Annotated in this window: 50 protein-coding genes (2 of these 50 running past the window's edge); 33 read left to right on the forward strand and 17 right to left on the reverse strand. The window is 71.1% G+C overall.

Annotated features, from left to right (window positions below; genetic code table 11):
• On the forward strand, positions 1-1,778 hold the 3' portion of the coding sequence (locus ACWFR3_RS14795) for an ABC transporter ATP-binding protein (RefSeq protein WP_453734939.1). Its footprint begins 46 nt before the window's first position; only the last 1,778 of its 1,824 coding nucleotides appear in the window; its start codon lies off the left edge, out of view; it ends in the stop codon at positions 1,776-1,778.
• A 41-nt stretch (positions 1,779-1,819) separates the two neighbouring features.
• A complete protein-coding gene (locus tag ACWFR3_RS14800) occupies positions 1,820-2,371 on the forward strand; it encodes a DinB family protein (RefSeq protein WP_453734940.1) in 552 nt (183 codons plus the stop codon).
• A gap of 31 nt (positions 2,372-2,402) precedes the next feature.
• On the opposite strand, the gene ACWFR3_RS14805 is transcribed toward ACWFR3_RS14800, so the two are convergent.
• The gene (locus ACWFR3_RS14805; protein ID WP_453734941.1) at positions 2,403-3,071 is read right to left on the reverse strand and encodes a TetR/AcrR family transcriptional regulator; all 669 of its coding nucleotides are present in this window, start codon (positions 3,069-3,071) and stop codon (positions 2,403-2,405) included.
• Positions 3,072-3,223: 152 nt separating this feature from the next.
• On the opposite strand from ACWFR3_RS14805, the gene ACWFR3_RS14810 reads away from it, so the two are divergent.
• Positions 3,224-3,784, forward strand: a complete 561-nt coding sequence (locus tag ACWFR3_RS14810) for an NAD(P)H-dependent oxidoreductase (RefSeq protein WP_453734942.1) — start codon at positions 3,224-3,226, stop codon at positions 3,782-3,784.
• A 28-nt stretch (positions 3,785-3,812) separates the two neighbouring features.
• Here the strand turns inward: ACWFR3_RS14810 and ACWFR3_RS14815 are convergent, their stop codons facing one another.
• On the reverse strand, positions 3,813-4,637 hold the full coding sequence (locus ACWFR3_RS14815) for a DUF1963 domain-containing protein (RefSeq protein ID WP_453734943.1): 825 nt from the start codon (positions 4,635-4,637) through the stop codon (positions 3,813-3,815).
• Positions 4,638-4,869: 232 nt separating this feature from the next.
• On the opposite strand from ACWFR3_RS14815, the gene ACWFR3_RS14820 reads away from it, so the two are divergent.
• Entirely contained in the window at positions 4,870-6,207 is a 1,338-nt protein-coding gene (locus ACWFR3_RS14820; RefSeq protein ID WP_453734944.1) for an MFS transporter, read from the forward strand.
• Here the strand turns inward: ACWFR3_RS14820 and ACWFR3_RS14825 are convergent.
• Positions 6,182-7,108, reverse strand: coding sequence for an SDR family oxidoreductase (locus tag ACWFR3_RS14825; RefSeq protein ID WP_453734945.1), 927 nt, complete (start codon positions 7,106-7,108; stop codon positions 6,182-6,184). The two genes, ACWFR3_RS14820 and ACWFR3_RS14825, sit on opposite strands and share 26 nt — an antisense overlap.
• A 163-nt stretch (positions 7,109-7,271) precedes the next feature.
• On the opposite strand from ACWFR3_RS14825, the gene ACWFR3_RS14830 reads away from it, so the two are divergent.
• Positions 7,272-7,955, forward strand: a complete 684-nt coding sequence (locus tag ACWFR3_RS14830) for a TetR family transcriptional regulator (protein WP_453734946.1) — start codon at positions 7,272-7,274, stop codon at positions 7,953-7,955.
• Positions 7,956-8,038: 83 nt separating this feature from the next.
• On the forward strand, positions 8,039-8,506 hold the full coding sequence (locus tag ACWFR3_RS14835) for an SRPBCC domain-containing protein (RefSeq protein WP_453734947.1): 468 nt from the start codon (positions 8,039-8,041) through the stop codon (positions 8,504-8,506).
• Positions 8,507-8,568: 62 nt separating this feature from the next.
• On the opposite strand, the gene ACWFR3_RS14840 is transcribed toward ACWFR3_RS14835, so the two are convergent.
• From ACWFR3_RS14840 to ACWFR3_RS14850, 3 genes are read right to left on the reverse strand one after another with little or no spacing between them, the layout of a single operon-like run.
• Positions 8,569-9,258 (reverse strand): YoaK family protein, encoded by a 690-nt coding sequence (locus ACWFR3_RS14840; RefSeq protein ID WP_453734948.1) that lies wholly within the window; start codon positions 9,256-9,258, stop codon positions 8,569-8,571.
• A gap of 53 nt (positions 9,259-9,311) precedes the next feature.
• Positions 9,312-10,841 carry a carboxylesterase/lipase family protein gene (locus tag ACWFR3_RS14845; RefSeq protein ID WP_453734949.1) on the reverse strand — a complete coding sequence of 510 codons (1,530 nt, stop codon included), beginning with the start codon at positions 10,839-10,841 and terminating at the stop codon, positions 9,312-9,314.
• A complete protein-coding gene (locus tag ACWFR3_RS14850; protein ID WP_453735030.1) occupies positions 10,838-11,785 on the reverse strand; it encodes an MBL fold metallo-hydrolase in 948 nt (315 codons plus the stop codon). Before ACWFR3_RS14850 ends, ACWFR3_RS14845 begins: the two co-directional genes overlap by 4 nt.
• Positions 11,786-11,926: 141 nt before the next feature.
• On the opposite strand from ACWFR3_RS14850, the gene ACWFR3_RS14855 reads away from it, so the two are divergent.
• Positions 11,927-12,814 carry a helix-turn-helix transcriptional regulator gene (locus ACWFR3_RS14855; RefSeq protein ID WP_453734950.1) on the forward strand — a complete coding sequence of 296 codons (888 nt, stop codon included), beginning with the start codon at positions 11,927-11,929 and terminating at the stop codon, positions 12,812-12,814.
• 31 nt (positions 12,815-12,845) lie between these two features.
• Here the strand turns inward: ACWFR3_RS14855 and ACWFR3_RS14860 are convergent, their stop codons facing one another.
• Entirely contained in the window at positions 12,846-14,150 is a 1,305-nt protein-coding gene (locus ACWFR3_RS14860) for an ROK family transcriptional regulator (protein WP_453734951.1), read from the reverse strand.
• Between the two features lie 188 nt (positions 14,151-14,338).
• On the opposite strand from ACWFR3_RS14860, the gene ACWFR3_RS14865 reads away from it, so the two are divergent.
• Genes ACWFR3_RS14865 through ACWFR3_RS14880 form a run of 4 tightly spaced genes read left to right on the forward strand, consistent with a single transcriptional unit; the run spans position 14,339 to position 18,972 of the window.
• Positions 14,339-15,661, forward strand: a complete 1,323-nt coding sequence (locus ACWFR3_RS14865; protein WP_453734952.1) for an ABC transporter substrate-binding protein — start codon at positions 14,339-14,341, stop codon at positions 15,659-15,661.
• A gap of 32 nt (positions 15,662-15,693) precedes the next feature.
• Positions 15,694-16,680 carry a carbohydrate ABC transporter permease gene (locus tag ACWFR3_RS14870; protein WP_453735031.1) on the forward strand — a complete coding sequence of 329 codons (987 nt, stop codon included), beginning with the start codon at positions 15,694-15,696 and terminating at the stop codon, positions 16,678-16,680.
• Positions 16,673-17,569, forward strand: coding sequence for a carbohydrate ABC transporter permease (locus tag ACWFR3_RS14875; RefSeq protein ID WP_453734953.1), 897 nt, complete (start codon positions 16,673-16,675; stop codon positions 17,567-17,569). Before ACWFR3_RS14870 ends, ACWFR3_RS14875 begins: the two co-directional genes overlap by 8 nt.
• A gap of 38 nt (positions 17,570-17,607) precedes the next feature.
• Positions 17,608-18,972, forward strand: a complete 1,365-nt coding sequence (locus ACWFR3_RS14880; RefSeq protein WP_453734954.1) for a GH1 family beta-glucosidase — start codon at positions 17,608-17,610, stop codon at positions 18,970-18,972.
• Positions 18,973-19,054: 82 nt separating this feature from the next.
• Here ACWFR3_RS14880 and ACWFR3_RS14885 read toward each other — a convergent pair whose 3' ends face one another.
• Complete coding sequence (locus ACWFR3_RS14885) at positions 19,055-19,501, reverse strand: SPW repeat protein (RefSeq protein ID WP_453734955.1); 447 nt, start codon at positions 19,499-19,501, stop codon at positions 19,055-19,057.
• Between the two features lie 203 nt (positions 19,502-19,704).
• Between ACWFR3_RS14885 and ACWFR3_RS14890 the strand changes: the two genes are divergently transcribed.
• From ACWFR3_RS14890 to ACWFR3_RS14910, 5 genes are all read left to right on the forward strand, one after another.
• Entirely contained in the window at positions 19,705-20,517 is an 813-nt protein-coding gene (locus ACWFR3_RS14890; protein WP_453734956.1) for a VOC family protein, read from the forward strand.
• Positions 20,518-20,631: 114 nt separating this feature from the next.
• The gene (locus ACWFR3_RS14895; protein ID WP_453735032.1) at positions 20,632-21,525 is read left to right on the forward strand and encodes a SigB/SigF/SigG family RNA polymerase sigma factor; all 894 of its coding nucleotides are present in this window, start codon (positions 20,632-20,634) and stop codon (positions 21,523-21,525) included.
• Between the two features lie 90 nt (positions 21,526-21,615).
• Positions 21,616-22,296, forward strand: coding sequence for an ABC transporter permease (locus ACWFR3_RS14900; protein ID WP_453734957.1), 681 nt, complete (start codon positions 21,616-21,618; stop codon positions 22,294-22,296).
• Positions 22,293-22,973 (forward strand): ABC transporter permease, encoded by a 681-nt coding sequence (locus ACWFR3_RS14905; RefSeq protein ID WP_453734958.1) that lies wholly within the window; start codon positions 22,293-22,295, stop codon positions 22,971-22,973. The genes ACWFR3_RS14900 and ACWFR3_RS14905 overlap by 4 nt, the downstream gene beginning before the upstream one ends.
• Positions 22,970-23,917: an ABC transporter substrate-binding protein gene (locus ACWFR3_RS14910; RefSeq protein WP_453734959.1), complete on the forward strand. Its 948-nt coding sequence runs from the start codon at positions 22,970-22,972 to the stop codon at positions 23,915-23,917. Before ACWFR3_RS14905 ends, ACWFR3_RS14910 begins: the two co-directional genes overlap by 4 nt.
• A gap of 18 nt (positions 23,918-23,935) precedes the next feature.
• On the opposite strand, the gene ACWFR3_RS14915 is transcribed toward ACWFR3_RS14910, so the two are convergent.
• The 8 genes from ACWFR3_RS14915 to ACWFR3_RS14950 form a co-directional block, all read right to left on the reverse strand.
• Complete coding sequence (locus tag ACWFR3_RS14915) at positions 23,936-25,099, reverse strand: betaine/proline/choline family ABC transporter ATP-binding protein (protein WP_453734960.1); 1,164 nt, start codon at positions 25,097-25,099, stop codon at positions 23,936-23,938.
• Positions 25,100-25,121: 22 nt separating this feature from the next.
• Entirely contained in the window at positions 25,122-25,775 is a 654-nt protein-coding gene (locus ACWFR3_RS14920) for a LutC/YkgG family protein (protein ID WP_453734961.1), read from the reverse strand.
• Entirely contained in the window at positions 25,772-27,268 is a 1,497-nt protein-coding gene (locus ACWFR3_RS14925) for a LutB/LldF family L-lactate oxidation iron-sulfur protein (protein ID WP_453734962.1), read from the reverse strand. Before ACWFR3_RS14925 ends, ACWFR3_RS14920 begins: the two co-directional genes overlap by 4 nt.
• Entirely contained in the window at positions 27,265-28,026 is a 762-nt protein-coding gene (locus ACWFR3_RS14930; protein ID WP_453734963.1) for a (Fe-S)-binding protein, read from the reverse strand. The genes ACWFR3_RS14925 and ACWFR3_RS14930 overlap by 4 nt, the downstream gene beginning before the upstream one ends.
• A 65-nt stretch (positions 28,027-28,091) precedes the next feature.
• The gene (locus tag ACWFR3_RS14935; RefSeq protein WP_453734964.1) at positions 28,092-29,597 is read right to left on the reverse strand and encodes a rhamnulokinase; all 1,506 of its coding nucleotides are present in this window, start codon (positions 29,595-29,597) and stop codon (positions 28,092-28,094) included.
• A 270-nt stretch (positions 29,598-29,867) separates the two neighbouring features.
• Positions 29,868-31,919 (reverse strand): bifunctional aldolase/short-chain dehydrogenase, encoded by a 2,052-nt coding sequence (locus ACWFR3_RS14940; RefSeq protein WP_453735033.1) that lies wholly within the window; start codon positions 31,917-31,919, stop codon positions 29,868-29,870.
• A 5-nt stretch (positions 31,920-31,924) separates the two neighbouring features.
• Entirely contained in the window at positions 31,925-33,094 is a 1,170-nt protein-coding gene (gene rhaI / locus ACWFR3_RS14945) for an L-rhamnose isomerase (RefSeq protein ID WP_453734965.1), read from the reverse strand.
• A 33-nt stretch (positions 33,095-33,127) separates the two neighbouring features.
• On the reverse strand, positions 33,128-36,334 hold the full coding sequence (locus tag ACWFR3_RS14950) for an alpha-L-rhamnosidase (protein WP_453734966.1): 3,207 nt from the start codon (positions 36,332-36,334) through the stop codon (positions 33,128-33,130).
• 319 nt (positions 36,335-36,653) lie between these two features.
• Here ACWFR3_RS14950 and ACWFR3_RS14955 point away from each other — a divergent pair, with 319 nt between their 5' ends.
• The 8 genes from ACWFR3_RS14955 (at position 36,654) to ACWFR3_RS14990 (ending at position 45,529) form a co-directional block, all read left to right on the forward strand.
• Positions 36,654-38,150 carry a sugar ABC transporter ATP-binding protein gene (locus ACWFR3_RS14955; protein WP_453734967.1) on the forward strand — a complete coding sequence of 499 codons (1,497 nt, stop codon included), beginning with the start codon at positions 36,654-36,656 and terminating at the stop codon, positions 38,148-38,150.
• Entirely contained in the window at positions 38,147-39,187 is a 1,041-nt protein-coding gene (locus ACWFR3_RS14960; protein WP_453734968.1) for an ABC transporter permease, read from the forward strand. The genes ACWFR3_RS14955 and ACWFR3_RS14960 overlap by 4 nt, the downstream gene beginning before the upstream one ends.
• Positions 39,180-40,178, forward strand: coding sequence for an ABC transporter permease (locus ACWFR3_RS14965; protein ID WP_453734969.1), 999 nt, complete (start codon positions 39,180-39,182; stop codon positions 40,176-40,178). Before ACWFR3_RS14960 ends, ACWFR3_RS14965 begins: the two co-directional genes overlap by 8 nt.
• A 45-nt stretch (positions 40,179-40,223) precedes the next feature.
• The gene (gene rhaS / locus ACWFR3_RS14970; protein WP_453734970.1) at positions 40,224-41,327 is read left to right on the forward strand and encodes a rhamnose ABC transporter substrate-binding protein; all 1,104 of its coding nucleotides are present in this window, start codon (positions 40,224-40,226) and stop codon (positions 41,325-41,327) included.
• Between the two features lie 58 nt (positions 41,328-41,385).
• Positions 41,386-42,402: a LacI family DNA-binding transcriptional regulator gene (locus ACWFR3_RS14975; protein ID WP_453734971.1), complete on the forward strand. Its 1,017-nt coding sequence runs from the start codon at positions 41,386-41,388 to the stop codon at positions 42,400-42,402.
• Between the two features lie 67 nt (positions 42,403-42,469).
• Entirely contained in the window at positions 42,470-43,780 is a 1,311-nt protein-coding gene (locus ACWFR3_RS14980; protein ID WP_453734972.1) for an alpha/beta fold hydrolase, read from the forward strand.
• Positions 43,781-43,866: 86 nt separating this feature from the next.
• Positions 43,867-44,619, forward strand: a complete 753-nt coding sequence (locus ACWFR3_RS14985; RefSeq protein WP_453734973.1) for a PIG-L deacetylase family protein — start codon at positions 43,867-43,869, stop codon at positions 44,617-44,619.
• 73 nt (positions 44,620-44,692) lie between these two features.
• Positions 44,693-45,529: an enoyl-CoA hydratase/isomerase family protein gene (locus tag ACWFR3_RS14990; RefSeq protein ID WP_453734974.1), complete on the forward strand. Its 837-nt coding sequence runs from the start codon at positions 44,693-44,695 to the stop codon at positions 45,527-45,529.
• A gap of 92 nt (positions 45,530-45,621) precedes the next feature.
• On the opposite strand, the gene ACWFR3_RS14995 is transcribed toward ACWFR3_RS14990, so the two are convergent.
• A complete protein-coding gene (locus tag ACWFR3_RS14995; protein WP_453734975.1) occupies positions 45,622-46,548 on the reverse strand; it encodes an SDR family oxidoreductase in 927 nt (308 codons plus the stop codon).
• A gap of 124 nt (positions 46,549-46,672) precedes the next feature.
• Here ACWFR3_RS14995 and ACWFR3_RS15000 point away from each other — a divergent pair, with 124 nt between their 5' ends.
• From ACWFR3_RS15000 to ACWFR3_RS15040, 9 genes are all read left to right on the forward strand, one after another.
• Positions 46,673-47,308, forward strand: a complete 636-nt coding sequence (locus ACWFR3_RS15000; RefSeq protein WP_453734976.1) for a helix-turn-helix domain-containing protein — start codon at positions 46,673-46,675, stop codon at positions 47,306-47,308.
• Between the two features lie 80 nt (positions 47,309-47,388).
• On the forward strand, positions 47,389-48,357 hold the full coding sequence (locus ACWFR3_RS15005; protein ID WP_453734977.1) for an NADPH:quinone oxidoreductase family protein: 969 nt from the start codon (positions 47,389-47,391) through the stop codon (positions 48,355-48,357).
• Entirely contained in the window at positions 48,354-49,535 is a 1,182-nt protein-coding gene (locus tag ACWFR3_RS15010; RefSeq protein ID WP_453734978.1) for an acyl-CoA dehydrogenase family protein, read from the forward strand. The genes ACWFR3_RS15005 and ACWFR3_RS15010 overlap by 4 nt, the downstream gene beginning before the upstream one ends.
• On the forward strand, positions 49,532-50,650 hold the full coding sequence (locus ACWFR3_RS15015) for an acyl-CoA dehydrogenase family protein (RefSeq protein ID WP_453734979.1): 1,119 nt from the start codon (positions 49,532-49,534) through the stop codon (positions 50,648-50,650). Before ACWFR3_RS15010 ends, ACWFR3_RS15015 begins: the two co-directional genes overlap by 4 nt.
• Before the next feature lie 138 nt (positions 50,651-50,788).
• Positions 50,789-52,384: an ABC transporter substrate-binding protein gene (locus ACWFR3_RS15020; protein WP_453734980.1), complete on the forward strand. Its 1,596-nt coding sequence runs from the start codon at positions 50,789-50,791 to the stop codon at positions 52,382-52,384.
• A gap of 32 nt (positions 52,385-52,416) precedes the next feature.
• Complete coding sequence (locus ACWFR3_RS15025; RefSeq protein ID WP_453734981.1) at positions 52,417-53,382, forward strand: ABC transporter permease; 966 nt, start codon at positions 52,417-52,419, stop codon at positions 53,380-53,382.
• Positions 53,383-53,413: 31 nt separating this feature from the next.
• Positions 53,414-54,292, forward strand: a complete 879-nt coding sequence (locus ACWFR3_RS15030; protein ID WP_453735034.1) for an ABC transporter permease — start codon at positions 53,414-53,416, stop codon at positions 54,290-54,292.
• 71 nt (positions 54,293-54,363) lie between these two features.
• A complete protein-coding gene (locus ACWFR3_RS15035) occupies positions 54,364-55,281 on the forward strand; it encodes an ABC transporter ATP-binding protein (RefSeq protein WP_453735035.1) in 918 nt (305 codons plus the stop codon).
• Positions 55,274-55,925, forward strand: the 5' portion of a protein-coding gene (locus ACWFR3_RS15040) for an ABC transporter ATP-binding protein (RefSeq protein ID WP_453734982.1). It continues 68 nt past the right edge of the window; only the first 652 of its 720 coding nucleotides appear in the window; it begins with the start codon at positions 55,274-55,276; its stop codon lies beyond the right edge, outside the window. The genes ACWFR3_RS15035 and ACWFR3_RS15040 overlap by 8 nt, the downstream gene beginning before the upstream one ends.

Consider the following 55,925-nt stretch of genomic DNA (forward strand, 5'->3'; position numbering starts at 1 on the left):
CCGCCGAGACCTGGCGGGCGCTCTACCGCTACTTCCGCCCGCACCGCGCGGCCGTGGCGCTCGGCGCCCTCTGCACGCTGATCGGCGCCGCGACCGGCCTCGCCCAGCCGCTCGCCGCCAAGGCCCTGGTGGACCGGCTCGGCAGCGACGACTCGATCGCCGGGATCATCCTCCTGCTCACCGCGCTCGTCGTGCTCGGCACCGCCATCGAGTCCGTCGGCGCGTACGTCCTCGAACGCACCGCCGAGTCCGTCGTGCTCGCGGCCCGGCGCACCCTCATCGGGCGGCTGCTGCGGCTGCGCCTGCCGGAGGTCGAGCGAACCCAGCCCGGCGACCTGATGTCCCGCATCACCTCGGACACGACACTGCTGCGCGCGGTCACCACGCAGTCCGTCGTGTCCGCGGTCGCGGGCGGGCTCACCTTCATCGCGACGATCGTGATGATGGGCCTCATGGACGTCGTCCTGCTCGGCGTCACCCTCGGCGTGATCGTGCTCATCGGCGGCGCGGTGGCGCTGGTGATGCCGAAGATCGCGCAGGCGACGGAACGGGCCCAGGAAGCGGTCGGCACGATCTCGACCGCCCTTGAGCGCGCGTTCGGCGCGTTCCGCACCGTCAAGGCCTCGGGCGCCGAGGAGCGCGAGACGGCCGCCGTGCAGGCCGCCGCGCGGGAGGCCTGGCGCCACGGTGTGCGGTCCGCCAAATGGCAGGCGGTGGCGTGGAGTTCGGTGGGCTTCGCCGTGCAGGTGTCGTTCCTGGCCGTCCTGGGCATCGGCGGTGCGCGGGTCGCGTCCGGCGCGATATCGGTCTCGACCCTCGTGGCGTTCCTGCTGTTCCTCTTCTACCTGATCGACCCGGTGTCCCGTCTCGTCGAGGGCGTCTCGCAGTACCAGGTCGGCTCGGCGGCCATCGCGCGGATCGTACGGGCGGAGCGCCTGGAGACGGAGGACGTCACCGGGCCCGCGGAGAAGCCGCGTCAGGGGCAGGCGGAACAGGCGAGGCGGCAAGGCCCCGCCGCCGTCTCCTTCGAGGACGTGACCTTCCGCTACCGGGAGGGCCTTCCGTACGTCCATCACGGCGTGAGCTTCGACATCCCCGGCCCCGGCATGACCGCCTTCGTCGGACCGTCGGGCGCGGGCAAGACCACCGTCTTCGGTCTGCTCGAGCGGTTCTACGACGCGACGGGCGGCCGCGTCCTCGTCGACGGCCGTGACGTGCACGAGTGGCCCCTTGCCGAACTGCGCTCCGCCATCGGCTACGTGGAGCAGGACGCGCCCGTCCTCGCCGGCACGCTGCGCGAGAACCTCCTCTTCGGGGCGCCCGGCGCGACCGACGAGGAGATCCGGGACGTTCTCGTACGGGCCCGCCTCGACACGCTCGTCGAACGGTTGCCGGACGGTCTGCACACGCTGGTCGGACACCGCGGCTCCCAGCTGTCCGGCGGTGAACGCCAGCGCGTGGCGATCGCCAGGGCGCTGCTGCGCAAACCGCGCCTCCTGCTCCTGGACGAGGCGACCTCGCAGCTCGACGCGGTCAACGAACTGGCCCTGCGTGACGTCGTAGCCGAGGTCTCCAGGGAGGTGACGGTCCTGGTGGTGGCACACCGCCTCTCGACGGTGACGCTGGCCGACCGGATCGTGGTGATGGACGCGGGACGGGTCCGCGCGTCCGGCACCCACGAGGAGTTGGTGGCGGCCGATCCGCTCTACGGAGAGCTTGCGGCGACGCAGTTCCTCGCGACGGGCGACGACGGCATGATCCGCCCCGGCCGCCGATAACCGCTGGCCCCGCACGCCCCCCGCCGGGTTGGATGGCGGCCATGACCACCGGACGCAGGCGAGCGGAACTGTTCGTGGACGAAGAGCGGGACGACCGGCTCGGCGCACGGACCACCGGCGACGAGCGGCCCATGCTGGTCGACTTCCTCAAGGTTCAGCGCACCACACTCATGCTCAAGTGCGCAGGCCTGGAAGCCGAGTTGGCACACCGCTCCGTGGAACCGTCCACCCTCTCGCTGCTCGGCCTCGTGCGCCATCTCGCCGATGTTGAGCGCCGTTGGTTCCGACGTGTCCTCGCCGGTCAGGACGTGCCGCTCCGCTTCGGCACGGACGCGAGCCCCGACGAGGACTTCGACGGCGCCGTGCCCGAACCGGCCGTGATCGCCGCGGCGTGGGAGGCATGGCGCGCCGAGGTCGCCTTCGCCGACCGCTTCGTCGCGACGGCCCCCGACCTCGATGTCGAGGGCGACGACGGATGGCGCGGAACGGTGTCGCTGCGCTGGGTGCTCATGCACATGGTCGAGGAGTACGCCAGGCACAACGGCCACGCCGATCTGCTCCGGGAGCGGATCGACGGCGCGATCGGCGTGTAGGGGTAAGTCCGGGAGTGAGGTGGAACCGGGATCAGGCCGCTGAGGGCGGTCGCGTCACCAGGCGCGTGACGAGGTCGTGCCACCCGGCCAGTACGCGGTCGAGCGGCATCGCGCGCTCGACGATCAGGTGGTGGACGAGCACGCTGTCGATGGAGCCGAGCAGGGTGTGCGCCAGGAGCTCGGTGTCGCCCGTGGCGCCCGCCTGGCGCAGCAGCATCGTGACGTGCGTCAGGCGCAGGCGGTTCGCCGGGACGTCGTAGGTGCGCAGGGGGTCGGTCCTGGAGGACAGGATCAGTTCGTGGTGGTCGCGCTCGTGGCGGACGAGCGCGGGGCCGAACGCGTGCAGGCGCTCCAGGGGCGGGGCGTCGGGGCCGAGCGGGGCCGGTCCGGTGAGGAAGGCGGCCTGGAGCTGCTGCTCGCGGTGGTCGAGCAGGGCGACGAGCAGCCCGGTGCGGTCGCCGAAGCGCCGGAAGACGGTTCCCTTGCCCACTCCGGCCGCCGTGGCCACCGCGTCCATGGTCAGCTGCGCGGCCCCGCACCCGGACATCAGCTGCGAGGCCGCCTCGAGGAGGCGCGTGCGGTTGCGTGCCGCGTCGGCCCTGAGGGGCGGCGGCTCGCCGATCGGGGTGAGGGCGAGCTCGGTCGCCCCGCCCGGTGTGCCGGGCGCGGAGGGGAGAGGCGGGGGAACGGAGCCGGTCATGGGTCAAGCGTAGCGCTGCGAGCAGCTAAGTGGACCGCGGTCCGGATAGGTGGTACAACTTTAAACGGACCTCGGTCCGCTTGATGCGCAACCCGTATCGCCCCGTATGCCCCGTATGTGAGTACGTCCGCACTTCTTTCTGGAGTTCCGCCATGTCAGTACGCATCCTCGCTCTCGTCGGCAGCCTCCGCGCCGGCTCCCACAACCGCCAGCTCGCCGAGGCCGCGGCCAAGCACGCGCCCTCCGGTGTGGAGATCGAGCTGTTCGAAGGTCTTGCGGACGTGCCCTTCTACAACGAGGACATCGACGCCGACGGCAGCCTGCCCGCGGCCGCGGCCCGCCTGCGCGAGGCGGCCGGCAGCGTCGACGCCTTCCTCCTCTTCTCGCCCGAGTACAACGGCACCATGCCCGCCGTCCTGAAGAACGCCATCGACTGGCTGTCCCGCCCGTTCGGCGCCGGTGCGCTCTCCGGCAAGCCGGTCGCCGTCGTCGGCACCGCGTTCGGCCAGTACGGCGGCGTGTGGGCCCAGGACGAGGCCCGCAAGGCCGCGGGCCTCGCCGGTGGCGCGGTCCTGGAGGACGTCAAGCTGTCCATCCCCGCTTCCCTGACGCGCTTCGCCGAGACCCACCCGGCCGACGACACCGAGGTCGTCCAGGGCCTCGCCGAGGTTGTCGCCCGCCTCACCGAGCAGGCCGCGCCCGCCGCTGCCTGACCCTCCGCGGTGCCGCGGGCCGATCCGGCTAGGCGCAGTCGAAGCGGTGGGTGCCCGGGCGGTCGGGGCAGGTGCGGCACTCGAAGAGGTAGACCCCGCCCACGTCGCCGAACATCATTCCCGCGTCCTCGTATCGCACCTCGTGGTCCTCGACCGGTGTCCAGGTCCGCGCGGATCCGGAGTCGCCCTCGCTGCTCTCGAACGTCAGCAGGTGCTCCATCGGCCGGCCGCACTGTGTGCAGGCCGGCCACTGCGGGTCCTGGCCCCAGCCGGGATACCCGCCCAGCTTCGTGCCCGGAGCGGTGGAGAGGTGGGACTGGTAGTCCCAGCCGGTCTCCTTCTCCACCTGCTCGAAACGTCCCCCCAGGGCGTCCCAGACGTCCTGCGCGAGGTCCCAACCGGGGTACTCCGTCACCCGTTCCGGATGTACGACACAGGGGCGCGGCACGTACTTCTCGTGCCGCACGGCGGGCAGCGGCGGAGTGTCGAGGGCCTGCCCGACCGCGCCCGCGTTCCGCCAGCGGACCTGAGGGACGACCCACTGGCCCCCGCTGTGCTTGCGCGGGCACCACAGCACCTGGAGCAGATCGCGGCCCTCCGGGAACGTGACGACGCCGTCCGGCACATGGTCCCGGTAGATCTGCGCGACGGCCACTACCGGCGCCCCCTTGTGCTCGTCGCACACCGGCCACGGCTCGGTCGCCGGCCACAGCAAGGGCCCGCCGACCGAACTCTCGCGGAACGTCGGGTCGCCCGCGCGGGGGTGGAGGCGCACCGCCTCCTTCTTGAAGCGAACGACCTCCGGGAAGAGTTGCTCCACGTTCACGGGGCGCGGCGGCGTGCGGCGGGTCATCCGGCAGAGGATATGCGGGGGCGGTAAAGCGCTTTCGTGGCAGGTGGCCGGGAGGCTAGCCTGCCGACACCACGTGATCCCGTGACTCCGGGAACACGTCATTCCCGAGGAGCAGGAATCGAGATGCCCGGTCACTGAGCACGCGTTGACGCCATAGGTCCATCGACCTGTCATCGCGTGCTGCCCCCTGAGATGCGGCACGGCGAACCTTTTCCTGCCTCAAGGGGTCCCTGTGCCGTTCGCCTTCCGTGTCCCCGGCGCGTCTCGTGCCGCTTCCCCGAGCCCCCGGTCGAGTCTGTGGCGCGACGCCGACTTCCGCCGGCTCTGGTTGGGGCAGACCGCATCGCAACTCGGGGCGCAGGCCTGCCAGGTGACCCTGCCGCTCATCGCCGTGGTGGCGTTGGACGTCGGTGCCGGACAGCTCGGCGCCCTGCGCGCGGTGGAGCAGGCGCCGATCCTGCTCCTCTCGCTCTTCGCCGGCGCGTGGGTGGACCGCCGCCGCTCCCGCAACGTGATGGTCGTCGCGGACCTGGGGCGTGCGCTGGCGCTGGCCGCGATCCCTCTCGCGTACGTACTCGGAGTGCTCGGGATGCCCGTGTTGCTCACGGCCGCTTTTCTCGTGGGCGCCCTCAGCGTGTTCTTCGACGTGGCCTACCAGGCCTCCCTGGTAAGGCTGTTGGAGCGCGATCAGTTGTTGGCGGGCAACAGCGCGCTGGAGGGCAGCCGGTCCGCCGCACAGATCGGCGGGCCCGCGCTCGGGGGCGCGATGGTGTCGGTGTTCTCCGCGCCGATCGCCACTGCCGTCAGTGCGTTCTTCTTCGCGCTGTCCTTCGTGTCGATCCGCCACATCCGCCGTCGCGAGGCGGTACACGAGAATGCCGAGGGGCCGCCGCGCGTCCGGCGTCAGATCCGGGAAGGCCTCCACCTGGTCCTCAGCAACACATCTCTGCGGGCCGTGGGCATCGCATCGGCCCTCTTCCAGTTCTCCTTCGCGGCCGTGATGACCGTCTACCTGCTCTTCCTGCCCCGCGAACTGCACCTGTCGGGCCTGGCGGTCGGCCTGGCGCTCGCCGCGATGGGTCCCGGCGCGGTGGTCGGCGCCCTGCTCTCGGCGAGACTGCCGGGGAGATTCGGCTACGGCAGGGTCCTCGTGGTCTCGGCGGTGCTTGCCGACGGCGTGCTGCTCTGCGTGCCGGCACTGTACGGTTCCACCGCCGTCACCCTCGCCGCGCTCATGGCGGTCAACTTCGTCTTCGGTGTCTTCAGCCAGCTGGTCAACGTCACGGCCATGGCCGTACGCCAGGCCATCACGCCCGTGCGGATGCAGGGGCGCGTCGTCGCGACCATCAATTTCGTCGGCATGGGCCTGACACCGGTCGGCTCGCTGCTCGGCGGTTTCCTGGCCGGGACACTGGGGCTGAGGACGAGTCTGCTGCTCACCGCCGTCTGTCTGGCGTTGTCCCCGCTGTTCATGGCGCTCTCCCCGCTGGCGCGCCTGGGACATCAGCTGCCGGCCGAGGACGGGATTGAGGGCGGGATTCCCGTCAGGCGACGGGGGCGGGCAGGGTGACCCCGGTGAGGAGTTCGGCCTCGCGCCAGAGGCGGGCGTTGGCCGCGGTGTCCAGGGCCCGCTTGGTCACCCGTGCGGTGGTGGTGGGGCCCACGAGACCGAAGCGGCCGCCCGGACCGTAGTAGCCGCCGGCCACGGCGTCGGGGCTCGTCGCCGCGTACAGCAGGGGCTCCGCGCCCTGTTCGACGCCCTGCGAGGGCAGGAAGTCCAACGACGTGAGCAGGGAGAACTTCGGTTTGTCGCGGCCCAGGCTCGCGCCCGCCGTCTGGAGGTTGGTGCGGGTGTAGCCGGGGTGGGCGGCGGTGCTCAGGAGGTTCCAGCCGCGCGCGGCGACGACGTCGGCGAGCTGCCGGGTCAGCATCAGGTCGGCGAGCTTGGACTGGGCGTACGAGAGGTTGGGGCTGTAGCGGCGGCGCTCCCACTGGAGGTCGTCGAAGCGGATCCGCCCGTAGTTGGCCGTGCCGCTGCTCATGGTGGCCACCCGCGGTGCCTTCGCGGCGAGCAGCAGGGGCAGGAGCCGCAGCGTCAGTGCGAAGGGGCCGAGGAAGTTGCTGCCCAGCTGCAACTCGAAGCCGTCGGCCGTGGTCATGCGCGTGGGCGGCGCCATCACCCCGGCGTTGTTGACCAGCAGGTCCAGGGGCGTGCCCTCGACGATGAGCCCGTCGGCGAACTCCTCGACCGACGCCAGGTCCGCGAGATCGACCCGGCGCACGTCGATCCGCGCCCGCGGGTGCTCGGCGAGGATCTCGGCGCGGGCCTGCTCGCCCTTGGCGACCGTACGCACGGCCAGCACGACGTGTGCTCCGGCACCGGCGAGTCGGCGGGCGGTTTCCTTGCCGGTACCGCTGTTCGCGCCGGTGATGACGGCGAGAGTGCCGGTCTGGTCGGGGACCACGTACATGGTGACTCCTTGGAGTGGAGTGGAGTGGAGGGACAGAGCGGGGCCGTCGGCCGAAAGGGAATGCCGTTGCGGGACATGAATATCGGACCGCCGGTCTCTTGTGTTCGAAGCTAGCAGACCGCCGGTCCGATAACAACAGACCGGGGGTCTGTAGACTTCGGTCATGACAGAAACCCCCTTCAGGCGGGCCCGCAGCGAGGAACAACGTGCCGTGCGCAGGCAGGCGATCCTGGACACCGCGGGCTCGATGCTGACGGAGATGCCGGTCGCCCAGGTGAGCCTCAACGAGCTGAGCCGCCGCGTCGGCCTCGCGAAGTCGAACGTTCTGCGCTACTTCGAGTCCCGCGAGGCCGTGCTGCTCGAACTGCTCGACGTCGCGCTGGGGGAGTGGCTCCGGGATCTGGACGGCGAACTCGCCACCGCGGTCGACGCCGCGGCGCCCCCCGCCGAGCGGGGCGACAAGATCGCCGCCACGCTCGCGGCGTCCCTGGCGGCCCGCCCGGTGCTGTGCGACCTGGTCAGTGCGCAGGCCGCGGTTCTCGAACGCAATGTCTCGCCGCAGGTCGCCGCGGAGTACAAGCGCGCCGCCATCGCGAGCGTCGGCGTCCTGGTCGGCCTGGTGCGCACACACCTGCCGGAGCTCACCGAGGACGACGGCGCGCGGTTCGCCGCCTGCGCCGTGCTGGTGACCGGCGCCGCCTGGACGCACTCGCAGCCGTCCGCCGCGATGCTGGCCGCCTATGAAGCTGATCCTGAACTCGCCGCGCTGCGGCTCGACTTCACCTCGTTCCTCCGAGAGGGGCTCGAAGTCCTTCTCAGCGGGTTGCTCGCGCGATCCGGCAGTTGAGCGAGTGACCCGGCGCGTCCTGTGTGTCCGGCTGTGTGTCCGGTGGGCTCCGTTCGGGCAGCCGGCGTCCTAGATTGGTCCTCATGTACTCGACCGAGGTGTCCGGACATGTGAACGCCCCGCGCGCGGCCGTCTACCGGGCGCTTCTGGACGCGGACGCGATCGCGCGCTGGCGCGTGCCGGACGGCATGAGCAGCCAGGTGCACGCCTTCGAGGCCCGGGAAGGCGGCCGGTTCCGCGTCTCGCTCACGTACGACGATCCGTCCGGCACCGGCAAATCGGCCTCGCACACCGACACGTACCACGGCCATTTCGCCAAGCTCGTACCGGACGAGCAGGTGGTCGAGGTACTCGCCTTCGAGACCGCGGATCCCGGGCTGGGCGGCACCATGACGATGACGACCACGCTCACCGATGCGGGCGCGGACGGCGGGACCGACGTCCGCATCGTGCACGAGGGCATCCCCGACAGCGTGCCCGCCGCCGACAACGAGACGGGGACGCGGATGGCGCTGGCGAATCTCGCCCGGCTCGTCGAGGGCGCCCGGTAGGCGGCGCGGCTCGCGCGGGCGGCCCCCCGGTCGCCCGCGGCTCGGCTCGGCTCGTACGCAGTTCAGCTCGCCCGCGGCTCGGCCGCACCCGGCAGCAACGCCGTCAGAGCGACGAGCGCGAGCAGCAGCAGCGCGGGCGCCAGCGCGGCGACCGTGCCGTGGTGGAGCTGCAGCAGCCCGCCCGCGAGGGCGCCCGCGAACATCGCGGCGACCGACACGAACCGGCGCACCGTCGCCGGGCCGAAGCGGTCGGCGGCCAGGCCGGTCAGGGTGCGCGTGAGGACGGTGGTGTTCAGATCGGGTACGGCGAGCTTGCCGACCACGGCGTTCTGCAGGCCCATGCCGAGCGCGAGCAGCACGATCAGTACGTCCCTGACGTCGGCGGCGATGTCGAGCACCAGGGCCGCCGCCACCAGCACGGCATGCGCCCCGACGATCAGCGCGAACAGCCGCAGCGGCCGCGCGAGCCGTGGTGCGATCCGCCCGCCCAGCCACGCGCCGGCCACGAACGAACCGGCCGCCAGGAGTGACGCCGTCGCGGACAACTGCACGTCGCCCGCGAGCGCGAAGCCCAGGAAGACCACATTGCCGGTCATGTTGGCGACGAAGACACGGTCGAGGCCGAGATAGCTGACGGCGTCGACGAGTCCCGTGACGAAGGTCAGCACGACGAGCAGCGGAGGCAGCACGCCGTGATGGCCCTCGGTGTCGGGGAAGAGAAGGGCGGCGGCCCGGGCGAGCAGAGAGTTCATACCGTTTCTTCGGCAGGCACAGGCCGCGACCCGACCCGCGGGTGTCCGCAGGCTCAGCGTTTCCAGGCGCGCCGTATGTCACCCCGCAGGTCCTCGTGCTCCGCCCACCTCCGGCCGATGACCGTCGTCATGCGGCGGCGGGTGTCGTAAGGGGACCAGCCGGGGGCGCCGTCGCGGGCGAAGCGGATCCAGGCGGCGTGCATCCGGGGAGCCAGGTCGGCAGGAGGGATTGCCGGGCCGAACAGAGCGTTGTCACCGCGCAGTTGGGTCGGGTCGAGACCGAAGACGAAGGGGAGTTCCATCGTGTGGGTGGCGCCGAGCAGCCCGTCGAAGGCGCGCGAGCGCCAGTCGAAGCGGTAGCTGTATGTGGCGCCGGAGGACCGCTCCGCGTGCGCATCGGCCAGGGCCCAGCTTCCCGCGCCGAACAGTGCGTCGCCCATGACGGCGGCGCGCAGCTCGCCGGGGGTGGCCCGGGGATGCGCCGCGCGGTAGGTGTCCAGGAGCAGGTCCGGCTCGGGGTGGGAGCGCTCGGCCGCGGCCCGTACGTCGGCGGTCGTCGAGGCGCCGTAGGCACCGGAGGGGACGAGGTAGAGGTTGCCTTCTTCGGCGTTGGTGCCGATGAGGAGGTCGATGTCGGTGCTGCCGAGCCCGGCGGCGATCGCATCGGCGGGCTGGCGGTCCGCGACCACGCCGAAGGCACTGAGCCCGATCAGCGGGTCGTGGGCGGTCGTGGTGCGCAGGTCGATCCCGCCGAGTCCGGTCGTGGCCTCCACCAGGCGCGCGTCGGAGACCGACTCGAAGGCGTCGGCGTGCGGCGCGACGCCCAGGGCCGATGCCGCCGCCTTCGTCACGCGGGCGGCCTGCTCGGGCGAGAAGGCGCCCAGGCCGCTGCCGCTCTGCACGATGGCGCGCCGCACGAGGCCCCGGCTCTCGGGTGCGGCGATGACGGCGCCGGTGAGGGTGGCGCCGGCGGACTGGCCGAAGAGCGTGACCCGGTCGGGGTCGCCTCCGAACGCGGCGATGTTCTCCCGTACCCAGCGCAGGGCGGCGAGGACGTCGAGGAGGCCGCGGTTGCGCGGCGCTCCGGGCAGGTCGAGGAATCCGCTGATCCCGAGGCGGTGGTTGACGGTCACCAGGACGACGCCGCTGCGCGCGAAGGCGGCGCCGTCGTACAGGCTCGCCCTGGTCGATCCCGCCACGAAGCCTCCGCCGTGCACGAAGACCATGACCGGCAGGGCGCGGCCTTGGCGGAGGGAGTCGGGCGCCGGGTCCGGGGCCCATACGTCGACGGTGAGGTAGTCGTCTCCCGGTACCCAACCGGGCCCGAAGTAGGGCGACATGTCGATGGCGCCCAGGTTCCGCTCGGCCTGCGGGGCGGTGGGCCCGGGTGCGGTCGCGTCCCGGACGCCGTCCCAGGGGGCATGCGGCTCGGGCGCGGCGAAGCGTCCGGTGCGGGCCGGGGGCGCGGCGTACGGGATGCCGCGGAAGACGGTGATGCCCTCGTGCCGGGCGCCGGTGACCGCGCCCTGTGCTGTGGTCACGGTGCGGTTCGCGGTGGTCACGGTGCGGTTCGCGATGGTCATGCCTTCGTCACCTGTGCCTCGCCCGCGTCCGCTCCTTCGCGCGCATACGGCGTGAAGGGGGCCCATCCCTTGATGGCGAAGGCGCTGCCCGAGCGCACGACCTCGGCGGCAGCGTGGCCTCCCAGGTGCGCGGGCACGACGAGCGCGTTGTGGTCGGCGGCCCAGCCGAGGATCCGGCGGCGGGTGGCGCGGGCGCCGTCGGGGTCCTCGCAGAAGCAGCTGTTGTGGTCCGGGTCGACGAGCTGGACGGGGCTGTGCAGGAGGTCGCCGACGAAGACCGCGCGGTCCCTGCCGCTGGTGAGGGTGAGCACGCTGGAGCCGGGCGTGTGTCCCGGCGCCGCGTCCAGGCGCAGGTTGGCGTCGATCCGGTGGTGTCCTTCCCACAGCTGCACCTGGCCCGCGCGGTGCACGGGGGCGACGCTGTCCTCGAAGACGTTCTGGTTGCCGCGGCCGAGGAGGGTCTTGTGGCCGTTCTCGGGGTTCCAGAACTCGAAGTCGTCCCCGGGCAGCAGATAGGTGGCGTTGGGGAAGGTGGGGACCCACTCCCTGCCGTCCAGGCGGGTGTTCCAGCCGACGTGGTCGACGTGCAGATGCGTGTTGATCACGATGTCGACGTCCTCGGGGGCGACACCCGCCCGCGCCAGGCCGCCCAGGAAGTCGGTGCGCAGGTGGCTCCAGACCGGGGAGTAGGGCCGCTCCTTGTCGTTGCCCGCGCCCGTGTCGACGAGGATGGTCTTCCCCTCGCTGCGCAGCAGCCAGCTCTGGACCGCGGAGTTGACGATGTTCGTCCGCGGGTCGAGGAAGTCGGGGGCGTGCCAGGCGGTGTCGTCGCGCCAGGAGTCTTCCGGCGCGGTGGGGAGGAATTGGCCGGGCGTCATGCCGACGGGGCCGTAAAACTCCTTCACGCGGGTGACGGTGACGTCGCCGAGTTCGATCTGTGCCAGTTCCATGCGGGTCTCCATGGCCGGGGCGGATGGGCTTCGGAGCACCACCGTCGCCCGCGTCCGTGCAGGTCAGCCAGACCCGCCGCTGCCTACCCCGGACAGGGTCAGGCTGCCGGGGAGGGACCGGTGCAGACTGGGGGCATGAGCGAACGAGGCCGGCTCGGCGACTTCCTGTACGCGCGACGCTCCCAGCTGAGCCCCGCGGACGTGGGCCTGAAGGACTACGGCGACCGGCGGCGCGTGACGGGCCTGCGCAGGGAGGAGCTCGCGCTCCTTGCCGGAGTCAGCGCCTCGTACTACACGAGGCTGGAGCAGGGCCAGTCGGTGGGAGCGTCCCCGGAGATCCTGGACGCCGTCGCCCGGGCCCTCGCCCTCGACGAGCCGGAGCGCGGGCATCTGCACGACCTCGCCGACGCCGGCCGGAGGCGCGCCCCGGCCCGCCGCCCGCGCCCCGAGCACGTGGGCGCCACCACGCTCCACTTGCTGAGCACCCTGGAGAGCGTCCCGGCGCTGGTCAGCGGCCGTCGCGCCGACGTGCTCGCCTGGAACCGTCTCGGGCACGCGCTGTTCGCTTCGCACTTGAGCCCAGAGAGCCCCGAGCGCGCGGCGGAGCGCCCCAACCTGGCCAGGATGCTGTTCCTTGACCCCCACACCCGCGCGCTGTACACCGACTGGGACGCGAAGGCCAAGGCCGTCGTCGAGAATCTGCGGATGGTCGCGGGACGCTACCCCGACGACACGCTGCTCACCTCGCTCATCGGTGAACTCGCCGTGAAGAGCGCCGAGTTCGCCGCCATGTGGGCCGGTCACGGGGTGCACCCCTGCGACTTCGCCAGCTACGAGATGCGCCACCCCCTCGTCGGCACCCTCACCGTCACCCAGCAGAGCCTTCATCTCCCCCAGGCGGTGGACCAGAACCTGGTGCTCGCCGTCACCGAGCCCGGCTCGCCGTCCAGGGAGGCGGTGACCCTCCTGGGCCAGGCCGCCCCCGCCGGCGAGCTTCCGCGAACCGAGGACGTGCGGCCCTAGGAGGGGCGGCGTCTCCAGCAGGCCGGCGACCCTAGGAGGGCTGACGCCCCTCCAACGCGGTCTGCCAGCCCGGCAGTTCGGCCTCACGGGCCGGCGCGGCCCGTCGCCCGCCCCGCGCGAAGAAGTCGGCGAGCGGCAGCGTCGCCGCGCCGACGGTCACCGCGTCCGGGCCCAGGCGGCCCAGGTCGATGGTGACGCGACCCGCCGGGTACGAGAGGGCGTACGTGGGGATGTAGCGCTTGACCGCGCTCAGGAAGCGCTGCCCGAGCTGGAGCCCGGCCCAGCCGCCGACGAGGATCCGCTCGGGCTGGAAGAGATTGATCAGGTCGGAGAGGCCCGCGCCCAGGTACTCGGCGGTCTCCTCGAGGACCAGCAGCGCCGTGGGATCGGCCGCGCCGTCGCCTTCCGGATAGGCGGCGTCGAGCATGGCGGTGAGTGCGCTCTCCTCGTCCGTGCCCCCCGGCGGGCGCCCGCCGGCCTCCTGCCACCGTTCGAGCAGCGCCTCCGCACCCGCGTACGCCTCCAGGCAGCCAAGCGCGCCGCACCGGCACTGTCTGCCCTGTACCCGCACGGTGAGGTGTCCCCACTCCAGGGCGCGGCCCTGCTCCACGTCCTCGGTGACGACGCACGCGCCGACACCCGAGCCGAACAGGACCACCACCGCGTTGTGCGTCCCGCGCCCGGCGCCGAACCACATCTCCGCCTGGCCGAGGGTCTTGGCCCCGTTGTCGATGAAGTACGGTACGGACGGCGGCAGTTGAGAGGCGCCGCGCGCCGAGTCGCGCAGCAGGGATTCCAGCGGGACCGCGTTCCAGCCGATGGTCTGCCCGTGCACGACGGCGCCCAGTTCGCTGTCGCGCGCGACGATTCCGGGTACGCCGATCCCGACGCCGAGGAGCTCCTCGGCCGAGGCGCCCGCCGCGTCCAGGACCTCGCCGATGCCGTCGCGGATCTGTTCCGCGATGGCTCCCACGTCGTACTTCTTCAGCGTCAGAGGGCGTTCTGTGCGCGCGAGTTCGGACAGTGAAAGGTCGAAGAGCTCGACGCGTACGCGGGTCTCGCCGACGTCCACGCCGATCAGCTGGCCGCGGCCCGGCGCGACCCGAAGCAGCGTCCGGGGGCGTCCGCCGTCGGACTCCACGCTGCCCGCCTCCTCCACCCACCCCTCCGTCACCAGCTCTGCCACGACGTTGCTGATGGAACCTGAACTCAGTCCGGTCGCGGGCCCGAGCGTGAAGCGGCTCATCGGCCCCTCGAAGTACAGCCGTTGCAGTACGGCGGCGCGGTTCTCCCGCCGCAGGTCGTGCACCGTGCGCCCGTTGCGCTGCCCAGCCATGTGGTTCCTTCCGGCCTGCTCTGCCTCGAAGTTGGTTCTGTGTGACCCCTTGACGGTATCTTCCCCGCCGGTTTAACTCACGTCCTAAATTAAGTCATGAGGTCATTCAAGAGTTGAACGCAGCGCTGTCTCCAGCCGGCGCTGAGCCATCCGACCCGTGACTCCCTCCGGAAGGGATACCTGGAGCCATGCGCAGATTCCGAGCCGCCGCCGCCGTCGGCGCCGCCACACTCTCGCTCGTCCTCACCGCCACCGCCTGCGGCGGCGGTTCGACGACGGGTGGCGAGGGGTCCAACGACTCGCCGAAGACGCTGACTTACTGGGCGTCGAACCAAGGACCCAACATCGAGGCGGACAAGAAGATCCTCAAGCCCGAACTCGCCAAGTTCGAGAAGCAGACGGGCATCAAGGTCAAGCTCGAGGTCGTCCCCTGGTCGGAGCTGCTCAACCGGATTCTGACCGCGACGACGTCGGGGCAGGGCCCCGACGTCCTGAACATCGGCAACACCTGGAGCGCGTCGCTGCAGGCCAGCGGGGCCCTGCTGCCCTGGGACGAGAAGAACTTCGCCAAGATCGGCGGCAAGGACCGCTTCGTGGAGTCCGCGCTCGGCTCGGCGGGGGCGCCGGACAAGGACCCGGCGGCCGTCCCGCTGTACTCCATGGCGTACGCCCTCTACTACAACAAAAGGATGTTCAAGGAGGCAGGCATCGACAAGGCGCCCGCCACCTGGGACGAGCTGGTCGCGGACGGCAAGAAGATCTCCAAGGGCGGCAAGTGGGCCCTGGGCGCGGAGGGCGCGAACCTCTCCAACAACATCCACCAGGTCTTCGCCCTCGGCAAGCAGCACGGCGCCGACTTCTTCACCCCGGACGGCAAGCCCGACTTCACATCGCCCGGCGCGGTCGCGGCGGTGAAGCAGTACGTCGACATGATGGCGAAGGACAAGATCATCGCGCCGGGCAACGCCGAGTACGCGCAGAACCAGTCCCTGAGCGACTTCTCCAAGGGCAAGACGGCGATGGTGCTGTGGCAGGCCGCGGCCACCACCTTCAAGTCGCAGGGCATGAGCGAGGACGACTGGGGCGTGGCCCCCGTGCCGGTCCAGTCCGGTGCTCCGGGCCAGGGCAAGGCCACCAACTCGATGGTCGCCGGGATCAACATGGCCGTCTTCAAGAACACCAAGAACATCGACGGCTCGCTGAAGTTCGTGAAGTTCATGACCAGCGACGCGGAGCAGAAGATCCTCTGCAAGTCCTACGGTTCCGTGCCGCCCGTCAAGGCGGCCCAGGAGGACACCGCCTTCGACCGCCCCGAGCTGAAGGTCCTGCGCGACACCCTCGCCAAGAGCGCGGCGCCGCTGCCGCAGGTGGCCAACGAGTCGCAGTTCGAGACGGCCGTCGGCACCGCCGTCAAGAACCTCTTCGCGAACGCCGCGGCCGGCCGTGAGGTGAGCACCGGGTCGGTGAAGGCCGAACTGGTCAAGGCTCAGCAGCAGATGTCCAAGCAGTGAGCGACACGACCGTGACCTCTGAGACCACGACCATCGTCGAGGGGGGTGCGAAGGAGCCGCCCGCGACCGCCCCGGAAACGGGGCGGGGCCCGCGGCTCCGCCGTCCCGGCCGGCTGCGCCGCATCGGCCTGCCGTACCTGCTGCTGCTTCCCGCCCTCCTGCTCGAACTCCTCGTCCACCTGCTGCCGATCGTCATCGGCATCATGATGAGCTTCAAGGAGCTCACCCAGTTCTTCATCCGCGACTGGGGCGCCGCGCCCTGGTCGGGCCTGGACAACTACAAGGTGTCGGTGGACTTCGACGCGCCGGTGGGCGAGGCGCTGCTGCACTCGTTCCTCGTCACCTGCGCCTTCACGATCCTCTCGGTGGGCCTGTGCTGGCTGATCGGGACGACCGCCGCGATCTACCTCCAGGAGACGTTCAAGGGGCGCGGCTTCCTCCGCGCGCTCTTCCTCGTCCCCTACGCACTGCCCGTGTACGCCGCGGTGATCACCTGGGGCTTCATGTTCCAGCGGGACAACGGCCTCATCAACCACGTCCTGCACGACCAGTTGGGCCTCACCGACAGCGCGCCGTTCTGGCTCATCGGCGACAACAGCTTCTTCGCGCTGCTCACGGTGTCGGTGTGGAAGGGCTGGCCCTTCGCCTTCCTCATCATGATGGCCGGACTGCAGAACATCCCCAGGGAGATGTACGAGGCGGCGGCGCTCGACGGCGCCGGGATGTGGCAGCAGATCCGCCGCATCACGCTGCCGTCCCTGCGCTCCGTCAACCAGGTCCTCGTGCTCGTCCTGTTCCTGTGGACGTTCAACGACTTCAACACGCCGTACGTCCTGTTCGGCAGGTCGGCGCCCGAGGCCGCGGACCTGATCTCGATCCACATCTACCAGTCCTCGTTCGTCACCTGGAACTTCGGCACCGGCTCCGCCATGTCCGTACTGCTGCTCCTGTTCCTGCTCGCCGTGACGGGCGTCTACCTGTGGATCACATCGCGCGAGAGGAAGTCCGCCCATGTCTAGCGTCCGCCTGGCCGCGCGGCCCCGCGGTGCCGCGAAGCCCCGGTCGCCGATGGCGGCACCCCGCTCGTTCCTCTGGTCGCGGCGGATCTTCCTGACGCTGCTCACGGGCTTCGTGCTGCTCCCCGTCTACGTGATGGTGTCCAGCTCGCTCAAGCCCCTCCAAGACGTGTCGGGCAAGTTCCGCTGGATGCCGAGCGGGCTCACGATCCGCCCGTACATCGACATCTGGAAGACCGTTCCGCTGGCGAAGTACTTCGTGAACTCCCTGATCGTGGCGGGTGCGGCCACCGTCTGCTCGGTGGTGATCGCCGTCTTCGCCGCCTATGCCGTCAGCCGCTACCAGTTCCGCGGCAAGCGCGTCTTCACGGTCACGGTCCTGTCCACCCAGATGTTCCCCGGCATCCTGTTCCTGCTGCCGCTGTTCCTGATGTACGTCAACATCGGCAACGCCACGGGGATCGCCCTGTTCGGCTCGCGGGGCGGGCTCATCCTCACGTATCTCACGTTCTCGCTGCCCTTCTCCATCTGGATGCTGATCGGGTACTTCGACTCGGTACCCCGCGACCTGGACGAGGCGGCGCTCGTCGACGGCTGCGGGCCGATCGGCGCGCTCTTCAGGGTCGTCGTGCCCGCCGCGATCCCCGGCATCGTCGCGGTCGCCGTCTACGCGTTCATGACCGCGTGGGGAGAAGTGCTCTTCGCCTCCGTCATGACGAACGAGGCCACCCGCACCCTCGCCATCGGCCTGCAGGGCTACTCCACCCAGAACGACGTCTACTGGAACCAGATCATGGCCGCGTCGCTGGTCGTGAGCATCCCCGTGGTGGCGGGCTTCCTCCTGCTCCAGCGCTATCTGGTCGCCGGCCTCACCGCCGGAGCCGTCAAGTGACCCCTCCCCCTGCCACAACTCCGTCTGAGAGGACGTCTGTGTCCGAGATCATCGACCTTGCCGCACTTCCGCACGACTTCGCGTGGGGCACGGCCACATCGGCGTACCAGATCGAGGGGGCCGTCACCGAGGACGGCCGTTCCCCCTCGATCTGGGACACCTTCTCGCACACCCCCGGAAAGATCGACAACGACGATCACGGTGACGTGGCCTGCGACCACTACCACCGCTGGCGCGAGGACATCGCGCTGATGAAGCAACTGGGCACCACCGACTACCGGTTGTCGCTCGCCTGGCCGCGCATCGTGCCCGGCGGCGACGGTCCCGCCAACCCCAAGGGCCTCGACTTCTACGACCAGTTGATCGACGGGCTGCTCGACGCGGGCATCACGCCGTCGGTGACCCTCTACCACTGGGACCTGCCGCAGGTGCTCCAGGACCGCGGCGGCTGGCCCGAGCGCGAGACCGCCGAGCACTTCGCCGCGTACGCCTCTCTCGCCGCCGAGCGCTTCGGCGACCGCGTCACCCAGTGGGCCACGCTCAACGAACCCCTCTGCTCGGCCTGGATCGGCCACCTCGAAGGGCGGATGGCACCGGGCCTGACCGACCTGACCGCCGCCGTGCGCGCCTCCTACCACCTGCTGCTCGGCCACGGTCTGGCCACGCAGGCGATCCGCGCCGCGGCCCCCGGCGCGCAGATCGGCATCGTCAACAACCTCTCCACGGTCGAGCCCGCCAGCGACCGCCCCGAGGACGTCGCCGCCGCCCGCCGCGTCGACGGGCACACCAACCGCTGGTGGCTCGACCCGGTCCACGGCCGCGGCTTCCCCGCCGACATGCAGGAGGTCTACGGAGTCGAACTCCCGGAGCGCGCGGGCGACTTGGCGACCATCGCGCAGCCGCTCGACTGGCTGGGCCTGAACTACTACTTCCCGGCCGTCGTCTCCGACGACCCCACGGGCCCCGCGCCCTACGCCCATCAGGTGCGCCGCGGGGGAGTGCCCCGCACCGGCATGGACTGGGAGATCGACGCGAGCGGCATCGAGACGCTCCTGCTGCGCCTCACGAACGAGTACGGGGCGCGCAAGCTGTACGTCACCGAGAACGGCTCGTCCTACCCCGACGTCGTACGCCCCGACGGAACGATCGACGACCCGGAGCGCACCGACTACCTGGTCCGTCACCTCGCCGCCTGCGCGAGCGCCGCCCGCAAGGGAGCGCCCCTGGCCGGGTACTACGCGTGGTCGCTGCTCGACAACTTCGAGTGGGCCTACGGCTACGACAAGCGGTTCGGCCTGGTGCACGTCGACTACGAGACGCAGGTGCGCACGGTCAAGGGCAGCGGGCGGCGCTATGCCGACATCATCCGCAGCCACCGGGGGAGCGTGAGGCGCGCCGCCTGACGCGTTCGCACGACCGATGGCGACCCCCGGTTCTCCGCCGAGCCGGGGGTCGCCGCGGTTTTTCAGGCTTCGCCTCCCTGTGTCAGGTCGAGGTCGTCCTGCGGCCCTCCTTCGCCGCCGCGCCGGTGCACATGAGGCCCAGCAGGAGGGTGAGGGCGCCGATGATGACGTTGGTGAGGATGACTCCCATGTCGGGGCTGCTGCCGACGACCCAGGGGGACACGATCATCCACACGCCCATGGCGCACATGGCCCAGCTCAGGCCGGTCATCCTGGCCGGTGCGAGGGTGAATCCGAGACCCAGCAGGGCGATCGCGATGCCCATGATGAGGTTGTGCGTCGCGAGGGCGGGCTGGCTCGCGGTGAAGTGGACCACCCAGGGGGAGACGGCGCAGAACAGACCCGTGAGGAACACGGGCCCGTCCACCATCGACACACCCTGTCCACGGAGTACGCGGGCGTGCCGATCCCGCATTTCGGATACGTCAGGGTGAGCGGCTATGTCTCCCCTGTGTGAGACGTCGGCCATGAGACTCGACTCCTCTGGTTCGTGCAGGCCCGATCAGGCCGCGCGGCGGGATGTCGCGCACATCCATTCTGCTCTTATTTTTTCTTTATGCGTAGTTCTGGTGACTTTGGTCCCCTCGACGAGTGCGGAAGGTCCCGTATCAGCGGCCTTCGTCTGCGGAACCACTGGCGGGACCGCAGAAACTCGGGTGAGGAGAGCATGCCGTGACGACGGACATCGGAACGACCAGAATTCCCGCACCGCGCGCGACGGGGAAGACGGGCGGCGCCCCCTGCTGGCTGAGCTATGCCGCGCGTGACGCGCGGGCCGCCGAGGAGTTCTACGGGCAGGTACTCGGCTGGTGCCACGTGCCTCTGCTCGGCCCGGCGGGCGGGGCACGTTCCCTGGCGCTGAAGGCCGGAGCGCCGGTGGGGTCCATCAGCGAGGCCTCCTGCGACCCGGGCGTCCACGCGGGATGGATGCCGCACTTCGCCGTGGATGACCTGGACGGCGCGGTGGGACGGCTCCGCGACCGCGGTGCCACCGTGGCGGTCGGACCGCTGACCACGGCGGCCGGACGTGTCGCCCTGGCGGCGGGGCCCCACGACGAGGTGTTCGGCCTGCGGCACAAGGCCCTCGATCGCCGCTGGACGGTCGGAGAAGGGCCCGTGGCGCGGATCGAGCTGCACACGGGGGACGTGTTCGCGGCGGCCCTCTTCTACGGCGGCGTGTTCGGCTGGGCGGGAGAGTCCGACGACAGCTGCCAGGTGGAGTACTCCGGCGGACAGATCGTGGTGCGGAGCGGATCGCGAGCGGGATCGCGCCCGGTCGCCACGCTCCGCGACGCGGCGGTGCCCGGCTTCGAGGGGCAGCACCGCTGGCACACGGGCTTCCGCGTGACCGACGTCGACGCGGCGGCCGGTACCGCACTGGCCGAGGGCGGACGCGTGATCACACCACCACGGGGACCCCGCGGCCGGCGGGAGGCCGTCCTCGCGGACCGCGAAGGCGTTCCCTTCACGGTCGTGGCGGAGTGAGCCGGGCGGACCCGAGTACCGATCGAGAGCGTGGAGGGCGATCAGACGATGTTCAGTTCGATGGCGAGCGCGATGGAGAGCGCGGACCAAGTGGCCGACCTGGCCGAGCCGCCGATGGTGCCGGCGGCGCCTACGGTGCCGGCTCAGCCCGGAGAGCGCTCCGGGGGGCGCTCAAGAGGTGAGGCCGTCGGGCTGCCGTGGATCGAGGAAGCCAACGAGGTCGCGCCGAAGGACGCGCGGGAGCTGTCGCAGCTCTTCTTCGAGCAGCTGCGGACGCTGGAGAGCGGCTCGCCCGACCACACGTACACACGCGACACCCTGATCGAGATGAACCTCTCCCTGGTGCACTACGTCGCGGGCCGCTTCCGCAACCGCGGCAACGGCCAGCTGGAGGACCTCGTCCAGGTCGGGACCATCGGGCTCATCAAGGCGATCGACCGGTTCGACGTGAGCCTGGGGTACAAGTTCGTCTCGTTCGCCGTCCCCTGCATCCTGGGGGAGATCAAGCGCTACTTCCGGGACACCAGCTGGGCCGTGCACGTCCCGCGCCGACTGCAGGAGCTCCGTACCGACCTGGTCAGGGCGCAGGAGCGGCTGTCGTCCGTGCTCGGCCGCGAACCGACGGTCAAGGAGCTGGCAGCCGATCTGGACGTGGCCGAGGAGCAGGTCCTGGAGGCGATCGTCGCCGCCAACGGTTACGCGGCGGGCTCCCTGGACGCACCGCACGGTCCGAGCGACCCGGGCGATGCGTACAAGACCAGCCGGTCGCTCGCCGATGCCATCGGCGCCCCGGACCCCGCCATCGAGGTCTTCGAGCACCTGCACGACCTGGCTCCGCTCCTGGCGGAGCTCGACGAGCGCGAGCGCCGCATCATCGAGATGCGCTTCGGCCAGGAGATGACGCAGGCCGAGATCGGCACCGAGCTCGGCATCTCGCAGATGCATGTGTCGCGACTGCTGTCCCGCACCCTCGCCCGCCTGCGCACGGGGCTGATGACTCAGGAGTAGGAGGGCCGGCCCGTACGGGCGAACCGCCCCTACGCCCGTACGGGCCACCAGAACGCGCCGACCCCCGCTCCCGCCCGCTGCAATGGACAGGTGACCGCGCCCCCGGACGACTGCCTCGCGCGCAACGAGTGGATCTGCGGTGAGTATCTGAGCACTCGCCGCCAGATCATCCTCGACGCGGTCCTCCAGCATCTGGAGCTGACCGCGGTCTCCGTCCTGATCGCACTCGTCATCGCCGTCCCGCTGGCCGTCGTCGCCCGCCGCTGGGCCCTGGCGGCAGGTCCGGTCCTCGCGCTGACGACCGTCCTCTACACGATCCCCTCGCTCGCGATGTTCTCGCTGCTGCTGCCCCTCTACGGCCTCTCCGCGTCCCTCGTGGTCGCCGGGCTCGTCCTGTACTCGCTGACGCTGCTGGTCCGCAACATCCTGGCCGGTCTGCGCGCCGTCCCCGACGACACCCGACAGGCCGCCCGCGGCATGGGCTACGGACCGATCCGCCTCCTGCTCACCGTCGAACTGCCGCTCGCGCTTCCCGCCGCGATGGCCGGTCTGCGCATCGCCACCGTCTCCGCGGTCTCCCTCGTCACGGTCGGTGCGATCGTCGGCTTCGGCGGCCTTGGCAACCTCATCTACACGGGCATGAACACCTACTTCAAGGCACAGGTCCTGACCGCCTCCGTGCTGTGTGTCGTCATCGCCGTACTGGCCGATCTGCTGCTTCTGGGCGTGCAGCGGATCCTCACCCCGTGGACGAGGGCGGTCCGCTCATGAACACCATCAGCGATGCCTGGAAGTGGCTCACCGACGCGGCGCACTGGGCCGGCGACGACGGCATCTGGCACCGCCTCACCCAGCACCTCGTCCTCACCGTGGTGTGCCTCATCCTGAGCTGTCTGATCGCGCTGCCGGTCGCGCTCGTCCTCGGCCACCTCGGCAAGGGCGGAGCCCTCGCGGTCAACATCTCCAACATCGGCCGCGCAGTGCCGACCTTCGCCGTCCTGGTGCTGCTGCTCCTGACCCCCATCGGGCAGTGGGGCGAGGGCCCCACCGTCGTCGCGCTCGTCCTGTTCGCCGTGCCGCCGCTGCTCACCAATGCCTACGTCGGGATGCGCGAGGTCGACCGCAGCGTCGTACAGGCCGCGCGCGGCATGGGCATGACGGGACGGCAGATGCTGTGGCGGGTCGAGCTGCCGCTCGCGATGCCGCTGGTCCTCAGCGGGGTGCGGATCGCCGCCGTACAGCTCGTGGCCACCGCCACGATCGCGGCGCTCGCCGGCGGCGGGGGCCTTGGCCGGATCATCACGGCCGGGTTCAACCTCGCGAGTACGCCGCAGGTGGTGGCGGGCGCCGTGCTCGTCGCCGTGTTCGCGCTGGTCGTCGAGGGGCTCTTCGAGATCGGCGAACGGCTCGCGCCGGGGCGGGCGCGGGGGAGAGGGCGGACCGGATGAGGCGGCGCACAGGATGGGGCGCGACGATCACGGCCGGGATCGTGCTGCTGTCCGGATGCGCGTCCGGGCCGTCCCTGGAGACGCAGGGCGAGGTCACCGCGCCGCCCGGCGACAGCCATCACCTGGTCGTCGGCTCGGCGGGATTCACCGAGAGCGACCTGCTCGCCCAGATGTACTCCCTGCTCCTCCAGAAGGCCGGATACGGGACCGAGATCCTCTCCGTGGCCAACCGCGAGCTGTACGAACCCGCCCTGGAGTCCGGTCAGATCGACGTCGTCCCCGAGTACGCGGCGACGTTCGCGGACTGGCTGAACGCCAAGAAGAACGGGGCGGACGCCGAGCCGGTCGGATCGCCCGACCTGGACGCCACGATGAAGGCCCTGCGCGGCCTCGCCGCTCCGCGTGGCCTCACCGTCCTGGATCCGGGCAAGGCCGTCGACCAGAACGCGTTCGCCGTCACCGCGTCCTACGCCCGGCAGCACCGTCTGAAGACCCTGAGCGACCTCGGCAAGTCCGGCCAGAAGGTACGCCTGGCCGCGGGCGACGAATGCGTGCAGCGCCCGTACTGCGAACCCGGCCTGAAGAAGGTCTACGGCATCGACATCACCTCCGTCGACCCCAAGGGCGTGGGCACCACCCAGGCCAAGAAGGCCGTCCAGAGCGGGCAGGACCAGATGGTCCTGACGACGTCGACGGACGCCACGCTCGACGACTTCGGCCTCGTCCTGCTGAAGGACGACAAGAAGCTCCAGAACGCCGACTACATCGTCCCGGTCGTCAACCGCTCCCGTGCGGGCAGCGAGGGCGTCGCGAACGCACTCGGCCGCCTCAACTCCGTACTGACGACGGCGGACCTGGCCTCCATGAACGAACAGGTGGACAGCTGGCGGCGGCTGCCGCAGGACGTCGCAAGGACCTATCTGGAGGAGAAAGGGCTGCTGTAGCCCTCGGCCGGGCGGACTCTACGCGTCGGCCACGGAGTCGAACTCCACCTGATCCCGCGCCACGCCCTGAGCGTCCGCGTCCACCGAGCGGCGCAGCGCCTCGTGCAGCTTCGCCGGGGTCAGCACGCCGAGGAAGCGCGCCCCGTCGAGGACCGCCACCCAGCCCGCGTCGTGCTGGAGCATCACGCCGAACGCCTGCTTGAGCGGGGCGCCGACGGGCACCCAGGCCCGCATGCGGTGGGCCAGATCGCCCACCCTGCCGCCCGCCCCGGCCAAGGACACCTCGTCGATGCCGACCCAGCCGTGCAGATCCCCGTCCGCGTCCAGGACGACGCCCCAGCGGACGCCCTCCTCGCGCAGCCGGGCCGCGGCGTGCGCGGCGGGCTCGTCGAGGCGGACCACCGATGGCTGCTCCAGATCCTCCGGCAGGATCTCGGTGACCGAGAGGCGCTTGAGACCCCGGTCGGCGCCCACGAACTCGGCGACGTAGGGCGTCGCCGGGGTGCCGAGCACCGCGCCGGGCGTGTCGAACTGCTCGATGCGCCCCTGCCCGTACACCGCGATCCGGTTACCGAGCCTGACCGCCTCCTCAATGTCGTGCGTGACCAGGAGAACCGTCTTGCGGACCGCCGCCTGCATCCGCAGGAACTCGTCCTGCAACTGCTCGCGCACCACCGGGTCGACCGCCCCGAACGGCTCGTCCATCAGCAGGACGGGCGGATCGGCGGCCAGGGCACGTGCCACGCCGACGCGCTGGCGCTGGCCGCCCGAAAGCTGCTCGGGGTAGCGGGAGCCGTACAGCTTGGGGTCGAGGCCCACCAGGTCGAGCAGCTCCGCCGCCCGCGCCCGCGCCTTCGCCTTCTTCCAGCCGACGAGCGCGGGGACGGTCGCCGTGTTGTCCAGGACCGTCCGGTGCGGGAAGAGCCCCACCTGCTGGATGACGTAGCCGATACGGCGGCGCAGGCGGACCGGGTCGACGTCCGCGATGTTCTCGCCGTTCACGAAGATGCGGCCCGCGGTCGGCTCGATGAGGCGGTTCACCATCATCATCGTGGTCGTCTTGCCGCATCCGGACGGTCCCACGAGCGTGACCAGTTCACCCTCGCCGACCTCGAAGGACAGCTCGTCCACGGCCATCGTGCCGTCCGGGTAGCGCTTGCTGACCTGCTCGAACCGGATCATGCACTCACGCTAACCGCGGCTTTCAGACTCCGCCCACCAGCACCACCTCCAGGGTGCGCGGGCCGTGTACGCCCTCCACCCGGTCCAATTCGATGTCGCTGGTCGCGGACGGTCCCGAGATCCAGGTCAGCGGACGGGCCGGGTCGAGCCGTTCGAGTGCCTGCGGGACGGAGGAGACGACCTGGTCAGGGACCCGTACGACACAGATGTGGTGATCGGGGACGAGCGTGATCCGGCGGCGGCCCTGGTCGGGACCGCCGTCCAGGACGATCGTGCCGGTCTCGGCCACGGCGACCGCGCAGCCGGTGACGACGCTGTCGACCTCGTCGAGTTCGTGCGGGGTGCTCTCGGCACGGTCGGCGATTTGGGTCGCGTCGGCGGCCTTGAGCCAGTGCGGCGGCAGGCCGGGCGGCGCGAGCACGCTCTGCGCGCCCCGTGCGGCCAGCAGGCGCATGAGCAGCCCGGGCAGTTCCTCCTCCGTGCAGCGGTGCACGAGCGCGCGATAGTCGGCGAGGTTCTCCGCGAGCAGGTCGGTGGTCTCTTCCGTGCTGCGGTCGCCGTGCTCGCGCCGGTAGTCGCGCAGGACGGCCCGGTCGTAGGCGTCGCTCTCCGTGTCGTCCGGCACGTCGGCCAGCGCACGCCGGACGCGGCCCAGGATCTGGTCCCTGCTGCTCACTTCTTCTCGCCCTTCTGCGGCTTCTGCGCCTGGCCGCCGTTCGTACGCCGCCACCAGTCGCGGAACGGCTCCGCCGGTACCTTCGGCAGGTCACGCGTCGCGCTCCACGCCCGGCCGGGGCCGGGAAGCGTGCGCGGATGGAGGTGCCGGGTCCCGGACGCCAGCCGCTGCCCGGTCCGCAGCGCCGCCGGGCGGCCGAACGCCCAGCCCGCCGCGCGCATCGCCGCCCTCTCCGCGGCGTGCCCCTTCGCGGGCCGCAGCGTCACCCTCGTGCCGTGCCGCGTGACTTCGCCGCCCTGGACCACGCGCTCCCGCAGGTGGACGAGGACTTCGGGGATGTCGATGGCGACCGGGCACACCTCGTAGCAGGCGCCGCAGAGGGAGGAAGCGTAGGGGAGGGATGCGTCGATCTCGCTCTGGGTGCCGCGGAGTTGAGGGCTGAGGATCGCGCCGATGGGGCCGGGGTAGACCGAGCCGTACGCGTGGCCGCCCGCCCGCTCGTACACCGGGCAGACGTTGAGGCAGGCCGAGCAGCGGATGCAGCGCAGTGCCTGGCGGCCCACCTCGTCGGCGAGGGTGTCGGTGCGGCCGTTGTCGAGGAGCACGAGATGGAAGGTGCTTGGCCCGTCCTCGCGGGTGGTGCCGGTCCACGTCGACGTGTACGGGTTCATCCGCTCGGCCGTCGAGGAGCGCGGGAGGGTCTGGAGGAAGACCTCCAGGTCCCGCCAGGTGGGCACGATCTTCTCGATGCCGACGACCGAGATGAGCGTCTCGGGGAGGGTGAGGCACATACGGCCGTTGCCCTCCGACTCGACGACCACCAGCGTGCCCGTCTCGGCGACCATGAAGTTCGCCCCGGAGACGCCGACCTTGGCGCGCAGGAACTTCTCGCGGAGGTGGAGACGGGCGGCTTCGGCAAGCTCGGCGGGGGTATCGGTAAGACCCTCGGGGGCAGGACGGCCCCAACTGCCCATCTCCTTCTCGAAGATGTCGCGGATCTCGCCGCGGTTGCGGTGGATGGCGGGCACGAGGATGTGCGAGGGGCGGTCCTTGCCGAGCTGCACGATGAGTTCGGCCAGGTCGGTCTCGTAGGCGTGGATGCCCTCGGCCTCCAGCGCTTCGTTGAGGCCGATCTCCTGCGTGGCCATCGACTTGACCTTGACCACCTCGCTCTCGCCGGTGGCCTTGACCAGCGCGGTCACGATGCGGTTGGCCTCATCGGCGTCCGCCGCCCAGTGCACGGTGCCGCCCGCCGCGGTGACCGACTCCTCCAGCTGGACCAGATAGTGCTCCAGATTGCGGAGCGTGTGGTCCTTGATCTGCTTGCCCGCCTCGCGGAGCCGGTCCCAGTCGTCCAGCTCGGCGACGGCGCGGGCGCGTTTGTCGCGGATGGTGTGCGTGGCGTGCTTCAGGTTGGCGCGCAGGGTGGTGTTGCGCACGGCTTCGTACGCGGCCTCGGGGAAGGCCGGCATCCCGACGAACGTGCCGCTCATGACAGGGGCTCCTCTTCCGTGCTCGCCAGGATCTCCGCGATGTGGACCGGGCGCACACCGCTCTGCAGGCGGGTCATCGTGCCCCCGATGTGCATCAGGCAGGAGTTGTCCGCGGCGCACAGGGTGTCGGCGCCCGTCGACTCGGCGTTGCGCACCTTGTCCGTGCCCATCGCGGAGGAGACATCGGAGTTCTTCATCGCGAAGGTGCCGCCGAAGCCGCAGCACTCGGCCGCGCCCGGCAGCTCGCGCAGTTCGAGTCCCTTGACGGCTTGGAGCAATCGCGTCGGGCGATCGCCAAGACCGAGACTGCGCAGGCCGTGACAGGTCGGGTGGTACGTCACCGTGTGCGGGTAGTACGCCCCGACGTCGGTCACACCGAGGATGTCCACCAGGAACTCGGTGAGTTCGTACGTCTTGGGGACCACCGGTGCCAGGGTGGTCGCGAGGCCGTCGCCGCGGCCCTCGGCGCGGGCCCGTTCTCCCATGCGCGGGTACAGCTCACGGACCATCGCGCCACACGAACCGGAGGGCGTCACGATCGCGTCGTACTCGTCCGAGCCGAAGACATCGGAGAAATGGCGGGCGAGCGGCTCTGTCTGGTGGCGGTAACCCGTGTTGTAGTGCGCCTGCCCGCAGCAGGTCTGCGCCATCGGGAAGTCGACCTCAACCCCCAGTCTGGTCAGCAGTTTCACCACCGCACGGCCCGTGTCGGGATAGAGCGTGTCGTTGACACAGGTCAGGAACAGAGCGACACGCATCGCGGGTTCCTCCTCGTCGATCATCGGATGGGTGCAGCGTATGCGCTACGCCTGCTTTGCGGGAGTCATGGGGCCGGGACGCGTCGCGCGGCCTCGTCCCACGCGGCCCGGCGCGCCGGATCACGGGTCGGCTCATAGCGGGTCAGTTGCTGGGTGCGGGCCAGCAAGGCGCGCATGTCATGGCGGTCCCGTATGAGGCCCTGCGCTCTGGCCTGCACGAGTACGTTGCCGAGCGCGGCCGCTTCCGCCGGTCCCGCGACGACCGGCAGCCCGCAGGCGTCCGCGGTCAGTTGGCACAGAAGCGCGTTGCGGGCGCCGCCGCCGACTATGTGGACGACGTCCACATCCCGGTCCGCGAGGCGTCGGGCGTCCTCGATGGCCCGGCGGTGGGCCAGGGCCAGCGAGTCGAGGATGCAGCGCGTCGTCTCGCCGGGGGTGCCGGGGACGGGTTGGCCCGTGGCCTCGCAGGCCCGGGCTATGCGCTGCGGCATGTCGCCGGGGGCCAGGAAGGCGGGGTCGGCCGCGTCGACGAGCGAACGGAGGGCGGGGACGGTGGCCGCCTCGCGGAGGAGCGAGTCCAGGTCGGGGGCGTCGGTATCGGTGGCCCAGGTGCGCAGGCACTCCTGGAGCAGCCACAGGCCCATGATGTTGCGGAGGTAGCGGACCGTGCCGTCGATGCCCAGTTCGTTGGTGAAGTTGGCTTCGCGGCTCGCCTCCGTGCGGACGGGAGCGGTCAGCTCCAGGCCCGCCAGGGACCAGGTACCGGTGCAGATGTAGGCGAAGTTCTCCGTCGTGGCAGGGACGGCGGCGACCGCTGACGCGGTGTCGTGCGAGGCGACCGTCGTCACGGGGGTGGGGGCGGCCAGGCCCGTGTCGTCCAGGATCTGCGGGAGCAGGTGGCCCGCGGGGTCGCCCGGCTGCCGTAGTGGAGGGAAGAGACCGAGGTCGACGCCCAGGCGCGACGCCACCTCCCGGGACCAGTCACCTGTGCCGGGGTCCATGAGCTGCGTGGTGGAGGCGTTGGTCAGCTCGGTGCCCAACTCGCCCGTGAGCCAGTACGTCAGGAGGTCCGGAACGAGCAAGAGGTGCTTGGCGGCCTTGAGTTGAGCCGTGTCCCTGGCGGCCAGGAGCTGGTAGAGGGTGTTGAACGGGGCGTACTGGATTCCTGTCGTGGCGTAGAGCTCGGTGGCCGGGAGCGTCGTCCACGCCTTGGCCGCGATGCCCTCGGTGCGGGGGTCCCGGTAGTGCACCGGGTTGCCGAGGAGATTGCCGTCGGCGTCCAGCAGGCCGTAGTCGACTGCCCAGCCGTCGATGCCGATGGAGGTGAGGGGGGCGGAGCCCGCGGCGCGCAGGCCGTCGAGGATTCCGGCGTAGAGGGCAAGGATGTCCCAGTGCAGGGCGCCCGCCGTGCGGACCGGGCGGTTGGGGAAGCGGTGTGCCTCCCGGAGGTCGAGGGTGTCGTGCCCTACGCGGGCCACCATGACGCGTCCGCTGGAGGCGCCGAGGTCGATCGCGGCGAAGCGGTGGTGTGCGTGGGCGCCGTTGCTGGTGCTGGGGTTGAGGTTGGGCATCGGGGCTCGCAGGGGTTGAAGGGCGAGTGCGGGTGGGGGTGTGGGTGGGGATGGGTGGCGGGTGGTAGGCGGTCGCGTCCGGAGCGCCGGGCGCCGTGCTCCGGGCCGACAGACCGGCACGTCCCCTCCGGCCGGACGCCCGGCTGCGGGCCGGTGGGCCCTGGCCTCTTGGCCGCCGCCCGGGAACGTCCGTCGCCCGGGAATGTCCCGCCGCCCGTTTGGAACGTCCCTCCGGTCGGGTGTGCGACCGCCGACCGGAGGGGGCTGTGGCTACCTGAGGAACGCCGCCGCGACGCCCGCGTCGACGGGTATGTGCAGGCCCGTCGTGTGGGTCAGGTCGCCCGCCGTCAGGGCGAAGACCGCGTTGGCCACGTGCTCGGGGAGCACCTCGCGCTTGAGGAGGGTCCGCTGGGCGTAGAACGCGCCCAGGTTCTCCTCCTCGATCCCGTACGTCGCCGCGCGCTGCGCGCCCCAGCCGCCCGCGAAGATCCCCGAGCCGCGGACCACGCCGTCGGGGTTGACGCCGTTCACGCGGATGCCGAACTCGCCGAGCTCGGCGGCCAGGAGGCGGACTTGGTGGGCCTGGTCCGCCTTGGTGGCGGAGTACGCGATGTTGTTCGGTCCTGCGAACACCGCGTTCTTGGACGTGATGTAGATGATGTCGCCGCCCAGGGCCTGGTTCCGCATGACGCGGGCCGCCTCGCGGGAGACGAGGAAGGAGCCGCGGGCCATGATGTCGTGCTGCAGGTCCCAGTCGCGGGCCGTGGTGTCGAGCAGCGGCTTGGAGATGGAGATGCCAGCGTTGTTCACCACCAGGTCGACTCCGCCGAAGGCGAGGACCGCGGCGGCGAAGGCGCTGGTGATCTGGTCCTCGGAGGTGACGTCCATGGGGATGGCGACGGCCTTGTCCGGGCCGCCCAGCTCGTCGGCCACGGCCGCGGCGTTCTCCGCGTTGAGGTCCGCCACCGCGACGCAGGCGCCCTCCGCCACCAGGCGGTGCGCGATTGCCTTGCCGATGCCGCTGCCGGCTCCGGTCACCAGGGCGACGCGGGTGGCCAGCGGCTTGGGCTCGGGCATGCGCTGGAGCTTCGCCTCCTCCAGCGGCCAGTATTCGATGCGGAACTTCTCCGACTCGTCGATCGGGGCGTAGGTCGAGACCGCCTCCGCGCCGCGCATGACGTTGATGGCGTTCACGTAGAACTCGCCTGCCACGCGGGCCGTCTGCTTGTCCTTGCCGAAGGAGAACATTCCGACGCCGGGGACCAGGACGATCGCCGGGTCGGCGCCGCGCATCGCGGGGGAGGACGGGTCGGCGTGACGGGTGTAGTAGGCCGCGTACTCCTCTCGGTAGGCGGTGTGCAGCTCCTTGAGGCGCGCGACGGCTTCATCGAGCGGTGCGGTGGGCGGCAGGTCCAGGACCAGCGGCCTGATCTTCGTGCGCAGGAAGTGGTCGGGGCAGGAGGTGCCCAGGGCCGCGAGCCGCGGGTGTTCCGTGGCGGCCAGGAAATCGAGGACGGTGTCGGTGTCGGTGAAGTGGCCGACTTGGGGGCGGTCCAGAGAGGCCAGCGCGCGGATGTGGGGGGCCAGCTCGGCAGCCCGCTGACGGCGTGCGGCGGTGGCAAGGGGAGCGTATTCGTCCAGGGCAGGGCCGAACGGGGCGGGCTTGCCGTGCTCGGCGAGGAACGCTTCCGCCGTGCGGATGATGTGCAGCGAGTTGCGCTCGCACTCCTCGGTCGTGGCACCCCAGGCCGTGATGCCGTGACCGCCCAGGATGCAGCCGATGGCGTCGGGGTTCGCTTCCTTCACCGCGGCGATGTCCAGGCCCAGCTGGAAGCCGGGGCGGCGCCACGGCACCCAGACGACCGTGGAACCGAAGCACTCGGCCGTCAGCTTCTCGCCGTCGGTGGCGCAGGCCAGGGCGATGCCCGAGTCCGGGTGCAGATGGTCCACGTGCGGCGCGTCCACCAGGGCGTGCATCGCGGTGTCGATGGAGGGGGCCGCACCGCCCTTGCCGTGCAGGCAGTAGTCGAAGGCGGCGACCATCTCGTCCTCGCGGTCCGGCCCCCCGTACACCTCCTTGAGCGCGTGGAGGCGGTCGAGGCGCAGGACCGCGAGACCCTGCTCGGTGAGGGTGCCCAGGTCGCCTCCCGAACCCTTGACCCACATCAGGTCCGTGTCCGCGCCGGTGACCGGATCGGGGGCCGTGCCTTTCGCCGATGCGTTGCCGCCCGCGTAGTTCGTGTTGCGCGGGTCCGCGCCCAGGCGGTGGGAGCGGTCCAGGAGTTCCTTGATCCGTTCGTGCTGCGGTTCGTGCTGTGTCATGTGGCTCATGCCCCCCATCCGGCCTGCTCGCCGCCCACGCGGTCCTTGACGATCTGCTCCTGCCAGCCTGACTGCTGATAGGCCCGCATGGGATCCGGGTCGAGCCCCGAGTCCTCCCTGACTTCTGCCAGTAGGGGACGGACGTCGGTGTTGAAGGCGTCCATCAGGACCGCGTTGGCGGCCAGCACGTCGCCGGTCCGCTGGGCCTCGGCCAGCGCGTCGCCGTCGACGAGGAGCGCCTTCGCCGTGGCCTCCTGCACGTTCATCACCGAGCGGATGATCGCGGGGATCTTCGCCTCGATGTTGTGGCACTGGTCGAGCATGAACGCGGTGTCGGAGGTCAGGCCGCCGCCGCGGACGACCTCGTACATGATCCGGAAGAGCTGGAAGGGGTCGGCGGCGCCCGCCATCAGGTCGTCGTCCGCGTAGAAGCGCGAGTTGAAGTCGAAGCCGCCCAGACGGCCCTCGCGCAGCAGGGTGGCGACGATGAACTCGATGTTGGTGCCGGGGGCGTGGTGGCCGGTGTCGACGACGACCTGTGCCTTGGGGCCGAGCTTCAGGCAGTGTGCGTACGCCGTGCCCCAGTCGGGGATGTCCGTGGCGTAGAAGGCCGGCTCGAAGAGCTTGTACTCGACGAGCATGCGCTGGTCGTCGCCGAGGCGGTCGTAGGTCGCGCGCAGGGCCTCCTCGAGGCGGTCCTGGCGGCTGCGGATGTCGTCCTGGCCGGGGTAGTTGATGCCGTCGGAGAACCAGAGCTTCAGGTCGCGCGAACCCGTCGCGTCCATGATGTCCACGCACTCCAGGAGATGGCCGAGTGCCTTGCGCCGGATCGTCGGGTCCGGGTTGGTGACCGAGCCGAGTTTGTAGTCGTCGTCCTGGAAGACATTGGTGTTGATCGCTCCGAGCCGCACGCCGCGCTCGGTGGCGTAGTCCGAGAGGGCCGCGTAGTCGTCGACCTTGTCCCAGGGGATGTGCAGGGCCACCTTGGGCGCCACGCCCGTGTGGGCGTGCACCCGTGCGGCGTCGTCCAGCTTTTCGCGGGTCGTGCGGGGGACACCTGGCTGCGCGAAGACCTTGAAGCGCGTACCGGAGTTGCCGTACGCCCAGGACGGGGTCTCCAGTGCCTGGGTGGTGAGTGCCGCTTTCACGGCGTCCTTGCTGGGTCCGGCGGTCATCGCGCAGCCTTCCGAAAGAGCGGTGGATTCGGGTCAGTTGGTGAAGCGGTGGGTGCCGGAGGACGCGGCGAAGACGGCGCAGCCGTCCTCCATCCGCAGGAACTCCGCCGCGCCGTGGGCCACTTGGGAGCGCTTGTCGGCGGGGATCCACACCTCGGCCGTGGTGTTGGCGGGCAGGGTCAGGGTGAGGCGGAAACCGTCGGAGTCCGTCTTCCAGTGGGTGGTGACCGGTCCGTAGAGCGCGTCGAAGCTGCCCTGCGCCTCGGTCACGCCGCCGCCGGGGCGCGGGCGGACGAGGATCTTGCGGAAGCCCGGGGCGGCCGGTGCGATGCCCGCGATGTTCGCGTACATCCACTCGCCCACCGAGCCGTAGGCGTAGTGGTTGAAGGAGTTCATGCCGGCGTCCTGGAAGCTGCCGTCCGGCTTGATGGAGTCCCAGCGCTCCCACATCGTGGTGGCGCCCTTGTCGATCTGGTAGCCCCAGCTGGGGAAGGACTTCTGGACGAGGAGGCGGTAGGCGACGTCCGTGTGCCCGGTCGCGGTGAGCACCGGCAGCAGGCGCGGAGTACCCAGGAAGCCCGTCGACAGGTGCCATTCCTTGGACTTGACGAGCTCCACCAGACGGGCTGCCGCCGGTGCGCGGTCGCCGTCCGTGAGCAGGTCCATGGACAGGGCCAGGACGTACGCGGTCTGCGTGTCGCCCTTCACCTTGCCGCCGTCGGTCACGTACGCGGCGCGGAAGGCGTCACGGACGCTGCCGAAGAGCTTCTTGTACGGGGCCGGGTCCTTGCCGAGCGCTTCGGCGGTGCGCGCGACCAGGTCGGCGCTGTGCGCGAAGTAGGCGGTGCCGATGACGTCCTTGGGGGTCTCGTCCTGGATGTTGAGCCAGTCCCCGTAGCCCTCGGCGGGCCGCAGGTAGCCGCTGCTGTGCTTCTCCAGGTAGTCGAGCCACTTGAGCATCGAGGGCCAGGACTGCTCCAGGACGCGCTTGTCCCCGTACGCCTGGTACAGCGCCCAGGGGACGGTCACTCCGGCGTCGCCCCAGCCGGCCACGCCCTTGCCGACCGTGCCGATGAAGGGGGCCACGTCCGGGAAGGCCCCGTCGTCGGGCTGCCCGTCGCGCAGGTCGTCGAGCCACTTCGTAAGGAAGCGCGCCGATTCCATCGTGTAGGCGGCGGTCGGCGCGAAGACGTTGATGTCGCCGGTCCAGCCGAGCCGCTCGTCGCGTGCCGGGGTGTCGGTGGGGACGGACAGGAAGTTGCCGCGCTGGCCCCAGGTGATGTTGCTGTGCAGCTGGTTGAGCATGGGGACGTTCGTCTTGAAGTCCATGGTGAACGGCGCCGACGTGTGGATCACGCGGCCCGTGACCGCGTCGAGCGGCGGCTTGCCCGGATAGCCCGTCACCTCGACGTAGCGGAAGCCGTGGAAGGTGAACCGCGGCTCGAACGTCTCCTTGCCGCCGCCCTTGAGCGTGTAGGTGTCCGTGGCGCGTGCGGTGCGCAGATTGGTGGTGTAGACCGTGCCGTCGGGGTTGAGGACCTCCGCGTGGCGCAGCCGGATCTTCGTGCCGGCCTTCCCGGAGACGTCGAGGCGGACCGCGCCGACCATGTTCTGGCCGAGGTCGAAGACGAACACGCCGGGCTTGGGCTCGCTGATCTTGCGGGCGGATATCTCGCTCTCCACCCGCGTGTGCCCGTCGATCTGGGCCACGACGGCGGCCTTGACCTTGTCGACGGCGTCGGCCGCGACCCACGTGGAGTCGTCGAAGCCCGCGCGCGTCCAGCCCGCGGTCTCCAGGCGGGCGTCGTACTCCTCGCCCGACAGGAGGTCGGCGGCGGTCACCGGGCCCGTCGCGGCGCGCCAGTTCGTGCCGGAGAGCACCCGGTCGGTCGAGCCGTCGGTGTACGTGACCTCAAGCTGGCCAAGGAACGCCGGCCGTTCGCCGTACTGGTGGGGGCCGAACATGCCGACGTTGCCCGCGTACCAGCCCACGGCGAGCGTCACGCCGAGGGCGTTGGCGCCGGACTTGAGCTGCTTGGTGACGTCGTACGTCTGGTACTGGACCCGCTTGTTGTAGTCGGTCCAGCCGGGCGCGAGGCGGTCGTCGCCGACGCGCTCGCCGTTGAGCCAGGCGTCGTAGAGGCCCAGGGCCGTGGAGTACAGCCTGGCCCGCGCGACGGTCTTGCCGGCCCGCAGCCGGAACTCGTGGCGCAGCTGGGCGGCGGGGCAGTGCTCGGGAGCGACCTTGCCCCAGGGGCCCGAACCCCAATCGGCGAGGACCTTGGAAGCCGCCCAGGAGGCGTCGTCGTAGCCCGCCGACTGCCAGTCGCCCGAGGGCTCCTTGTCGGTTGTCTTCCACGTGCCGTCGGTGGTGAGGGTGCGCACACCGTCGGAGGTCGTCAGTTCGAGGACGCCGAGGAGACCGGCGGGCCCGGTGGTGGCATTGGTGGCGGAGACGGCGATGACCGCGGCGCCGGGGCGCAGCTGCCCGGTCACGTCGACGACCGCGGGGCGGCGCCAGTTGTCGGCTGCGCTGTCCGCTTCGGTGTGTGCCACCTGCGTGCCGTCGAGGTACGCGGTGTAGCCGTCGTCGGCCGTCAGGACAAGGCGCGCACGCGTGACCCCTTCGGGGACATCGACGCGGCCGCGGAACCAACGGGTGGCCGCGGGCGCGCTGGTGGCGGGGTCCCCCTCGGGGAACCAGATCCAGGAGGCGCCGTCCAGGGAGGGCGCGCCGACGAGGGAGGCGGGCGCGCCGATCCACCGCGCCGTCCAGTCCTTCGCCGCGGAGAGCCCGGTCTCCCACCAGGAGGGCTCACTCCACTCGGAGGCTTTGCCCGCGTCGTCCCAGACCCGGACCGACCAGTAGTAGCGCGTACGGGACTTGAGGTCCGGGCCCGCGTACGGGACCAGGGTGGAGTCGCTGGACGCGACCTTGCCGCTGTCCCAGACGTCGGGCTTGCCGATGCGGCCCGGGGAGGTGGCCACGCGGACCTGGTAGGCGGTCTGTGTCTGGCCCTCGTCGGCGGATGCCAGCGGCCAGCTCAGCCTCGGGCGCGGCACGTCGAGACCGAGCGGGTGTCTCACGTACTCGACGGTCGGTCCGGTCACGCGTAGGGAACGCCCCCCGGCGGAGGGGCCGGAGGGGGTGGCGGATGCCGTCGGAACGGCCCCGGATGCCACCGCCGTTCCCAGGGCGGCGGTGGCGGTGGTGCTGAGCAGTCGTCTTCTGCTGATCACAACTCGACTCCGTAACGACGTGGCGACTCGACGGTGAATCGTTTCACGAGAGGCGAAACTAGGTAGAGCGCCGGTCGCTGTCAAGAGGTCCCAGCCGCCTGACCCTTGTCGCACCGAGTCGCGACAGGATTTTCAAGTCCCGCCCATTGACGCCGCAGTTGGTGCGGGTTTAGCTTCCCTGGAAATTGATTGAATCCTTTCACGCCACGTGTCCGGCGAGTGACTCCCCATGACGTGACTCCCCATGACGCCCCCACGTCCGACACCTGTTTCTCCATGCCAGAAGCCGCATGCCCTTCGTGACCGATCGGTGCTACCTATGAGAGAGCCCCCCGTCCTTGCCGTGCAGGGCCTGAGCAAGTCCTTCGGGGCCGTGCGCGCCCTGCACGACGTCTCCCTGGAGCTGTACGCCGGTGAGGCGCACGCCCTCGCGGGCGAGAACGGCGCAGGGAAATCCACCCTCATCAAGACCCTCGCCGGGGTCCACCGGCCGGACGCGGGAGAGCTGTCGCTCGACGGGTCCCCGGTCGTCTTCCACGGCCCCGGCGACGCCAGGGACGCGGGCGTCGCCGTCATCTACCAGGAGCCGACGCTCTTCCCCGACCTCTCCGTCGCGGAGAACATCTTCATGGGGCGCCAGCCCCGCCGCTCGCTGGGCCGGGTCGACCACAAGGCCGTGCACGCCGCGGCCGAGGCGCTCTTCAAGCGCCTGGCCGTGGACCTCGACCCCGAACAGCCCGCACGCGGCCTGTCCATCGCCGACCAGCAGATCGTCGAGATCGCCAAGGCGCTCTCCTTCGACGCCCGGGTCCTGATCATGGACGAGCCGACCGCGGCGCTCACCGGCAGCGAAGTGGCCCGACTTTTCGGCGTCGTGCGCACCCTGCGCGAACAGGGCGCGGCCGTCCTCTTCATCTCGCACCGCCTCGAGGAGATCTTCGAGCTGTGCCAGCGCGTCACCACGCTGCGGGACGGCGGCCTGATCGCGAGCGAGCCGCTCGACGGACTGACCGAGGACGACCTCGTACGCCGCATGGTGGGCCGCGACCTCGACGAGCTCTACCCCAAGCAGGACACACAGGTCGGCGAAGTCGCGCTCAGCGTCCGCAGGCTGACCCGCGAGGGCGTTTTCACCGACGTGTCCTTCGACGTGCGGCGCGGCGAGATCGTCGGGCTCGCGGGGCTCGTGGGGGCCGGCCGCAGCGAGGTAGCGCGGGCCGTGTTCGGCGTCGACCGGTGGGATGCCGGAACCGTCGAGGTGCAGGGCAAGGCGCTGCTCAACGGCGCCCCCAGCACCGCCATGGCCGCCGGTCTCGCGCTCGTCCCCGAGGACCGGCGCGCGCAAGGCCTGGTGATGGACATGTCCATCGAGCGCAACATCGGGCTCACCGGACTGCGTACGACGGTGCGCGCGGGCCTCATGGATCGCGGCGCCGAACGCAGCCGCTCGCTCGACTGGGCGGTGCGGCTTCAGGTGAAGTACGCGCGGATCGCCGACGCCGTCGGCACTCTGTCCGGCGGCAACCAGCAGAAGGTCGTCCTTGCCAAGTGGCTGGCCACCAAGCCGCAGGTGCTCATCGTGGACGAACCCACCCGCGGCATCGACGTCGGCACCAAGGCCGAAGTGCACCGGCTGCTCTCCGAACTCGCCGCCCGGGGGGTCGCGGTCCTGATGATCTCCTCCGACCTGCCCGAGATCCTCGGCATGGCCGACCGGGTCCTGGTCATGCACGAAGGCCGGCTCACCGCCGAGATCCCGCGCGCGCGGGCCACCGAGGAGTCCGTGATGGCCGCCGCCACGGGGAGGACGGCATGAGCGTGACCACGCAGAGCCCGGCACCCGCCGTCGACCCGGAGAAGGCCGCCGGTACGCGCCTGGTCGACCGCGTCTTCAAGATGCGCGAACTGGCCATCCTCCTGGTCTTCCTGGTGATGATCGGCATCACCCAGGCCGGCAACAGCGAGTTCCTCTCCGAGCAGGGCATCAAGGACCTGCTCCTGAACGCGACCATCCTCGTGCTCGTCGCGACCGGGCAGGCCCTGGTCGTCATCACCCGCAACGTCGACCTGTCGGTCGGCTCGACGCTGGGCATCAGCGCCTTCGCCGCGGGCAACTACCTCCAGGGCGGCGGCAACTCGACCGTCGCGATCCTCCTGGCCGTTGCGCTCGGCGTCGGCTGCGGGCTGCTCAACGGGGCGCTCGTCAGCCTCGGCCAGGTGCCCGCGCTCGTCGTCACGCTCGGCACCCTCTACATCATCCGGGGCATCGACTCGATCTGGGTCGGCTCCCGGCAGATCACCGCATCGGACCTGCCGGGCGGCTTCGTCGACTTCGGCTCCGGCGGGATCTCGGCGGTGCCGTATCTGGCGCTGATCGCGCTCGCCGTGCTGATCGCGGTCGCGTACTACCTGCGGCACTTCGGCGGCGGACGCGAGCTCTACGCCCTCGGCTCCAACCCCGAGGCCGCGCGGCTTGCCGGTATCCCGGTGCGCAAGCGCATCCTCGCCGCCTACACCGCCTGCGGAGCGCTCGCCGGACTCGCAGGGGCGCTCTACCTGGCCCGCTTCGGCAACGTCGACTCCGCCACCGGAAACGGCTACGAACTCACCGTCGTCAGCGCCGTCGTGGTCGGCGGCGTCGTCTTCACCGGCGGCTCCGGAAGCGTCTACGGCGCGGCCCTCGGTGCCCTGCTCCTGACGTCCATCAACAGCGTGCTGCCCGCGCTCGGCGTCAGCTCCGTGTGGGTGCTCGCCATCAACGGCGTGCTGCTCGTCCTGGCCATCGCCGTCGACCGGATCGTCGCCCTGCGCGTCGCCGAGGCCCTGAAGAAGAGGAACGCCCGCCATGGCTGACTCCAACCGGCTCGACGTGACGCGCGCCGTCCGCTGGGACACCGTTGTCGGCGCTCTCCTTGTCGTGCTCCTCCTGATGTCGTTCTCCTTTGTCGACGGTTTCGGCAACGCCCTCAACCTGTCGTTCCTCATCGGCAACACGCTGCCCATCGCCCTGATCGCTCTCCCGATGACGCTCCTGGTCGTCTCCGGAGAGATCGATCTCTCGGTGGCCTCCACGGCGGGGCTCTCCGGAGCGGTGATGGGAGCCCTCTGGAACGCCGGCATGGCCATCGAGACGATCATTCCGCTCGTGCTCCTCCTCGGCGTCGCCTGCGGTCTGGTCAACGGCCTCCTGGTGACCCGTCTGGGGCTGCCCTCGCTCGCCGTGACCATCGGCACCATGGCCGCCTACCGGGGCATCGCACAGATCGTGCTCGGCTCGGACGCCGTCACCGACTTCCCCTCGCAGTACCTGGACTTCGCGGCCGGACGCATCGGCGACACCTTCCTGCCGTACGCCTTCCTGCCTTTCCTCGCGCTGCTGGCGATCGCCGTCCTGGTCCTGCACGCCACGCCCTTCGGCCGCTCGCTCTTCGCGATCGGCGCCAATGAGGAGGCCGCGCGGTTCGCCGGTGTCCGCGTCAAGCGGCACAAGCTGTGGCTGTTCGTCGCCACCGGGCTCATGGCCTCGCTCACGGGCATCTTCTGGGCCCTGCACTACGCCAGCGCCCGCTACGACAACGCCACCGGGCTCGAACTGTCCGTCGTCGCCGCCGTCCTGCTCGGCGGCATCGACTTCGACGGCGGCAAGGGCACCCTGGGCGGCGCGATCGCAGGAGTCTTCCTGCTCGGCGCCCTGCAGAACGCGATGAGCCTGCTCAACGTCTCCGCACAGTCGCAGATCGTCGTCACCGGCGTGCTGCTCGTGGTCTCCGTGCTCGGGCCGCGCGTGGCCCGGCAGATCGCCGTCGCCCGGGCGGGCCGCCGCGCCGCGGCTCCCGTCCGCTGACCCCTCGTACCGCCGCCAAGCCGATCAGTCCGAAAGGGACCAACGATGCTCTCTCCCCACCGATCTGTCCGCCGCTCCGCCCTCACCCGCGCCTGTGTGACCCTGGCCGCCGTCACCTCGCTCGCCCTGACCGCCACCGCCTGCGGAGGCACCACCAAGGAGTCCTCGAAGGACGACGACGCGGGCAAGGCCTCGAACGCCAAGGCCGATCCGGACGCGGTCACCAAGAAGGGCCTGACCGTCGCCTTCCTGCCCAAGCAGGTCAACAACCCCTACTTCACCGTCGCCGACAAGGGCGGCGAGAAGGCGCTCAAGAAGCTCGGGTCGTCCTACAAGGAGACGGGCCCCAACAGCGCCACCGACACCAGCGGACAGGTCTCCTACGTCAACACGCTCACCCAGCAGCAGGTCGACGCCATGGCTGTCTCCGCGCAGGACCCCGGCGCCCTGTGCACCGCCCTCAAGCAGGCCATGAAGAACGACATCAAGGTCGTCACCTACGACTCGGACACCAACCCCGGCTGCCGTGACGTCTTCGTCTCGCAGTCCAGCGCCGAAGCGCTCGGCCGCACCCAGGTGCAGCTTCTGGGCGAGCAGCTCGACTACAAGGGCGACATCGCGATCCTCTCCGCCGCGCAGACCGCGACGAACCAGAACACCTGGATCGGCTTCATGAAGAAGGAGCTGAAGAAGCCCAAGTACAAGGACATGAAGCTGGTCAAGACCGCCTACGGCAACGACGACGCCCAGCAGTCCTTCCAGCAGACCCAGGGACTGCTGCAGGAGCACCCGAAGCTGGCCGGGATCATCTCGCCCACGACGGTCGGCATCAAGGCGGCGGCCCAGTACCTTTCGGGATCGAAGTACAAGGGCAAGGTGAAGCTCACCGGCCTCGGCACGCCCAATGACATGCGCCAGTACGTGAAGAACGGCACCGTCGAGGGCTTCGAACTGTGGGATCCGGCCAAGCTCGGCGCGCTCGCCGCCCACACCGCCGTCGCCCTGAAGTCCGGCCAGATCACCGGCAAGAAGGGCGAGACGTTCAAGGCGGGCGAGCTCGGCCGTTTCACCATCGGTGACAAGGGCGTCGTCGATCTCGGCGAACCTACCGTTTTCGACAAGGACAACATCGACCAGTACAAATTCTGAGGGGATCGCAGGGCGGCGGTGCACCAGGCACCGCACGCGCAACGGAACAAGGGGACGCATGGTCGGCATCAAAGACGTGGCCAAGCACGCCGGAGTGTCGGTGGGCACGGTGTCGAATGTGATCAACCGCCCGGACGTGGTCTCCGAGGAGACCCGCCACCGGGTGCAGTCCGTGATCGACCGGCTGGGCTACGTCCGCAGCGAGTCCGCCCGGCAGCTGCGCGCGGGGCAGAGCCGCATCATGGCGCTCCTCGTGCTCGACATGGGCAACCCCTTCTTCGTGGACGTCGCGCGCGGGGCCGAGCGGGCCGCGCGCGACGCCGGGCTGCGCGTCATGATGTGCAACAGCGGGCAGAGCCCCTCCGAAGAGGCCGAGTACCTGGCGCTCTTCGCGGAACAGCGGGTACGGGGGGTGCTGCTGACCCCGGCCGACGCGACGGGGCGCAACATCGAGGCCTTCCGCAGGCACGCCATCCCGTTCGTCCTGGTCGACCGGGTCGCCGAGGGCGCCACCGAGTGCTCCGTCTCCGTGGACGACGTCCTGGGCGGGGCGCTCGCGGTGCGCCATCTCGTCGACACGGGGCACCGCAGCATCGCGTACGTGAGCGGCCCGCCCGGACTCAACCAGGTCAAGGACCGCAGGCAGGGAGCGCTGCAGGCCCTCGCCGAGGCCGGTCTTCCGGCGTCGGCGCTGCGGGAGCTGCCCACCGAACGCCTCGACGTGGCCGCGGGACGCGACGCGGGCGCCCGCGTCCTCGGTCTCGCCGAGCGGCCCACCGCCGTCTTCTGCGCCAACGACCTGCTCGCCCTGGGAGTGCTCCAGGCGATGTACGCGGCCGGGGTCAGCGTGCCCGAGGACATCGCCATCGTCGGCTACGACGACATCGAGTTCGCAGCCGCGGCCGTCGTCCCGCTCACCTCGGTGCGCCAGCCCGCCGTCAAGATGGGCGCGATGGCCGCGGAACTCCTCCTGGAGGAGACCGAGTCGGACACCGACCCCGAAGAACACGATCACCGGCGGGTGGTGCTCCAGCCGGAGCTGGTGGTGCGGCGCTCCAGCCTGGCGCCCCGCTGACCGCTCCCGCGGCGGGTGTGCTGAACTGGGGCGAAGTGTCCCGTTCCGTTTCCGCCCAGGAGCCCTCTTGACCGCCACCGCCTCCTACCGCCAGCCCGGCGTGGTCCTCACCGACCACCGCTTCTCCGTTCCCCTCGACCACGACGACCCGGCGGGGGAGCGGATCGAGGTGTTCGCCCGCGAGGCCGTGGCGAGCGCACACGGGGACGCCGCCGACCTGCCGTGGCTGGTGTATCTGCAGGGTGGCCCGGGATGCGGGGCCAACCGCTTCGCGGGCAAGGAGGCGTGGCTGGGCAGGGCGCTGCAGGACTACCGGGTGCTGCTCCTCGACCAGCGCGGAACCGGCAGCTCCACCCCGGCCACGCGCCAGACGCTGCCCCTGCGCGGCGGCCCCCGGGAGCAGGCCGACTACCTCGTGCACTTCCGCGCCGACTCCATCGTCCGCGACTGCGAGCTGATCCGGCGCGAGCTGACCGGCGGCGCCCCCTGGACCGTCCTGGGCCAGAGCTTCGGCGGCTTCTGCGCGACCCACTACCTCTCGGCGGCCCCCGAAGGCCTGCACAGCGCCGTCATCACCGGCGGCCTGCCCACGCTCGACGGCCACGCCGACGACGTCTACCGCGCCGCCTACCCGCGCATGCAGCGCAAGACCGCGGCCCACTACGCCCGCTACCCGCAGGACGTGGAGCGCGCCCGCCGCATCGCCGCCCACCTCGCCGAGCACGAGCCGGTCCTGAACGGCGGCTACCGCCTCACCGTCGAGGGGTTCCAGTCTCTGGGCATGCTGCTCGGCACGAAGGACGGCAGCCACCGCCTGCACTACCTCCTGGAGGACGCCTTCGTACGGACCCCGGCGGGCTTCGATCTCTCCGACGCGTTCCAGGAACACGTGCACGCCCAGCTGTCGCTCAGGGACCGCCCGCTCTTCGCGCTCCTGCACGAGTCGATCTACGGCCAGGGCGAGCGGCCCACCGACTGGTCGGCACAGCGGCTGCGCGGCGAGTTCCCGCAGTTCGACCCCGGCAAGGCACTCGCCGGGGACGCGCCGCTGCTCTTCACCGGGGAAGCCGTCCAGCGCTGGCAGTTCGACTGCGATCCGGCGCTGCGGCCGCTGCGCGAGACCGCCGACCTGCTGGCCGCACGCACCGGATGGGCGCCCCTGTACGACACGGCCCGCCTGGCCGCGAACGAGGTGCCGGCCGCTGCCGCCATCTACCACGACGACATGTACGTGGACACCGACCACTCCCTGCGCACCGCTCGCGCCATCCGCGGCCTGCGGACCTGGGTCACCGACGAGTACGAGCACGACGGGCTGCGGGTGGGATCGCCGCGCGTCCTCGACCGGCTCCTGGCCCTCACGCGGGGCGAGGTCTGAGCCCTTCCGCGCGTGTTCCCGCGCGTGTTCGCCGGTGTGCGGTCCGAGCCCTCCGCCGGCGGGCCCCGCGAAGCTAGGCTGCGGGCATGACAGAGCCGTTGAATGTGAACGACCAGCTCACCCCCATGCCCGAGGACTGGCAGCGCGCTCTCGCCGTCGTCGCCCACCCCGACGACCTGGAGTACGGCTGCTCGGCCGCGATCGCCGGCTGGACGGACGGCGGACGCGAGGTGTCCTACCTCCTGGCCAGCCGCGGCGAGGCGGGCATCGACACCCTCGACCCGGCCACGTGCGGGCCGCTGCGCGAGCGCGAGCAGCGGGCCAGCGCGGCGGTCGTCGGCGTGTCGTCCGTGGAGTTCCTCGACCACAGGGACGGCGTGATCGAGTACGGGACGGCGCTGCGCCGCGACATCGCCGCCGCGGTACGCAGGCACCGGCCCGAGCTCGTGATCACCCTCAATTACCGCGACACCTGGGGCGGCGTCGCCTGGAACACCCCGGACCACGTCGCCGTCGGCCGCGCCACCCTGGACGCCGTGGCGGACGCGGGCAACCGCTGGATCTTCCCGGAGCTGATCGAGGAGGACGCGCTCGAACCCTGGAACGGCGTGCGCTGGGTGGCCGTCGCCGGTTCCTCGTCGCCCACGCACGCGGCGGACGCCACGGCCGGCCTGGAGCGCTCCGTGCGCTCGCTCCTCGAACACCGCACGTACATCGAGGTGTTGACGCAGGAGGACCCCGAGAAGTACTGCCGCGAGTTCCTCACCGGCAATGCCCAGCAGGTGGCGCCGCGCTTCGGCGGGAAGCCCGCGGTGTCCTTCGAGGTCTTCAGCCGCTGAGCCGCCGCCACTACGCTGACGTCACGTCAAGAACTGACGTGACGTCAGAAACGTAGGCAGGAGCTGGCGCTGGATGATCGACACCATCGGCACGGACATCCCGGAGGGCGGGGAGCGGCTGCGCCTCGACATCGAGGACGGCCTGGGCATCCTCACCCTCTGCTACCCGCAGAAGCTCAACGCCTGGAGCTGGGAGGCCACGCGCCAGCTGGGCATCTTCGCCGACCGGATCCGCTACGACGACTCGATCAGGGCGGTACTGCTGCGGGCCGAGGGGCGGGCGTTCTGTGCCGGGATCGACATCACCGCGCACATCGGCGACGCGATCGGCGGCCGCTCGGGATCCGAACGCACCCGCAACTACTACGAGGCATTGCGCTGGGTCCACGAACGCTTCCGCGTCTTCGCGGGCCTTCCGCAGCCGATCGTCGCCGCCGTGCAGGGGTACTGCCTCGGCTTCGGCTTCGAGCTCGCGCTGATGGCGGACGTGCGGATCGCCGCGGACGACGCGGTGTTCGCGCTGCCCGAGGCGCAGATCGGCGTCGCGGTGGACGCGGGCGGCGATCTGCGCATCGCGCGCGAGGCGGGCGCGGGCTGGGCGAAGCTGCTCTCGCTCACCGGCCGCCGCATCGACGCCGCCACCGCCGAACGGCTGCGCCTGGTCCAGATCGTCACGCCGGTCGACGAACTGGCCAAGACGGCCCGGGACGTGGCCGCGGAGATCGCGGCGAACGGCCCGCTGGCCGTGCAGGGCATCAAGCGGGGCATCGACGCGTACGCGGACGCGGGGATGGAGGCCGCGCTCGACCGGGTGGCCATGAACGCGGCGATCACGCTGACGTCGGAGGACTCCCGCGCCGGGTACGCGGCGAAGGGGGAGCGGCGCTCGGCGAACTTCGAGGGCAAGTAGCGGCGGCGGGGGCGAGGGGACTCGCTGCCTCGCGAAGAGGCAAGGTGCCCCGCCGCCCTCGAAGAGGCAAGGGTGCCTGGCTACCCCTCGGGCTATCCCTCGAAAGGCCCCCGCCCCATCTGCTCCCGCACCGTCACCACTTCCGGGCTCACCAGGCCCCGCCGCTGCCAGTTCGCGCCGTCGACCACCAGCGTGTGCCCGGTGATGAAGCGGGCGTAGGGCGAGGCCAGGAAGGTGGCGGCCCAGCCCAGTTCGCGCGGGGCGCCGACGCGGAGGGCCGGCTGGCGGGAGCTCAAACCCTGCCGGGGTCCGTCCGGCACGGGCGCCGCCCGGTCGAGGTTGCCGCGGATGTCGGCCGTCATGTCCTCGTGCGGCATCAGGCCCGGCACCAGGCCGTTGACCTGGATTCCGTACGGGCCCCACTCCACCGCCAGGCTCTCGACGAGGCTCTGTACGCCCGCCTTGGCCGCGGCGCTGTGGGCGAACCCGGGCCCGCCGGTCCACGCGTACGACGCCCCGATGTTGATGACGGAGCCGGGTGTGCCCGCCGCGAGGTGTCGGCGGGCGAACTCGCGTGTCATGAGGAACGTCCCGGTCAGCGTGATGTCCACGACCGAGCGCCACGCGTTCGGGGACATGTCCTCGGCGGGCACGGGGAAGTTCGCCGCCGCGTTGTTGACCAGAACGCCGGGCGGGCCGTAGGCCTCCTGCGCCGCGTCGAAGACCTCGGCGACGCGCTCCGGGTCGCGGATGTCGCACGGCACGGCCGTCACCCGCCCGCCGAGGCCCGCGAGCTCGTCCCGCGCCGCTTTCAGCCGCTCTTCCTTGCGGCTGGCGATCACCAGATCCGCGCCGAGCCGCGCGAACTCCGCGGCGATCGCCTTGCCGAGGCCGGTCCCGCCACCCGTCACGAGCACGACCACCCCGTCGTACGTCCCCTCGGGCAGGGCGCTCGAACCGAGCGGTGCGGGGGCCGGAAGCCCGGGCAGAGCTCTTTCGTTCGCATCGTCGTCCGTCATGGCCGCATCGATATCGCGTAACGCCATAAAGCTCCATGCCCGTGAGGGACTCAATGGCCCCCGCGGACCGCCGCACCGAGAGTGAGGGATTGACAGTTGATTTTGCCGATAATGCAATAAAGGCATGACAGGGAACGATGACGACAACGTGAATCTCGAGGGCGTTCTCGCCGAGGTCGGCCCCCGCCTGCGCAAGCTCCGCAAAGAGCGCGGCGCGACGCTCGCGGGCCTCGCCGCCGCCACCGGCATCTCGGTGAGCACCCTCTCCCGCCTGGAGTCCGGCCACCGCAAGCCCAGCCTCGAACTCCTGCTCCCCATCGCCCGCGCCCACCAGGTCGCCCTGGACGAACTCGTCGGCGCCCCGCCCGTCGGCGACCCGCGTGTGCGGTCCAAGCCGATCGTCCGGCACGGCCGCACGATGATCCCGCTGACCCGGCAGCCCGGCGGCCTCCAGGCGTACAAGATCTTCGAGCCGGACCGCTCCGTCGAGCCCGACCTGCAGACCCACGAGGGGTACGAGTGGCTGTACGTCCTGTCCGGGCGGCTGCGGCTCGTGCTCGCCGATCATGACGTGATCCTCACGGCGGGCGAGGCCGCGGAGTTCGACACGCGCGTCCCGCACTGGTTCGGGTCCACGGGGGAGGGGCCCGCGGAGTTCCTCAGCCTGTTCGGCCCGCAGGGCGAGCGGATGCACGTACGGGCGCGCCCCGCTCAGCGGTCCGCACAGGAGTCCGCTCGGCAGAAGCCCGAAGCGGACTGACGAGACGGTTCCCCTCGCTGCAAGCGACCGCTTAGTATGCGACGGAGCCCGGTCTACGAAGAGCCCCGTGGAGGCCCCGCATGCAGGCATGGCAAGTGCACCAGAACGGCGAGCCGAGCGCGGTGATGCGCCTGGAAGACGTGGACCGGCCGGTGCCGGGCGACGGCCAGCTGCTCCTCAAGGTCCGCGCCGCCAACATCAACTTCCCCGACGCGCTGCTCTGCCGCGGGCAGTACCAGGTCACGCCGCCGCTGCCGTTCACACCCGGCGTGGAGATCTGCGGCGAGACCGAGGACGGGCGGCGCGTGATCGCCAACCCCGCCCTTCCGTACGGCGGATTCGCCGAGTACGCGATCGCCGACGCGGCGGCCGTGCTGCCCGCGCCCGACGCCCTGGACGACGCCGAGGCCGCAGCCCTGCACATCGGCTACCAGACCGGCTGGTTCGGCCTGCACCGCCGCGCGCACCTCCAGGCGGGCGAGACCCTCCTGGTGCACGCGGCCGCCGGCGGCGTCGGCAGCGCGGCCATCCAGCTCGGCAAGGCGGCGGGCGCCAAGGTCATCGGCGTCGTCGGCGGCGCCGCGAAGGCCGAGGTCGCGCGCGAGCTCGGCTGCGACGTGGTCATCGACCGCCGCACGGAGAACGTGATCGGCGCGGTCAAGGAAGCCACCGGCGGCCGTGGCGCCGACGTCGTCTACGACCCGGTCGGCGGCGACGCGTACACCCAGTCGACCAAGTGCGTCGCCTTCGAGGGCCGGATCATCGTCGTCGGTTTCGCGAGCGGTGTCATCCCGACGCCCGCGCTCAACCACGCCCTGGTGAAGAACTACGCGGTGCTCGGCCTGCACTGGGGTCTGTACAACACCAAGGACCCGCAGGCGATCCTCCGCTGCCACGAGGAGCTCACCCAGCTCGCGGCCAAGGGCGCGATCAAGCCGCTCATCAGCGAGCGCGTGCCCCTGGGCGAGGCTTCCGCCGCCGTCCAGCGCGTGGCCGACGGCGTCACGACGGGGCGGGTGGCCGTGGTTCCCGGCGGAGGCGACGCATGACGGACGCCGCCGGACTGCGCACCCGTACACAGGAGTTCCTCGCCGCGCACCCGCCCGCAACGACGGAACGGTCGGCGTTCCTCAAGGCACGCTTCGACGCCGGGCTCGCCTGGGTGCACTACCCGGAGGGGCTCGGCGGCCTCGGTGCGCCGCGGGCCCTGCAGGCCGTCGTGGAGGCCGAGCTTGAGGCCGCGGGCGCGCCGGACAACGACCCGCGCCGCATCGGGATCGGCCTCGGCATGGCGGCGCCCACCATCCTGCGCTTCGGCACCGAGGAGCAGAAGCGCAGCTTCCTGCGGCCGCTGTGGGTCGGCGACGAGGTGTGGTGCCAGCTCTTCAGCGAGCCGGGCGCCGGCTCCGACCTGGCGGCCCTGGGCACCCGCGCTGTGCGTGACGGCGACACCTGGGTGGTCAACGGGCAGAAGGTGTGGACGTCCGGCGCGCACGCCGCCCGCTGGGCCATCCTCATCGCCCGCACCGACCCGGAGGTGCCCAAGCACCGCGGCATCACGTACTTCGTCTGCGACATGACCGACCCCGGCGTCGAGGTCCGCCCGCTGCGGCAGATCACCGGCGAGGCCGAGTTCAACGAGGTCTTCCTGACCGACGTGAGGATCCCGGACGCACACCGCCTCGGGGAGATCGGCGACGGCTGGAAGGTCGCGCAGACCACCCTCATGAACGAGCGCGTGTCCATCGGCGGCGCCCGCATCCCGCGCGAGGGCGGCATGATCGGCCCGGTCGTCGAGGCCTGGCGCGAGCGCCCCGAACTGCGCACGCACGACCTGCACCAGCGGCTCCTGAAGCTGTGGGTGGAGGCCGAGGTCGCCCGGCTCACCGGTGAGCGCCTTCGCCAGCAGCTCGTCGCGGGGCACCCGGGGCCCGAGGGTTCGGGCATGAAGCTCGGATTCGCCCGCCTGAACCAGGAGATCAGCGGCCTGGAGGTGGAACTCCTCGGCGAGGAGGGCCTGTTGTACGAGGACTGGACGATGCGCCGGCCCGCGAAGGTCGACTTCGTCGGCCGTGACGCGGGCTACCGCTATCTGCGCGCCAAGGGCAACAGCATCGAGGGCGGCACCAGCGAAGTGCTGCTCAACATCGTCGCCGAGCGTGTCCTCGGGCTGCCCTCCGAGCCGCGCACCGACAAGGACGTCGCGTGGAAGGACCTCGCCCGATGAGCACGCAGACACCGCAGAGTACGCAGCGCGACTTGCTGTACTCCGAAGAGGAAGAGGCGCTGCGCTCAGTCGTGCGCGGCCTGCTCGCCGACCACTGCGACGCCACCGCCGTGCTCGCCCGCACCGAGTCCGCCGAACCGCACGACCGTGAGCTGTGGAAGGCACTCGCGGACGGCATGGGCCTGGCCGGACTGCTCGTGCCCGAGGAACTCGGCGGCCAGGGCGCCACGCACCGCGAAGCCGCCGTCGTCCTGGAGGAGTTGGGCCGCGCCGTCGCGCCCGTGCCCTATCTGACCAGTGCCGTCATCGCGACCGAGGCGCTCCTTGCCTGCGACAGCGACGCGGCGAGGGAGCTCCTGGGCGCGCTCGCGTCGGGACGCAGGATCGGCGTGCTCGCCGTGTCCCTCGCCGCCGCGCCGGGCGATGCCCTGCCCGGCGTGCGCGCGGAGGGCGATGCCCTGCACGGCAGCGTCACCGGCGTCGCCGACGCGGTCGCCGCCGATGTGTTCCTGGTGCCGACGGGTGCGGGACTCTTCGCGGTGGACGCGGCACTGGACGGCGTGAGCGTCGCGCCGCAGACCTCGCTGGACCTCACGAGGCCGCTCGCCACGGTCACCTTCGAGGGGGCACGCGCGCGTGCGGTCGGCCCGGAGTCAGGTCCCGCCGTACGGCGGGGACTGCGGGCGGGAGCCGGGCTGCTCGCGTCCGAGCAACTGGGCGTCGCCGACTGGTGCCTGACCGAGACCGTGCGCCACACCAAGGAACGGCACCAGTTCAACCGGCCCGTCGGCTCCTTCCAGGCGCTCAAGCACCGGCTCGCCCAGCTCTGGCTCGAAGTGGTCAACCTGCGTGCCACCGCCCGCAACGCGGCCGACACCCTCGCCGCCGGCAGCGCGGACGCCGATGTCGCGGCGGCTCTCGCGCAGGCATTCGCGTCGCCCGCCACGGTGCACGTCGCGGAAGAGGCGCTCCAGCTGCACGGCGGCATCGGCATGACCTGGGAGCACCCCGTCCACCTCTACCTCAAGCGGGCCAAGGCGGACTCGATCGCGCTCGGTACGGTGGGGCGCCACCGGGAGGAGCTTGCGGCGCGCGTCAACCTGCCCGCGCCCTGACCCCGATCCCCGTCCCCGGCCGGTGACCCGGCTCCCGTGATCCACTCGGTATGGACCACCCGTTTTACCCACCCATTACATCAGGCATAATTGCGACCCGTTCGCAATAACGTTTGATCTTCAGTAGGGGTGTGGAGCATGAGGGCCCGATCGATACGGGGTACGGGCGCGGTAGCGGCGGCCGCCTCACTGGCGGTCGCCGCTACGGCCTGTTCGGCGCCGGGCGACGGCAACGGCGCGGGCGGTGCCAAGGACTCCGCGGTCGTCGGCATCGCGTACGAGCCGGACACCCTGAGCCCGCTCCTCGGCTACGGCAAGGACGGCAACTCCAAGATCTTCGACGGTCTGCTCACGCACGACGCCGACATGAAGCTGAAGCCCGCCCTCGCGGCCGGACTGCCCGAGGTCGGCGACGACGGCAAGACCTACACCTTCAAGCTGCGCAAGGGCGTCAAGTTCAGCGACGGCAAGCCCTTCACGTCCAAGGACGTCGTCTTCACCTACGAGACGATCCTCGACAAGAAGACCAACAACGCGTCCAAGACCGAACTCGACGCCGTCAAGGACGTCGAGGCGAAGGGCGACGACACCGTCGTCTTCCACCTCAAGTACCCCTACGCGCCCTTCGCCGAGCGCACCGTCCTGCCGATCGCCCCCGAGCACATAGCGGGCAAGCAGGACGTGAACACCGGCGCCTTCACCACCAAGCCGGTCGGCACCGGCCCCTACAAGCTGGTGAAGTGGTCCAAGGGCGAGAAGCTCACCTTCAAGGCCAACCCCGGCTACTGGGGCGGCGCACCGAAGGTCGAGAACTTCACCATGGCGATCATCAAGGACGACGACATCCGCGCCACCCGGCTGGACGCCGGTGAGCTCGACGGCGCGATCCTGCCGCCCAACCTGGCCGCGAAGTACAAGAACGACGGCAACAAGAAGTCGTACGCCGCCAAGACCTTCGACTACCGCGTGGTGACGCTGCCCACCGGCAACAAGGTCACGGGTGACACCGACATCCGGCGCGCGCTGGACAACGGCGTCGACCGCAAGGCCATGGTCGACTCGATCCTGGACGGCGCGGGCAAGGAGGCCTACGGCCCCGTCCCGACCGACAGCCCCTGGTTCACCAAGGGCACCGAGCGGGGGCACGACCTCGCCGCCGCCAAGAAGATCCTGGACAAGGCGGGCTGGAAGGCGGGCAAGGACGGCGTCCGCGCGAAGGACGGCGTCCAGGCGAAGTTCCCGCTCTGGTACCTCTCCGGCGACAAGCTCCGCCAGGACCACGCGCTGGCCTACGCGTCCGACGCCAAGAAGCTCGGCATCAAGGTCGAAGTGCAGGCAGGCACCTGGGAGGTCATCCAGCCGCGCATGCCCAAGGACGCGGTCCTCGCGGGCGGCGGCTCACCGGCCGACCCGGACTTCGACCAGTACACCCTCCTGAAGTCCTCGCTCGCCGGCGACGGCTTCAACAACATGGCCCACTACGACAACCCCAAGGTCGACAAGGCGCTCGACGAGGCCCGCGAGAGCGGCGACCACGCCAAGCGCCAGGCCGCGTACGACACCATCCAGCGCGAACTGGTGAAGAACCCCGGCTACACCTTCCTCACCCACATCGACCACCTCTATGTCGTCGACAAGCGCTTCGGCGACCTGACCACCCAGACCGAGCCGCACGACCACGGCCTGGCGTCCGGGCCGTGGTGGAACGTCGAGGACTGGCAGCCCGAGCAGTGAAATCCGCGCTCCACAAGCTCCCCTGGGGGCCGATGGCGCGCATGACGGGACGGCGGGCCCTGTTCGCCGTCCCGGTCCTGCTCGCCGTGACCTTCGGCGTCTTCGCGATCGCCGCCGCGTCCCCCTTCGACCCCGTCAAGGCGTACGCGGGCACCGCCGGACTCACCGCCTCGCAGGAGAACCTCGACCAGCTGCGTCGCAACCTCGGCGTCGACCAGCCGCTCGTGCAGCGCTGGTGGGACTGGCTCACCTCGGCCGTCAGCGGCGACCTGGGGGACTCCAGCACCCTGCGCCAGCCCGTCGCCGACGTCATCGGCGAGCGCATCGGCTGGTCCGTGCTGCTCGCGGCCACCGCGTTCCTGCTCGCGATCCTCGTCGGCACCACGCTCGGCGTGCTCGCAGCGCGCCGGCCCGGCGGCTGGCTCGACCGCGGCGTCACCTCACTCGCGTACACCCTCGAAGCCGCCCCGCCGTTCTGGATCGGGCTGCTCGCCGTCTGGCTGTTCGCCCTGAAACTGGGGGTGCTGCCCTCGGGCGGGCTCACGGACACGGCGAGTTCGGCCGTCACCGCCGGGCAGGTCGCGAGCCATCTCGTGCTGCCCGCCGCCGTCCTGGCGATCTCGCAGCTCCCGTGGTTCGTGCTCTACGTACGCCAGGGGGTGGGCGACGCGCTCGGCGACGACCCCGTCCGTGGCGCACGCGCGCGTGGCCTCGCCGAACGCACCGTGCTGCTCGGACATGCCCTGCGCTCGGGCATGCTGCCGGTGCTCACTCTGATCGGCTCCCGCGTGCCCGAACTGATCACCGGGGCGCTCCTGGTGGAGACCGTCTTCAGCTGGCCCGGCATCGCCGCGGCCACCGTGTCGGCGGCGACCGCCGTGGACTTCCCGCTGCTCGCCGCGCTCACCGTCCTGGCCACGGCGGCGGTGCTCCTGGGCAATTTGCTGGCCGACCTGCTGTACGGCCTCGCCGATCCGAGGGTGGGCTTCGATGGCTGAGGCAGATTCGATGGCTGAGACGACGACTTCGATGGCTGAGACGACGACCTGGCGCGCCTCCTCGGGCGGCGCCTCCAAAACTCGCTCCACGCGCGCGTGGCGGGTACGTTCCTCGGCGGTGATCGTCGCGGCCATCGTGCTCGCCGTGCTTCTCGTACCGCCGCTGGTGAACCTCGACGAACAGGCCGTCGACCTCGCGGCCAAGCTGCAACCGCCCTCCTGGGGACACCCCTTCGGCACCGACGACGTGGGGCGCGATCTGCTGCTGCGCTGCGTGTACGGGCTGCGGGTCTCACTGCTCGTGGGCGTGGTGGCGGCGGTCGTGGCGACCGTCATCGGCACCGCCGTGGGCGCGCTCGCCGCCGCGTCGGGCGGCTGGGTGGACCGGGTCGTGATGCGGCTGGTGGACGTCTTCTCGTCCGTTCCGCACCTGCTGCTCGGCATCTTCATCGTGGCGATGTTCCGGCCGGGAGTCTGGCCGGTCGTGGTCTCGGTCGCGCTCACGCACTGGCTGTCCACGGCCCGCATCGTGCGCGCCGAGGTCCTGTCGCTGCGCTCGCGCCCGTACGTCGACGCGGCCGTCTCCGGCGGCGCGTCGCGCCTGCGCGTCATCGTGCGCCATCTGCTGCCCGGCGTGCTGCCGCAGGCCGGACTCGCCGCCGTCCTGATGGTGCCGCACGCCATCTGGCACGAGTCCGCGCTTTCCTTCCTCGGCCTCGGACTCCCCACCCACCAGGCCAGCCTGGGCACGCTCGTGCAGAGCGCGCGCGGCTCCCTCCTGGCCGGGGACTGGTGGCCGACGCTCTTCCCCGGCCTGTTCATCATCATTCCCACCCTGGCGATCGCGGGCCTCGCGGGCGCCTGGCGGGAACGGATCAATCCCCGGCGCCGATCGGAGCTGATGCTGTGACCGAGCCCGTCACCAACCCGTCCCCCTCGTCCCCGGTGCTTTCCGCGCGGGATCTCTCCGTGCGGTTCCGCATGCGCGGCGACACCTTCGTCTCCGCCGTCACCGGCGCCCGCTTCGACCTGGCGGCGGGGGAGTGCCTGGCCCTCGTCGGCGAGAGCGGCTGCGGCAAGTCCGTACTGGCCTCCGCGCTGCTCGGGCTCCTTCCGCAGAACGCGCAGACCGCCGGGTCCGCGCTCATCGGCGACGTGGACCTGATGACCGCCGACGAGCGCACCCTGGCCCGCACGGTCCGGGGGCGGCGCGTCGGTCTCGTACCGCAGAGCCCGGCCGCGCACCTGACGCCGGTGCGCACGGTCCGCGCCCAGTTGGAGGAGACCCTGCGGGAACTGGCGGGCGTGCGCCGCCCGCAGCTGCGCGAGGCCGCCGAAGCCGCCGCCGAGCGCGCCGCGTTCCCCGCCGGGCACCTGGACCGCTACCCGCACGAACTCTCCGGCGGCCTCGCCCAGCGCGCCGCCACCGCGCTCGCGCTCATCGGCGACGCACCGCTGCTGCTCGCCGACGAGCCGACGACGGGGCTTGACCGTGACCTCGTCGAGCGCACGGTGGACGAGCTGCGGCGGCACGTCGGCGACGGCCGCGCGCTGCTCCTGATCACCCACGACCTGGCCGCCGCCGAGCGCATCGCGGACCGGGTCGCCGTGATGTACGCGGGACGCATCGTCGAAATCGCCGACGCCGAGGACTTCTTCGGCGCGCCGGGACCCCGGCACCCCTATGCGCGCGGCCTCCTGAACGCCCTCCCGGAGCGGGAGTTCACGCCAATCCCCGGCATGCCGCCCGAACTGTCCGCGCTGCCCGGCGGATGCGCGTTCGCGGCGCGCTGCCCGGCGGCGGACGACGCCTGCGAGACCGTCCCCGCGGCTGTGGACGGCGTCGCCTGCCACCATCCCCGTCCGGCGGCGGCCTTCCTGGAGGCACCTCATGCTTGAACTGCGTTCCGTCACCGCCGGATACGACCGCCGCGCCCCCGTCATGCGCGGCGTCGACCTCACCCTCGCTCCCGGCTCCTCCGTCGGTCTGCTCGGTCCCAGCGGCTGCGGCAAGTCGACGCTGGCCCGGGTCGCGGCCCTGCTGCACAAGCCCGACGCGGGCCGCGTCGTCATCGACGGCGAGCCCGCCCGCGGCTGGCGGCACCGCGCCCCCCGCGCCCAGCGCACCGCCTTCGGTGTCGTCTTCCAGCAGCCCCGCCTGTCCGCCGACCCGCGCCTCACCCTCACGAACCTCATCGCCGAGCCGCTGCGGGCGACCGGGCGCGGAACCGAAGCCGCCGAGCGAGTACGGGAGTTGGCGGCCACGGTCGGCCTCGGCGCCGACCTCATGGGCCGCAGGCCGCACGAGGTCAGCGACGGCCAGCTGCAGCGCGCCTGCCTGGCCCGCGCCCTGGTGCTCCGCCCGCGCTGGCTGATCTGCGACGAGATGACGGCGATGCTGGACGCCTCGACGACGGCGGCACTCGTGCACGCCGTGGAGGAGTACCGGCACGAGAGCGGCGCCGGACTGCTCGCCGTCGGGCACGACCGGGTGCTCCTGGAGCGGTGGTGCGAGCGGACCGTCCACTGGGACGAGCTGGTCG

Source organism: Streptomyces sp. NPDC055189 (genome assembly GCF_053606765.1).

What these genes read in the sequence shown, in the direction of transcription:
- ACWFR3_RS14800 (WP_453734940.1), top strand. Translation starts at nt 1,820, where the DNA reads ATGACCACCGGACGCAGGCGAGCGGAACTGTTCGTGGACGAAGAGCGG.
- ACWFR3_RS14805 (WP_453734941.1), bottom strand. Translation starts at nt 3,071, where the DNA reads ATGACCGGCTCCGTTCCCCCGCCTCTCCCCTCCGCGCCCGGCACACCG.
- ACWFR3_RS14810 (WP_453734942.1), top strand. Translation starts at nt 3,224, where the DNA reads ATGTCAGTACGCATCCTCGCTCTCGTCGGCAGCCTCCGCGCCGGCTCC.
- ACWFR3_RS14815 (WP_453734943.1), bottom strand. Translation starts at nt 4,637, where the DNA reads ATGACCCGCCGCACGCCGCCGCGCCCCGTGAACGTGGAGCAACTCTTC.
- ACWFR3_RS14825 (WP_453734945.1), bottom strand. Translation starts at nt 7,108, where the DNA reads ATGTACGTGGTCCCCGACCAGACCGGCACTCTCGCCGTCATCACCGGC.
- ACWFR3_RS14830 (WP_453734946.1), top strand. Translation starts at nt 7,272, where the DNA reads ATGACAGAAACCCCCTTCAGGCGGGCCCGCAGCGAGGAACAACGTGCC.
- ACWFR3_RS14835 (WP_453734947.1), top strand. Translation starts at nt 8,039, where the DNA reads ATGTACTCGACCGAGGTGTCCGGACATGTGAACGCCCCGCGCGCGGCC.
- ACWFR3_RS14840 (WP_453734948.1), bottom strand. Translation starts at nt 9,258, where the DNA reads ATGAACTCTCTGCTCGCCCGGGCCGCCGCCCTTCTCTTCCCCGACACC.
- ACWFR3_RS14845 (WP_453734949.1), bottom strand. Translation starts at nt 10,841, where the DNA reads ATGACCATCGCGAACCGCACCGTGACCACCGCGAACCGCACCGTGACC.
- ACWFR3_RS14855 (WP_453734950.1), top strand. Translation starts at nt 11,927, where the DNA reads ATGAGCGAACGAGGCCGGCTCGGCGACTTCCTGTACGCGCGACGCTCC.
- ACWFR3_RS14860 (WP_453734951.1), bottom strand. Translation starts at nt 14,150, where the DNA reads ATGGCTGGGCAGCGCAACGGGCGCACGGTGCACGACCTGCGGCGGGAG.
- ACWFR3_RS14865 (WP_453734952.1), top strand. Translation starts at nt 14,339, where the DNA reads ATGCGCAGATTCCGAGCCGCCGCCGCCGTCGGCGCCGCCACACTCTCG.
- ACWFR3_RS14875 (WP_453734953.1), top strand. Translation starts at nt 16,673, where the DNA reads ATGTCTAGCGTCCGCCTGGCCGCGCGGCCCCGCGGTGCCGCGAAGCCC.
- ACWFR3_RS14885 (WP_453734955.1), bottom strand. Translation starts at nt 19,501, where the DNA reads ATGGCCGACGTCTCACACAGGGGAGACATAGCCGCTCACCCTGACGTA.
- ACWFR3_RS14895 (WP_453735032.1), top strand. Translation starts at nt 20,632, where the DNA reads ATGGTGCCGGCGGCGCCTACGGTGCCGGCTCAGCCCGGAGAGCGCTCC.
- ACWFR3_RS14905 (WP_453734958.1), top strand. Translation starts at nt 22,293, where the DNA reads ATGAACACCATCAGCGATGCCTGGAAGTGGCTCACCGACGCGGCGCAC.
- ACWFR3_RS14910 (WP_453734959.1), top strand. Translation starts at nt 22,970, where the DNA reads ATGAGGCGGCGCACAGGATGGGGCGCGACGATCACGGCCGGGATCGTG.
- ACWFR3_RS14915 (WP_453734960.1), bottom strand. Translation starts at nt 25,099, where the DNA reads ATGATCCGGTTCGAGCAGGTCAGCAAGCGCTACCCGGACGGCACGATG.
- ACWFR3_RS14925 (WP_453734962.1), bottom strand. Translation starts at nt 27,268, where the DNA reads ATGAGCGGCACGTTCGTCGGGATGCCGGCCTTCCCCGAGGCCGCGTAC.
- ACWFR3_RS14930 (WP_453734963.1), bottom strand. Translation starts at nt 28,026, where the DNA reads ATGCGTGTCGCTCTGTTCCTGACCTGTGTCAACGACACGCTCTATCCC.
- ACWFR3_RS14935 (WP_453734964.1), bottom strand. Translation starts at nt 29,597, where the DNA reads ATGCCCAACCTCAACCCCAGCACCAGCAACGGCGCCCACGCACACCAC.
- ACWFR3_RS14940 (WP_453735033.1), bottom strand. Translation starts at nt 31,919, where the DNA reads ATGACACAGCACGAACCGCAGCACGAACGGATCAAGGAACTCCTGGAC.
- rhaI (WP_453734965.1), bottom strand. Translation starts at nt 33,094, where the DNA reads ATGACCGCCGGACCCAGCAAGGACGCCGTGAAAGCGGCACTCACCACC.
- ACWFR3_RS14955 (WP_453734967.1), top strand. Translation starts at nt 36,654, where the DNA reads ATGAGAGAGCCCCCCGTCCTTGCCGTGCAGGGCCTGAGCAAGTCCTTC.
- ACWFR3_RS14960 (WP_453734968.1), top strand. Translation starts at nt 38,147, where the DNA reads ATGAGCGTGACCACGCAGAGCCCGGCACCCGCCGTCGACCCGGAGAAG.
- ACWFR3_RS14965 (WP_453734969.1), top strand. Translation starts at nt 39,180, where the DNA reads ATGGCTGACTCCAACCGGCTCGACGTGACGCGCGCCGTCCGCTGGGAC.
- rhaS (WP_453734970.1), top strand. Translation starts at nt 40,224, where the DNA reads ATGCTCTCTCCCCACCGATCTGTCCGCCGCTCCGCCCTCACCCGCGCC.
- ACWFR3_RS14975 (WP_453734971.1), top strand. Translation starts at nt 41,386, where the DNA reads ATGGTCGGCATCAAAGACGTGGCCAAGCACGCCGGAGTGTCGGTGGGC.
- ACWFR3_RS14985 (WP_453734973.1), top strand. Translation starts at nt 43,867, where the DNA reads ATGACAGAGCCGTTGAATGTGAACGACCAGCTCACCCCCATGCCCGAG.
- ACWFR3_RS14990 (WP_453734974.1), top strand. Translation starts at nt 44,693, where the DNA reads ATGATCGACACCATCGGCACGGACATCCCGGAGGGCGGGGAGCGGCTG.
- ACWFR3_RS14995 (WP_453734975.1), bottom strand. Translation starts at nt 46,548, where the DNA reads ATGACGGACGACGATGCGAACGAAAGAGCTCTGCCCGGGCTTCCGGCC.
- ACWFR3_RS15000 (WP_453734976.1), top strand. Translation starts at nt 46,673, where the DNA reads ATGACAGGGAACGATGACGACAACGTGAATCTCGAGGGCGTTCTCGCC.
- ACWFR3_RS15005 (WP_453734977.1), top strand. Translation starts at nt 47,389, where the DNA reads ATGCAGGCATGGCAAGTGCACCAGAACGGCGAGCCGAGCGCGGTGATG.
- ACWFR3_RS15010 (WP_453734978.1), top strand. Translation starts at nt 48,354, where the DNA reads ATGACGGACGCCGCCGGACTGCGCACCCGTACACAGGAGTTCCTCGCC.
- ACWFR3_RS15015 (WP_453734979.1), top strand. Translation starts at nt 49,532, where the DNA reads ATGAGCACGCAGACACCGCAGAGTACGCAGCGCGACTTGCTGTACTCC.
- ACWFR3_RS15020 (WP_453734980.1), top strand. Translation starts at nt 50,789, where the DNA reads ATGAGGGCCCGATCGATACGGGGTACGGGCGCGGTAGCGGCGGCCGCC.
- ACWFR3_RS15025 (WP_453734981.1), top strand. Translation starts at nt 52,417, where the DNA reads ATGGCGCGCATGACGGGACGGCGGGCCCTGTTCGCCGTCCCGGTCCTG.
- ACWFR3_RS15030 (WP_453735034.1), top strand. Translation starts at nt 53,414, where the DNA reads ATGGCTGAGACGACGACCTGGCGCGCCTCCTCGGGCGGCGCCTCCAAA.
- ACWFR3_RS15035 (WP_453735035.1), top strand. Translation starts at nt 54,364, where the DNA reads ATGCGCGGCGACACCTTCGTCTCCGCCGTCACCGGCGCCCGCTTCGAC.